Annotated in this window: 55 protein-coding genes and 1 pseudogene; 26 read left to right on the forward strand and 30 right to left on the reverse strand. The window is 68.3% G+C overall.

Going from position 1 to position 55,800, the window contains the following annotated elements:
- The first annotated feature begins 278 nt into the window (after positions 1-278).
- Together VEC57_09490 and VEC57_09495 are read left to right on the forward strand one after the other, a co-directional pair.
- Positions 279-503 (forward strand): DUF433 domain-containing protein, encoded by a 225-nt coding sequence (locus VEC57_09490; protein ID HYB99346.1) that lies wholly within the window; start codon positions 279-281, stop codon positions 501-503.
- Positions 504-520: 17 nt separating this feature from the next.
- Positions 521-838 (forward strand): DUF5615 family PIN-like protein, encoded by a 318-nt coding sequence (locus VEC57_09495; protein HYB99347.1) that lies wholly within the window; start codon positions 521-523, stop codon positions 836-838.
- Positions 839-1,675: 837 nt separating this feature from the next.
- Here the strand turns inward: VEC57_09495 and xth are convergent.
- The 4 genes from xth to VEC57_09515 all read right to left on the reverse strand — a co-directional run bounded on the left by xth (position 1,676) and on the right by VEC57_09515 (position 6,782).
- Positions 1,676-2,470 carry an exodeoxyribonuclease III gene (gene xth, locus VEC57_09500; protein HYB99348.1) on the reverse strand — a complete coding sequence of 265 codons (795 nt, stop codon included), beginning with the start codon at positions 2,468-2,470 and terminating at the stop codon, positions 1,676-1,678.
- Positions 2,471-2,549: 79 nt separating this feature from the next.
- Positions 2,550-3,797 (reverse strand): PQQ-dependent sugar dehydrogenase, encoded by a 1,248-nt coding sequence (locus VEC57_09505; protein HYB99349.1) that lies wholly within the window; start codon positions 3,795-3,797, stop codon positions 2,550-2,552.
- A gap of 178 nt (positions 3,798-3,975) precedes the next feature.
- A complete protein-coding gene (locus VEC57_09510) occupies positions 3,976-6,216 on the reverse strand; it encodes a molybdopterin-dependent oxidoreductase (GenBank protein HYB99350.1) in 2,241 nt (746 codons plus the stop codon).
- 62 nt (positions 6,217-6,278) lie between these two features.
- Positions 6,279-6,782 carry a nuclear transport factor 2 family protein gene (locus VEC57_09515; protein HYB99351.1) on the reverse strand — a complete coding sequence of 168 codons (504 nt, stop codon included), beginning with the start codon at positions 6,780-6,782 and terminating at the stop codon, positions 6,279-6,281.
- Between the two features lie 194 nt (positions 6,783-6,976).
- On the opposite strand from VEC57_09515, the gene VEC57_09520 reads away from it, so the two are divergent.
- Both VEC57_09520 and VEC57_09525 read left to right on the forward strand, forming a co-directional pair.
- Complete coding sequence (locus VEC57_09520; protein HYB99352.1) at positions 6,977-8,431, forward strand: PLP-dependent aminotransferase family protein; 1,455 nt, start codon at positions 6,977-6,979, stop codon at positions 8,429-8,431.
- Between the two features lie 217 nt (positions 8,432-8,648).
- Positions 8,649-9,248, forward strand: a complete 600-nt coding sequence (locus tag VEC57_09525) for a hypothetical protein (protein ID HYB99353.1) — start codon at positions 8,649-8,651, stop codon at positions 9,246-9,248.
- 126 nt (positions 9,249-9,374) lie between these two features.
- On the opposite strand, the gene VEC57_09530 is transcribed toward VEC57_09525, so the two are convergent.
- The 10 genes from VEC57_09530 to VEC57_09575 form a co-directional block, all read right to left on the reverse strand.
- The gene (locus tag VEC57_09530) at positions 9,375-9,707 is read right to left on the reverse strand and encodes a hypothetical protein (protein ID HYB99354.1); all 333 of its coding nucleotides are present in this window, start codon (positions 9,705-9,707) and stop codon (positions 9,375-9,377) included.
- An 89-nt stretch (positions 9,708-9,796) separates the two neighbouring features.
- The gene (locus tag VEC57_09535; GenBank protein ID HYB99355.1) at positions 9,797-11,086 is read right to left on the reverse strand and encodes a HAMP domain-containing sensor histidine kinase; all 1,290 of its coding nucleotides are present in this window, start codon (positions 11,084-11,086) and stop codon (positions 9,797-9,799) included.
- 67 nt (positions 11,087-11,153) lie between these two features.
- The gene (locus tag VEC57_09540) at positions 11,154-11,855 is read right to left on the reverse strand and encodes a response regulator transcription factor (protein ID HYB99356.1); all 702 of its coding nucleotides are present in this window, start codon (positions 11,853-11,855) and stop codon (positions 11,154-11,156) included.
- 230 nt (positions 11,856-12,085) lie between these two features.
- On the reverse strand, positions 12,086-12,637 hold the full coding sequence (locus VEC57_09545) for a Spy/CpxP family protein refolding chaperone (GenBank protein ID HYB99357.1): 552 nt from the start codon (positions 12,635-12,637) through the stop codon (positions 12,086-12,088).
- A gap of 256 nt (positions 12,638-12,893) precedes the next feature.
- The gene (locus tag VEC57_09550; protein ID HYB99358.1) at positions 12,894-15,014 is read right to left on the reverse strand and encodes a DUF6600 domain-containing protein; all 2,121 of its coding nucleotides are present in this window, start codon (positions 15,012-15,014) and stop codon (positions 12,894-12,896) included.
- A 139-nt stretch (positions 15,015-15,153) separates the two neighbouring features.
- Positions 15,154-15,807, reverse strand: coding sequence for a DUF6064 family protein (locus VEC57_09555; protein HYB99359.1), 654 nt, complete (start codon positions 15,805-15,807; stop codon positions 15,154-15,156).
- A gap of 13 nt (positions 15,808-15,820) precedes the next feature.
- Positions 15,821-16,408 (reverse strand): thioredoxin family protein, encoded by a 588-nt coding sequence (locus VEC57_09560; protein HYB99360.1) that lies wholly within the window; start codon positions 16,406-16,408, stop codon positions 15,821-15,823.
- Between the two features lie 9 nt (positions 16,409-16,417).
- Positions 16,418-17,230, reverse strand: coding sequence for a histidinol-phosphatase (gene hisN, locus VEC57_09565; GenBank protein HYB99361.1), 813 nt, complete (start codon positions 17,228-17,230; stop codon positions 16,418-16,420).
- Positions 17,231-17,327: 97 nt separating this feature from the next.
- Complete coding sequence (locus tag VEC57_09570) at positions 17,328-17,969, reverse strand: YbhB/YbcL family Raf kinase inhibitor-like protein (GenBank protein ID HYB99362.1); 642 nt, start codon at positions 17,967-17,969, stop codon at positions 17,328-17,330.
- Positions 17,957-18,670, reverse strand: coding sequence for a hypothetical protein (locus VEC57_09575; GenBank protein ID HYB99363.1), 714 nt, complete (start codon positions 18,668-18,670; stop codon positions 17,957-17,959). Before VEC57_09575 ends, VEC57_09570 begins: the two co-directional genes overlap by 13 nt.
- A gap of 506 nt (positions 18,671-19,176) precedes the next feature.
- Here VEC57_09575 and VEC57_09580 point away from each other — a divergent pair.
- Both VEC57_09580 and VEC57_09585 read left to right on the forward strand, forming a co-directional pair.
- Positions 19,177-20,262 (forward strand): ferritin-like domain-containing protein, encoded by a 1,086-nt coding sequence (locus VEC57_09580; GenBank protein ID HYB99364.1) that lies wholly within the window; start codon positions 19,177-19,179, stop codon positions 20,260-20,262.
- A gap of 93 nt (positions 20,263-20,355) precedes the next feature.
- Entirely contained in the window at positions 20,356-21,120 is a 765-nt protein-coding gene (locus VEC57_09585) for a MerR family transcriptional regulator (GenBank protein HYB99365.1), read from the forward strand.
- A gap of 40 nt (positions 21,121-21,160) precedes the next feature.
- Here the strand turns inward: VEC57_09585 and VEC57_09590 are convergent, their stop codons facing one another.
- The 4 genes from VEC57_09590 to VEC57_09605 form a co-directional block, all read right to left on the reverse strand.
- Positions 21,161-21,901 (reverse strand): DUF4142 domain-containing protein, encoded by a 741-nt coding sequence (locus VEC57_09590; GenBank protein HYB99366.1) that lies wholly within the window; start codon positions 21,899-21,901, stop codon positions 21,161-21,163.
- A 126-nt stretch (positions 21,902-22,027) separates the two neighbouring features.
- Positions 22,028-22,597, reverse strand: coding sequence for a DUF4142 domain-containing protein (locus VEC57_09595; GenBank protein HYB99367.1), 570 nt, complete (start codon positions 22,595-22,597; stop codon positions 22,028-22,030).
- Positions 22,598-22,637: 40 nt separating this feature from the next.
- Entirely contained in the window at positions 22,638-23,807 is a 1,170-nt protein-coding gene (locus VEC57_09600) for a zinc-dependent alcohol dehydrogenase (protein ID HYB99368.1), read from the reverse strand.
- 302 nt (positions 23,808-24,109) lie between these two features.
- A complete protein-coding gene (locus VEC57_09605) occupies positions 24,110-25,660 on the reverse strand; it encodes an ATP-binding protein (GenBank protein ID HYB99369.1) in 1,551 nt (516 codons plus the stop codon).
- Between the two features lie 140 nt (positions 25,661-25,800).
- On the opposite strand from VEC57_09605, the gene VEC57_09610 reads away from it, so the two are divergent.
- The 6 genes from VEC57_09610 (at position 25,801) to VEC57_09635 (ending at position 32,103) form a co-directional block, all read left to right on the forward strand.
- Entirely contained in the window at positions 25,801-26,202 is a 402-nt protein-coding gene (locus VEC57_09610) for a Rid family detoxifying hydrolase (GenBank protein HYB99370.1), read from the forward strand.
- A 104-nt stretch (positions 26,203-26,306) separates the two neighbouring features.
- Positions 26,307-27,950, forward strand: coding sequence for a thiamine pyrophosphate-binding protein (locus VEC57_09615; GenBank protein HYB99371.1), 1,644 nt, complete (start codon positions 26,307-26,309; stop codon positions 27,948-27,950).
- Positions 27,951-28,099: 149 nt separating this feature from the next.
- Entirely contained in the window at positions 28,100-29,074 is a 975-nt protein-coding gene (locus tag VEC57_09620; protein HYB99372.1) for an SDR family NAD(P)-dependent oxidoreductase, read from the forward strand.
- A 135-nt stretch (positions 29,075-29,209) separates the two neighbouring features.
- Entirely contained in the window at positions 29,210-29,662 is a 453-nt protein-coding gene (locus VEC57_09625; GenBank protein HYB99373.1) for a VOC family protein, read from the forward strand.
- On the forward strand, positions 29,652-30,140 hold the full coding sequence (locus VEC57_09630; protein HYB99374.1) for a hypothetical protein: 489 nt from the start codon (positions 29,652-29,654) through the stop codon (positions 30,138-30,140). The genes VEC57_09625 and VEC57_09630 overlap by 11 nt, the downstream gene beginning before the upstream one ends.
- 217 nt (positions 30,141-30,357) lie before the next feature.
- Complete coding sequence (locus tag VEC57_09635; GenBank protein ID HYB99375.1) at positions 30,358-32,103, forward strand: ABC transporter ATP-binding protein; 1,746 nt, start codon at positions 30,358-30,360, stop codon at positions 32,101-32,103.
- An 81-nt stretch (positions 32,104-32,184) separates the two neighbouring features.
- On the opposite strand, the gene VEC57_09640 is transcribed toward VEC57_09635, so the two are convergent.
- From VEC57_09640 to VEC57_09650, 3 genes are read right to left on the reverse strand one after another with little or no spacing between them, the layout of a single operon-like run.
- Positions 32,185-32,598 carry a hypothetical protein gene (locus VEC57_09640; GenBank protein ID HYB99376.1) on the reverse strand — a complete coding sequence of 138 codons (414 nt, stop codon included), beginning with the start codon at positions 32,596-32,598 and terminating at the stop codon, positions 32,185-32,187.
- A 3-nt stretch (positions 32,599-32,601) separates the two neighbouring features.
- A complete protein-coding gene (locus tag VEC57_09645; GenBank protein ID HYB99377.1) occupies positions 32,602-33,165 on the reverse strand; it encodes a carboxymuconolactone decarboxylase family protein in 564 nt (187 codons plus the stop codon).
- A gap of 38 nt (positions 33,166-33,203) precedes the next feature.
- Positions 33,204-34,064: an SDR family NAD(P)-dependent oxidoreductase gene (locus VEC57_09650; GenBank protein HYB99378.1), complete on the reverse strand. Its 861-nt coding sequence runs from the start codon at positions 34,062-34,064 to the stop codon at positions 33,204-33,206.
- A 167-nt stretch (positions 34,065-34,231) separates the two neighbouring features.
- On the opposite strand from VEC57_09650, the pseudogene VEC57_09655 reads away from it, so the two are divergent.
- Positions 34,232-34,939 (forward strand): annotated as a pseudogene (locus VEC57_09655) (right-handed parallel beta-helix repeat-containing protein).
- 257 nt (positions 34,940-35,196) lie between these two features.
- Here the strand turns inward: VEC57_09655 and VEC57_09660 are convergent.
- Positions 35,197-36,717 carry an MFS transporter gene (locus tag VEC57_09660; protein HYB99379.1) on the reverse strand — a complete coding sequence of 507 codons (1,521 nt, stop codon included), beginning with the start codon at positions 36,715-36,717 and terminating at the stop codon, positions 35,197-35,199.
- Positions 36,718-36,736: 19 nt separating this feature from the next.
- Between VEC57_09660 and VEC57_09665 the strand changes: the two genes are divergently transcribed.
- The 4 genes from VEC57_09665 to VEC57_09680 all read left to right on the forward strand — a co-directional run bounded on the left by VEC57_09665 (position 36,737) and on the right by VEC57_09680 (position 39,472).
- On the forward strand, positions 36,737-37,708 hold the full coding sequence (locus VEC57_09665; GenBank protein ID HYB99380.1) for a methyltransferase domain-containing protein: 972 nt from the start codon (positions 36,737-36,739) through the stop codon (positions 37,706-37,708).
- A gap of 175 nt (positions 37,709-37,883) precedes the next feature.
- The gene (locus VEC57_09670; GenBank protein ID HYB99381.1) at positions 37,884-38,216 is read left to right on the forward strand and encodes a hypothetical protein; all 333 of its coding nucleotides are present in this window, start codon (positions 37,884-37,886) and stop codon (positions 38,214-38,216) included.
- A gap of 130 nt (positions 38,217-38,346) precedes the next feature.
- Positions 38,347-38,769, forward strand: coding sequence for a hypothetical protein (locus VEC57_09675; GenBank protein HYB99382.1), 423 nt, complete (start codon positions 38,347-38,349; stop codon positions 38,767-38,769).
- Between the two features lie 106 nt (positions 38,770-38,875).
- On the forward strand, positions 38,876-39,472 hold the full coding sequence (locus VEC57_09680) for a ferritin-like domain-containing protein (GenBank protein HYB99383.1): 597 nt from the start codon (positions 38,876-38,878) through the stop codon (positions 39,470-39,472).
- Between the two features lie 53 nt (positions 39,473-39,525).
- On the opposite strand, the gene VEC57_09685 is transcribed toward VEC57_09680, so the two are convergent.
- From VEC57_09685 to VEC57_09700, 4 genes are all read right to left on the reverse strand, one after another.
- The gene (locus VEC57_09685) at positions 39,526-41,397 is read right to left on the reverse strand and encodes a trypsin-like serine protease (protein HYB99384.1); all 1,872 of its coding nucleotides are present in this window, start codon (positions 41,395-41,397) and stop codon (positions 39,526-39,528) included.
- Positions 41,398-41,407: 10 nt separating this feature from the next.
- Positions 41,408-42,121: a sterol desaturase family protein gene (locus VEC57_09690; protein HYB99385.1), complete on the reverse strand. Its 714-nt coding sequence runs from the start codon at positions 42,119-42,121 to the stop codon at positions 41,408-41,410.
- A 116-nt stretch (positions 42,122-42,237) separates the two neighbouring features.
- Positions 42,238-43,512 (reverse strand): tetratricopeptide repeat protein, encoded by a 1,275-nt coding sequence (locus tag VEC57_09695; protein HYB99386.1) that lies wholly within the window; start codon positions 43,510-43,512, stop codon positions 42,238-42,240.
- 95 nt (positions 43,513-43,607) lie between these two features.
- The gene (locus VEC57_09700) at positions 43,608-44,810 is read right to left on the reverse strand and encodes a serine hydrolase domain-containing protein (GenBank protein ID HYB99387.1); all 1,203 of its coding nucleotides are present in this window, start codon (positions 44,808-44,810) and stop codon (positions 43,608-43,610) included.
- 160 nt (positions 44,811-44,970) lie between these two features.
- Here VEC57_09700 and VEC57_09705 point away from each other — a divergent pair, with 160 nt between their 5' ends.
- From VEC57_09705 to folP, 8 genes are all read left to right on the forward strand, one after another.
- On the forward strand, positions 44,971-45,345 hold the full coding sequence (locus VEC57_09705) for a DUF4345 family protein (protein HYB99388.1): 375 nt from the start codon (positions 44,971-44,973) through the stop codon (positions 45,343-45,345).
- Complete coding sequence (locus VEC57_09710; protein ID HYB99389.1) at positions 45,345-46,094, forward strand: TSUP family transporter; 750 nt, start codon at positions 45,345-45,347, stop codon at positions 46,092-46,094. The genes VEC57_09705 and VEC57_09710 overlap by 1 nt, the downstream gene beginning before the upstream one ends.
- A 101-nt stretch (positions 46,095-46,195) precedes the next feature.
- Positions 46,196-47,056, forward strand: coding sequence for a PhzF family phenazine biosynthesis protein (locus tag VEC57_09715; GenBank protein HYB99390.1), 861 nt, complete (start codon positions 46,196-46,198; stop codon positions 47,054-47,056).
- The gene (locus VEC57_09720; GenBank protein ID HYB99391.1) at positions 47,053-47,262 is read left to right on the forward strand and encodes a DUF2905 domain-containing protein; all 210 of its coding nucleotides are present in this window, start codon (positions 47,053-47,055) and stop codon (positions 47,260-47,262) included. Before VEC57_09715 ends, VEC57_09720 begins: the two co-directional genes overlap by 4 nt.
- 4 nt (positions 47,263-47,266) lie before the next feature.
- Positions 47,267-48,202, forward strand: a complete 936-nt coding sequence (locus tag VEC57_09725) for a DMT family transporter (protein ID HYB99392.1) — start codon at positions 47,267-47,269, stop codon at positions 48,200-48,202.
- A gap of 202 nt (positions 48,203-48,404) precedes the next feature.
- The gene (locus VEC57_09730; GenBank protein ID HYB99393.1) at positions 48,405-48,800 is read left to right on the forward strand and encodes a hypothetical protein; all 396 of its coding nucleotides are present in this window, start codon (positions 48,405-48,407) and stop codon (positions 48,798-48,800) included.
- A 395-nt stretch (positions 48,801-49,195) separates the two neighbouring features.
- Positions 49,196-49,624: a DUF3995 domain-containing protein gene (locus tag VEC57_09735; protein HYB99394.1), complete on the forward strand. Its 429-nt coding sequence runs from the start codon at positions 49,196-49,198 to the stop codon at positions 49,622-49,624.
- A 92-nt stretch (positions 49,625-49,716) separates the two neighbouring features.
- A complete protein-coding gene (gene folP, locus VEC57_09740) occupies positions 49,717-50,523 on the forward strand; it encodes a dihydropteroate synthase (protein HYB99395.1) in 807 nt (268 codons plus the stop codon).
- A gap of 90 nt (positions 50,524-50,613) precedes the next feature.
- On the opposite strand, the gene VEC57_09745 is transcribed toward folP, so the two are convergent.
- The 4 genes from VEC57_09745 to VEC57_09760 all read right to left on the reverse strand — a co-directional run bounded on the left by VEC57_09745 (position 50,614) and on the right by VEC57_09760 (position 54,290).
- Complete coding sequence (locus VEC57_09745) at positions 50,614-51,702, reverse strand: saccharopine dehydrogenase NADP-binding domain-containing protein (GenBank protein HYB99396.1); 1,089 nt, start codon at positions 51,700-51,702, stop codon at positions 50,614-50,616.
- Between the two features lie 22 nt (positions 51,703-51,724).
- Complete coding sequence (locus VEC57_09750; GenBank protein HYB99397.1) at positions 51,725-52,285, reverse strand: YqgE/AlgH family protein; 561 nt, start codon at positions 52,283-52,285, stop codon at positions 51,725-51,727.
- A 151-nt stretch (positions 52,286-52,436) separates the two neighbouring features.
- Positions 52,437-53,300 (reverse strand): right-handed parallel beta-helix repeat-containing protein, encoded by an 864-nt coding sequence (locus VEC57_09755; GenBank protein ID HYB99398.1) that lies wholly within the window; start codon positions 53,298-53,300, stop codon positions 52,437-52,439.
- Between the two features lie 42 nt (positions 53,301-53,342).
- Positions 53,343-54,290, reverse strand: a complete 948-nt coding sequence (locus VEC57_09760) for a hypothetical protein (GenBank protein ID HYB99399.1) — start codon at positions 54,288-54,290, stop codon at positions 53,343-53,345.
- A gap of 349 nt (positions 54,291-54,639) precedes the next feature.
- Between VEC57_09760 and VEC57_09765 the strand changes: the two genes are divergently transcribed.
- Positions 54,640-55,611: a TIGR03560 family F420-dependent LLM class oxidoreductase gene (locus tag VEC57_09765; GenBank protein HYB99400.1), complete on the forward strand. Its 972-nt coding sequence runs from the start codon at positions 54,640-54,642 to the stop codon at positions 55,609-55,611.
- Positions 55,612-55,800: the final 189 nt, after the last annotated feature.

Genomic DNA, 55,800 nt, shown 5'->3' on the forward strand with positions numbered 1-55,800 from the left:
AACTTCGCGACGTAGATCAGCCGGTGCTCGCGACCAGTGCGTACTCGAATCTCGCACACCCCGTCGCCAATACTCGCCATCGGTTTCCAGTCAGTCGGGTCCAACCCGAGCTCAAGACGGTACACTTCGTAACCCGCGCGACCTCGAGCTTCCGCGGGGAACTCACGGATGCACCGCCGCGTCGAGCCTAGCCATACCGCTGGCGACGAGGACGGTCTCGTGCCCGCCGCTCATGCTTTCGTTAGCGAGCATTCTGTTCGTGTGCTACGAACTTTGACATGAGTCGGAGCGACGCACTCATCACGACTTCTCCCGACCGGCTGGGTGGTACGCCGGTCTTCGCTGGAACACGCGTTCCCGTCCAAACCCTCATCGATTATCTGGAGGGTGGAGATACCCTCGAGGCCTTCCTGGATGACTTTCCTGCCGTTACCCGCGACCACGCCATCGCGATCCTGGAACTGGCGAAGTCCGCACTCCTTTCCAAGGCCGTCGCGGCCTGACGTTACGGGCAAGCCGCATGCGCGTACTGCTCGATGCATGCGTTCCGCGACGTCTCAGGGGAGCGCTGATTGGCCACGCAGTCAGTACAGCCCAAGAGCAAGGCTGGGGCGATCTCGATAACGGCGACTTGCTCGACGCGATGGCGGAGGCGTTCGACGCGCTTGTCACCGTCGACCGTGGCATACCTCACCAACAGCATCTGGCGGCACGACCATTCGGCGTAGTAGTCCTTCGCGCCAAATCGAATCGCTTCATCGATCTGCTGCCGTTGATACCAGAGGTTCTGGAAGCGCTCGCTTCCCTCAAGCCGGGCAACGTCGTGGTCGTTGGCTAACAACGCATGCAGCGGGCGGGCAAGACGCTTGGACGCGTGTTCGTGACGCCCTGCGCCGGCCGCTCATGCATTCGTTAGACGACAAGGGGGCGGAATGGACTTTCTCGGCCTATTCTCACTCGGAGCTTTCATCGGCGCGTTGGTGACCTTTGGACTTCAGTTTGTCGAGGGAAACGAAGGCTTTGCGTTGTGGCAAAAGCTCCTTGCCACCGTCATTGCATCGGTCTTCACGGGCGCCGTAGTCGCGTTCCTCGAGAGGTTTCGTGACTCTGAGGCCCTTGGAGCCTACGGCGTAGGACTCTTGGTCGCCTTTCGCGCGCCTTTATCGCGCACATCGTGTTGAGGACGACGACGCGTCATGGCTTATGTCCGTACAAGACTTGCCACGCATCGCATCGCTGAGCCGCAGCACCAATGGCTTCACCGTCAATGTTACAGATCGTGCGTGCCATGCCGTCTTTGTCGCTGGCATTGACGGAACGGGGACCGCGGCAGTACTCCGTATGAGGGAACCCCCGCGACGTCTGGGATGCCATGACGCGTCCTGCGACGCTTGCAAGCCAAGCCGCTGGCCTAACAATGCATGGAGCGGGCGGGCAACTACGTCGCAGTCACAGCCGGCGGCACTGCGCCCGTCGCTGATGCTGAGCGTTGGGCGCTTTAGATGGCAGCCATCCCCACGATAGCCGCGGATTCGAACGCATTGACATATTTCGTCGAATCGATGTGGAACGGATACGATCCGCGGTTCGATCCATCCGATACGCGAGCATCATCGCCGCGCGCTCGCATGCAACCGCATGGGGCCGTCGGGATTATCCCTCCGCCGCTGCACCCCTACCGCCCCTCCACCGCCACCCAAGCCGGCGCATGATCGCTCGGCTTCTCCAGATCCCGCACCCAATCATGCACCCCGCCGCCTTTCAGCCGCGGCGCCAGCTTCGCGCTAAGCAGCAGATGATCGATGCGCAGCCCCGCATTGCGCTGCCGGTGCTGCCGAAAGTAATCCCAGAACGTGAAGATCTTCTCCTGCGGATACAGCGTGCGGATCGAATCCGTCCACCCCTGCGACAACAGCCGTGCATAGGCGGCGCGGCTCTCCGGCTGCAGCAGCGCATCCTTCTTCCATGATCGCGGATTGTAGATGTCGAGCTCGTCGGTCGGCACCACGTTGTAGTCGCCCGCCAGCACCACGGGCTCGCCGCTCTTCCACAGCCCCGCGGCGTGCGCGATCAGCCGCTCGAACCACGCCAGCTTGTAGTCGAACTTGGGCCCCGGCTGCGGATTGCCGTTGGGCAGATAGATGCACCCCACCACGATCCCGTGCGCACTCGCTTCCAGATACCGGCTTTGCGTATCGGACTCGTCGCCGGGCAGGCCGCGCTGGCGCTCGAGCGGATCGGCGCCTCTGGCCAGGATCGCCACGCCGTTCCACGAGCGCTGTCCGTGCCAGAGCGCGCCGTAGCCGGCATCGCGGATAGCGCCGGCGGGAAAGCCTTCGTCGATGGCCTTGAGCTCCTGCAGGCAGACGATGTCGGGCTCTTCCTTCTCGAGCCACTGCAGCAGGTGACCGAGTCGGCTCTTGACGCCGTTGACGTTGAACGTGGCGATCTTCAAAAGCCTGCTCGCCATCACCTCGGCTCCCGGTCGGCCATGATCGTCGGCATCGCGGCGCCGAGCCGGCGCGCAAGGTGCCGCACGGCTGCGACGACTAGGAACGCGGCGCCAGCTTCCACAACTGGCCCTCCGGCTCGTCGGTGACTACGTACAGCAGGCCGTCGCCGCCCTGGCGCACGTCGCGGATGCGCTGGCGGCGCTCGCCGAGCAGGTACTCTTCGCCAGTGACGCGATCGTTCTGCAGCGTCAGGCGCACGAGGCGGCTGGTCTTGAGCCCGCCGATGAAGAGGCTTCCGCGCCACTGCGGGAACGCATCGCCGCTGTAGAACTCGGCTCCCGACGGCGCGATGACCGGGTCCCAGTAGTAGACGGGACGCTCGTAGCCGGGGCGGTCGGTCTCGGCGCCATCGATGGCGAAACCGACGTACTCCTCGCCGTACGCCACGAGCGGCCATCCGTAGTTCTTGCCCTTCTCGACGAGGTTGAGCTCGTCGCCGCCGCGCGTGCCGTGCTCGATCTCCCAGAGCCTTCCGCGCGAGTCGATCGCAGCCGACTGGATGTTGCGGTGCCCGAGCGACCAGATTTCCGGCAATGCTCCGGCCTGGCCGACGAACGGATTATCGGGCGGCGCCGCGCCATCGGCCGTGATGCGCAGGATCTTGCCGTAGTGACTGCCAAGCTCCTGCGCCTGCGGCCGCATCCTCTTCTCCGACCGCTCTCCCAGGGTGACGAACAGCGTTCCGTCGGCCGCGAAGACGAGTCTGGACCCGAAATGCAGATTGTTGCTGTACGAGGGACGGGTGCGCAGGATGACGCGCACGTCCTCGAGCCGGCTGCGGTCCTGCGCGAGCACCGCGCGGGCGACGCTGGTGCCGTTGCCGTCCTCGCGCGGCTCCGAGTAGCTCCAGAAGATCGTGCGATCGCTGGCGAACCCGGGGCTCAGCGCGACATCGAGCAGCCCGCCCTGACCCTTGGCGACCACGGCGGGAACGCCCTGGATGGGCGCGCCGGTCTTGCCGTCGGCGGTGACGATGCGCATGCGTCCGGGCCGCTCCGTGACCAGCAGATCGCCGTCTGGCAGCGGCTCGACCGCCCACGGGTGCTCGAGCTCGCGCGACAGCACGACGACGTCGAAGGCGACGTTCAGCTTCTCCTCGCAGGCGCGCGTCTGGCCCGGGAAGGCAGGTTTCTGCTCCGGCGCGTTGGCCCAGCTCGTGTCCGCCGGCTTGCATCCGCGCGCCGGAGCATTGTCGGCGGCCGAGCCGCGCACGAAGTAACTGCCAATGGCCAGCGCAGCGGCCGCGGCAAGCAGCACGAGCGTGCGCGAGTAGGTGCTCGACATCCTGGGAACCTCCGGCGACGTGTGCCCAGCCTACACGACCGGCCACGGCGTGCGACCAAGCGCATAGGCTGCGCCACGACCGGCCGCAAGGTTGCAACCTGACGCGGCCGGTCCGAAGGCGGGTGATGGATGTAGGTCGATGGCGCGTCGGCTCCGACGTGCACGCGAGCGCTTGGTGCTACGCCGCCGCGCTCTGCTCCTTCGCGCGCAGCCGCACCGGCACGCCGTTGAGAATGGACTGCCCGACGATCGACTCGACCGGGGCGTCATCGGTCCAGTCGTTCGCCGAAACGCCCGGATGCGAGCCCGCAACGCGCTGCCACGGCGCCGCCGCCGCGTGGCCCCAGCCGTGCGGCAGGCTGACGACGCCCGGGCGCATCTCGTCCGTGAGCTGCACGCGCAGCTCGCCGCTGTAGACGCGGCTTTCGAGGATCGCGACGTCACCGTCGCCGACGCCGGCGCGCACGGCGTCGTCGGGATGCACGTACAGCACGCAGCGATCCTTGCCCGACACCAGTTCGGGAACGTTGTGCATCCAGGAGTTGTTGGTGCGCAGCTCGCGCCGGCCCACCAGCAGCAGCTCATCGGCCGCCGGCGGTGTGGCCACGTCCGCAGCCAGCTCGTCGATGCCGTCGAGGAACGGCTTCTCGGCAAGATGCACGCGGTCGTCGCGGTGGTACATCCGGTGCTGCACGCCCGGCTTCAGAGGGCCGAGATCGATTCCGTGCTCGGCGGCCGCGAGCTTTTTCAAATTGAGGCCCGTGCTCCAGGGCAGGAACTTGTCGCCCCATGGGCCCAGACGCAGCAGCAACGCGGCGGTGGAGGTCGGCGTCCACTTCCACCCGAAGTTGCGTCCGATGCGATAGGCGCGATCCAGCGCCGGCATTCCGAAGGGGCCGCCGCCCATGCGTAGCGCCAGCTCGTGCAGGATCTCCCAGTCGTGCGGCGCATCGTCCTTGCGCTCGACCACCGGCGGCGACCAGCGCACGACGTTGCGGATCGCGACTGCCGGAACGACGAGGTCGATGTGGTCGTCGCTGAGGCATCCGGCCGGCGGCAGGATAACGTCGGCGAAGCGCGTCGTCTCGTTGATGTAGATGTCGACCGAGACCATGAACTCGAGGCTTTCGATCGCCCTGGCCAGACGCCGTCCGTTGGGCACCGACAGGACCGGATTGCCGGCGTAGGTGATGAGCGCGCGAATCTGGCCCTCGCCCGGAGTCTCGATCTCGTCGGCCATGGTGGCGGCGGGCAGATCGCCGAGCGTCTCGGGCAGGCCGCGCACGCGGCTCTTCCACCGCGCGTGGCCGTCCATGCCGCCGGCGTGGGCCATCGCCGCTGCGTCGAACGCCGGCGTCGGGAACATCGAACCGCCGACGACGCCGAGGCGGCCGCTGACGATGTTGAGAAGCTCGCCGGCGTAGGTCGCCAACGTGCCGAAGCGGTTGTTGCAGACGCCGATGCGCGTGTAGCAGACGCCAGTGGGCGCGGCGGCGAATTCGCGTGCAATGCGCTCGATCACTGCGCGCTCGATGCCGCACGAGCGCGCAAGGTCGTCGAGCGACAGGCGCTCGAGCCGGCGCGCCACCTCCGGCCAGCCCGTCGCGATCTTCTCGGCGTCCGGATGCAGGCCCTTCTCGGCCACGACGACCTTGACGAGCGCGAGCAGGAACGCTGCGTCGCCGCCGGGGCGGATCGCCAGGTGCTCGTCGGCGTCGCGGGCGGTCTCGCTGCGGCGCGGGTCGACGACCACGACCTTGCCGCCGCGCGCACGGATCGCGCGAACGCGTGCCTTGACGTTGGGGCCGGCCATCGCGCTGCCCTGCGAGATGTAGGGATTGGCGCCGATGCACAGGAAGTACTGCGTCCGATCGATGTCGGGCACCGGCACCACCAGCGAGCTGCCGAAGAGGTAGTGCGAGGCGGCAAAGCGCGGGCTCGTGTCCTGCGAGCCTGCGCTGTAGGAGTTGCGCGTGCCGATGGCTTTGGTCAGGCCGTGACGCATCAGCAGCGCGCCGTGGTTGTGCGTGATCGGATTGCCGATGTAGAGCGCGATGGCGTCGGCGCCGTGCTGCTCGCGGATCGCGAGCAGTTTCTCCGTGACCAGGTCGTAGGCGGCGTTCCACGAGATCGGCTCGAAGCTGCCGTCGCTGCGGCGGCGCATCGGCGTGCGCAGGCGGTCGGGATCGTGATGGATCGAGGCCAGCGCGATGCCCTTGGGACAGACGTAGCCTTTGGAGACCGGGTCGTCGTGATCGGGCCGCACCGAGACGATGCGGTCGCCCTCAACCTCGAAGTCGAGCCCGCAGCACGCCTCGCACAGCGAGCACGAGCGGTGCACGACGCGCGTCTCCTGCGCGCGCACCGCGGTTGCGGATGAGTTGGGCAGGTTCAGATCGTCCGGATCACGTCGAAGCATCGTTTCCTCCTGAACGGGTCAGGTCTTGCCTGCGAGCAAAATTCTGCGGCGCGTCGAAATGCTCAAATGTAAGACCTGGCCCCATCCTCGTGACGTCGTGGTGCGCTGTGGCAGTCGGCGCCACGGGCCGGCAGCAGCTCCGAGTCGTACTCGCGCATGTACGTGGCGGCGCGCTCGCCGACCGCGCGGCTGATGCCTTCGTCGATGCGGCAGATCCTGTCGCCGCGAAATCGCGTGGCGTGATTGCCTTCGATCACGAGCGGGGGAAGGCCCTCGCGCTCGAACGTGGCGCGGAACGTGATCCAGACCGCGCCGTCGCGCTCTTCTGGTCCCGCGATCACTTCCGGCAAGCGACGGTCGAAACGGCGATCGATCGTGTCGACGCTGCGGCGCAGGTTCGCGATCACTTCGTCGCGTCCCATCGACAGCACCGCAAAGGGACCGCCTCCTTTGACGTGATGCACGGCATCGTCGGTGAAGAACTCATCCAGGCCCGACCAGTCGTCGGTGGCGAAGGCCCTCTCGAATGCGATGGCGTACTGAATGAAGCGCTCCGTGTCGGTCATGGCTGCTCCTTCGCAGGCGCTGCGGCCGCTGCTGCGCGAAAACCCGCTGTCGCCGGCCGCCGGCGCTCGTTGCGGCAAGCGCCTGCCCGCCGGCCGCCGAGTCGACGAGTTCGCCGGCTCGCCGAGCATCCCTAGTAGGCGGGCAAGTGGCTACTGGCAATGTCCACTTTTCTGCGATTGGATGAGTCCAATTCATGATCCATCTCAGCGGACACGGCCCGCTTCACCGCCAGGTCTATCTGGCGCTGCGCCAGTCCATCCTGTCGGGGGAGCTGCGGCGCGGGGCGAGGCTCCCGTCGTCGCGCGCGCTGGCCGAGGAGCTGGCCGTCTCGCGAACCATCACGCAGCTCGCCTACGAGCAGCTCATCGCCGAGGGCTACCTGACCGGCCGCGTCGGCTCGGGAACCTACGTTGCCGAGGAAGTCGACCCGCAAGGCGATGCCGCGGAGGACGACGCGGGCGAGGAGGCCGGTCCGCCGCAGCTATCGCGCGCCGGCCGGCGGGTTCTGGAGCGCAGCGCCTCGCTCTACGGCGCGGCCATCGCTCTTCGCGGGCGGCAGCGCTACGACTTCCGCCCCGGCCTGCCGCCGCTCTCCGACTTTCCGCACGAACGGTGGCGGCGAATGCTCGGCCGTCAGGCCCGCCGCCTGGACGGCGCCGCCTACGAGTACCCTCCAGCCAAGGGTTTGCTCGTCCTTCGCGACGCGCTGGCCCAGTACCTTCGCCGCTCGCGGGCGCTTTCGTGCGACGCCGAGCAGATCGTCATCGTCGGAGGGTCGCAGCAGGGGCTCGACCTGGCCGCGCGCCTGCTTCTCGATCCCGACGACCGCTTCCTCATCGAGGAGCCGGGCTACGAAGGCGCGCGCAACGTCTTTTCGCTCACCGGCGCCGCCGCCGTCCCGGCAACCGTCGATGAGGAGGGGATTGCCGAGCCGCCCGACGATGCCGGCATACGGCTCGCGTACGTGACGCCGTCGCACCAGTATCCCACCGGCGCGATCCTGTCGCTGCCGCGCCGACTGGCCCTGCTGTCGTGGGCCGACCGCAGCGGCGCCTACATCCTCGAGGACGATTACGACGGCGAGTTCCGCTACACCGGCCGGCCGCTGGCGCCGCTCAAGGCGCTCGATCGAAGCGGCCGCGTGATCTACCTCGGCACCTTCTCCAAGGTCATGTTTCCCGCGCTGCGCCTGGGCTACCTGGTGCTGCCGCGCTCGCTCGTGCGCGTCTTCGCGCGCGCCAAGCCCCTGGCCGACGGCGGAACCTCGCCGCTGCTGCAGGCGACGATGGCCGACTTCGTCTCCAGCGGCAGCTTCGAGCTGTACGTGCGGCGCCTGCGCTCGCGCATGCGCGAGCGGCGCCAGGCGCTGCTCGACGCGATCGATGGCGCGCTCGGATCGCAAGTGGCCGTGGCCGGCGCCGATGCGGGCCTTCACGTGCTGCTGCGGTGGAAGAACCGGTCGCCGCAAGACATCGACGCCATCGTCGCGGCCGCTGCCGAACGCGGCGTCGGCGTCTATTCGGCATCGCCGTACTACGTGCGAGCGCCGGAAGTCGGGGAGATGGTGGTCGGTTACGCGGCGATGACGCCTGCCGCCATCAGGAGCGGCGTTCGCCGTCTGGCCGAGGCAGCGGGAGCGGCTCACTAGAAATGCAGGGCATGGCTGAGGCGGAAATCCACAACGTGGGGGCATACCTGTCGCTGCACTCCCCGCGCCGGTGACGTCGCGCATTTTGTGACAGCGGAATCGTTGCGGATTCGGCCAAGGTTGCGCCTTCCATTCGTGGCATGCGACGTGCTTAACAATTGCCATGACCCAAAGTTGTCTTTCGTCCCCTCGGGCCATTGCCGCGCTGGCTGCGGCCTTGGCGATCATTGGAGCTTTTGCCGCGGCGTCGCCGGCGCACGCCCGCTGCGGCGACGTGACCGGCGATGACCAGGTCACCACTTCCGATGCGCTGGCGGTACTGAAGGAATCCGTCGGCCAGAATCCCGACCTTACCTGCCAGGACGATCTGGTCGTGGACAACGACGTTGGCTTCGCCAACCAGCTCGAATGCTTCGGCCATGACTTCGTCGCCAAGATGCGCTGGTCCGAGCATCCGGACCTGGTCTGGAAGGCCGAGACCGAATACTACCTGCCGCTCGAGCCCGAGTACTTCGAGGTCGACGACCTCTTCATCGGGGGCGAGATCGAGGTGCGCCTGGATGATTGCGGCACCGTCGAGTTCGATCTCGACGACTGGGAAATCGTCTATCCAATGCCCGCCGTCGGCGCCGCGTTCTTCTATCTCGACTACGAGTACGACACCGACACGCTCTTCCTGTTCCTGCACCTCGCTCCGCTCGACGTCGAAGACGGTCTGTCGGGCGGCGGCTCGGCCGGGCAGCGGCCGACGCCATCGCGGGTGATGCTCGGGTCGCGGCCTGCGCCGAAGGGCATCAGCCGGGCGCCTTTGAAGTAGGACCAGGGGAGGCTCGGGCCGCCGTTCCGCCCTCGGCGTGCGGCGGCCGGAGCCGCGATGCCCCGAAAAAGAACGGCCGTCACGCTCTCGCGACGGCCGCTCTGCTTTGCGCCGTTCGGCCTCTGCTCAAGGGCGCTCGACGCCCGGCGCCTTGCGTGGCTGCCCCGGTATGGGATTGCGCCCGGGCTCGGTGACTCCGTCGGACGCATCGTCGTCACCCGGCGTCTTGCTGAAATCCGTCTCGTTGCCCATGCCCTCGGGCGTCCCGCGCGGTGTGGGCACGGCTCCCGGCGGTGTGTTCTCGGGCATTGCCTGTGGCGGCAGCGGGTCGTTGAGCTCTTTGGCGGACTTCTTGTCGATGTCGCTATCGTCGACCAGATCGGGCTGCGCCGATGCAGTCCCGGTCCATCCCAACAGCGCCACCGTGGCGGCGGTCAACACGAGGCTTCGGATGCGCATGGATCACCTCACGCGTGAGTCTCCTGTTACCGACGATGCGATGCGCGTCTTGATTCGACCGTCAGCAGCGACGGCGCGCGTGAGGAAGCTCAGCGCAGCAGCACTTCGATGGTGGTGCCGCCGCCGCTGCGAGCGAGCGCAACTGCGCGGCCGCCGTGCAGCTCGGCGATCTGGCGCACCAGCGACAGGCCCAGGCCTACGCCGCCGCCTTCGCCTTCGTGCGTTCCGGCGCGCCGATAAAACGGCTCGAAGATGCGCTCGCGCTCCGCTTCGGGAATGCCGGGGCCACGGTCACTGACCGAAAGGACGGCTCCGCCGCCGTCGGCGCGAGCTACGCGCGCCTGGACCGGCGAGCCCGCGCCATAGCGCCGCGCGTTCTCCAGCAGATTGCGCACCAGACGTCGCAGCAGGCGCACATCGCCGTGGACGGTCACGGCGTCGCCGGCCACTTCGGCATCGACGAGGGCCGCTTCCTCGGCAACCAGCGCCAGCAGGTCGACCGGCTCTCGCGCCGCCGCCACCGCGCCAGCGTCCAGGCGGCTCGTCAGCAGGATCTCGCCGACCAGATCGTCGAGCTCGCGGATGTCGCGGTCGATGCGATCACGCACGTCCTGGCGCGTGTCGGCCGGAAGCAGCGCCAACGCCATTCGCATGCGCGCAAGCGGCGAGCGCAGCTCGTGCGATGCGCTGGCGAGCGCTTCCTTGAGCGAGCGGACCAGACGCTCGATGCGCTCGGCCGCGGCATTGAAGCTGTGCGCGAGGGCGGCGACCTCGTCGCGGCCTTCGACCGTCACGCGTGCGGACAGGTCGCCGCCGCCTAGCGCAGTGACGCTGGCATTGAGGCGTTCGAGCCGCCGCGTCAGGCGCCGGACCACCGGATAGGCGGCAACGGCGATGGCGGCGGCAAGGCCGGCCAGCATGGCCAGCGCGCCGAGCGGGCGCGGGCCGCGATGATGATGGTGCCGCGCCAGGATCCAGCGTCCATCGCTCATCGCCAGCGCCGCCACCAGGCCGTGATCGGCGTGGAAGAGCCGGCACTTGCTCGCGCCCGTCCGTCCTTCCATGCGCAGCAGCGACGCTTTTTGTGGCGGCGGAGGAGGAAGGGCCGGGCCGACGTTGGCGATCAGCTCGCTGTCGGCGCTGCGCATGGTGAGAAAGGCGGGGAACTTCTCGGCCAGGCGCACCAGCGCGGCGTGCTGCTCGATCTGCGGCGCCGAGGCTGGCGGCAGCGTCTTCTCCACCAGCCAGGCGACCCCATCGAGCATCTGCATCGCTTCGAAGTCGCGCGGCACCAGCGCCCATACCAGCGCCGACCCCAGCGCGAAGAGTGCCACCGCGCCCACGAATGCCAGATAGATCTGAAGGTAGAGGCGTTTCACCGGCGGCTTCTCGTCTCCGCTCCTGCCAATGCAGGCGCGGGCCGCCGCCAGAACGGGTGCGAGATCGTCATTCCGCCTCGTCCTGCAGCCGCGCGAACACGTAGCCGCTTCCGCGGATGGTGAGGATGCGGCGCGGGCGCGCCGGATCGTCCTCGATGGCGCTGCGGATGCGCGAGACGTGGACGTCGATGCTGCGGTCGAACGTTTCGTGCGAGTCGCCGCGCACGCGGTTCATCAGCATGTCGCGCGTCATGACGCGTCCGGCGTTCTCGGCCAGCGCGCAGAGCAGATCGAACTGGTACGCGGTCATCGGCCGCTCCTGCCCGTCGACGCGGGCCAGGCGTGCATTGCGGTCGATCTCGAGGCGGCCAAAGCGCAGCACGGGCTCGCCTGGCGCCGTCGATGAGCCGGCGCGCCGCAGGATCGCACGCAGGCGCGCCAGCAGCTCGCGCGGATGGAACGGCTTGGGCAGGTAGTCGTCGGCCCCCAGCTCCAGGCCCACGATGCGGTCCATCTCGTCGCCGCGCGCGGTCAGCATCAGGATGGGAATCGTCGAGCGCCCGCGGACGGTGCGGCAGATGGCGAAGCCATCGCGGTCCGGCAGCATCACGTCGAGGATCAAGGCGTCGAAGCCTCCACGCTCCAGCGTCGCAAGGCCGGTGCCGGCGTCATGGCAGGCCGTGACGTTCATTCCGCTCGCGCCCAGGTATTCCGCGACCATCGCCGCCAGCCCGCGATCATCCTCGATCATCAGGATGCGCTCGCTCATCGGCCCAGCCTCTATCACGCCTCGTGCGCGGACACGCGCGGAAGGGCGGAGCGATGCGAATCGGCAAGCTACCGTCGCTCATGCACTCCGCCACCACGCCTGGCCGGACCGCGCGCAAGGGTCAGCCGCAAGGCGCCGGCCGGTGAAGCGAGCCCAGGCGTACTTCCCGTACGCCCGAGCGAGCGCCCCGGCCGGCAACGCGGCGGATGGACCGTTTCGCGCGGTCTGCCTCAGTGATGGTGGTCGTGGCGCAGGCGCTCGAGCTGCGCGACCAGCTCCACCCGCTGATCCGGCGTCAGGATGTCGGCAGTATCGGCGATGGCATCGGCGATGGTCTGCGTGAGCTCCTCCGCCAGCGCCAGCTCCTGCTGGCGCAGCTTCTCGATCGCGTCGCGATCCACCGTCGGCTGCGACAGCAATGCGGCCAGCTCGTCGCGGTGCGCGCGGTGCTGGTCGCGCAGCGGCTCGAGCTCATCGATCGCTTCGGCAACGACGCTCTGGACCCGCTCTTCCTGCTCGTCGGTCGCATCGAGACGGTGCATGGCGAAGGAGACGAACGTGCCGATACGCTCGCGCGCCTTTTCGCCGTGGCAGCCGGGGCCGCGCGAGAATGCATGCAGTGCTGCGTCGGCCACCGGCATCGTCGATCCGGCGAGGAAGCCGACGGCGCCCGCCGCCAGGCCGCCGAGCAGCAGCCCGCCCAGGATCCGGCGGCCGCGGCGCGGAGAACGCTCCTTTTCAGGGTACGGGTGGTTCGGTTCGGTGTGGCCCAGATCTTCCATGTCTCGACTCCTCGTCGTCGACCCTGCGGTCGTTGCTGCGGCCGCGGACTGCGACCGTCGCGGAGGAATCTAGGGGCGGGAAGTTTCGGGAAGTTGTCGCGAAGGTAAAGTTTCGTGAACGCTCCGGCCGCGCCGAGCTTTCGCGCCTCGCTCAGCAGCCCGTGATCGCCTCGTAGAGCGCGGCGTGCGCGCAACCGTCGGCCGCAGACGACGATGTCGTCTGCGGCCGACGCTGCGGTTCGGTCAGGAGGAATGGTTACGGCTGCGGCGGAGCATCGGGCTCGCCGGGCGCGCGTTTGCGTCCCGGAGGTCCGCCTTGCGGGCCTGCGTTGCCTGGCTGCGGTCCGCGCGGCGCGTTCTCCCGGCGCATCTCCTTGGAGCGATCCGGAAGCGGCTCGGACGACGGCCGGCGCTCTTCCTTGCCCGGCTGCACGCGCACCGGCTCGGCGCCCCCGCCGCGATCGGGCCTGCCGCCGCTGCCCCCGGGGCCCACTGCGGGCCCGCGCTCTTCGCGCATTTCACGACCCGGCGACGGGCCGCCGCGCGGCGCCTGCTCGCGAACGGCCGGTCCACGATCGGGCGGAGCCGACGTCGGCTGACTGCCAGGTGCGCGGCTTCGATCGGGACGATCCATCGTGGGGCGCTCGGTCGGCCGCGCGCCAGGACCGCGGTCGGCGTCGCGCACGGACTCGCGTCCGGGACCGCCGGGGCGCTCCGTGGCATCACTGTCACGGCCGCCGGGTCCGCTGCGCTGGTCGCGCATCGGGTCTGGCGCTCCAGTGCGGCCTCCACGTTCCTCGCGCATCGCATCGGGCGTTGCGCCGCGTTCGCGGCCGCCCTGCACCTCGCGCTCGCGGCGCTGGCGCTCGTTCGCATCGGCGGGATCGGTGCCTCGCAGGTCGCGCTGGCGCGGATCGGTTGCTCCACTCTCGCGTTCCCGTCGCTGGCGCTGCATCTCGTCCTCGGCCCCGCCGGCTTCGCCGCCGCGATCCTTGCGGCCGCCCGGCGTCAGCGCATCGTCGGCGCCCGCGGCGCCGCCGCGCTCGCGACGTTCGCGCTCGGCATCGGCGCCCGCGGCATCGCCGCGCTGCTTGCGCTCACGCTCCGCATCCGCGGCCTCGCCGCCGCGCTCGCGACGTTCGCGCTCGGCATCGGCGCCCGCGGCATCGCCGCGCTGCTTGCGCTCGCGCTCCGCATCCGCCGCCTCGCCGCCGCGCTCGCGGCGCTGGCGTTCCGTCTCGTCGGCACCGGCCGCGCCGCCGCGCTCGCGGCCCTCGCGCTCGGTTGCCGCATCGCGAGGCCCGCGACCTTCACGCTCCTTGCGCAGTCGCTGCTCGCCGACCTGCGCCTCGGTCTCGAGATCCTTGGGGTTCTCCGCCGTCAGCGGGCGCAGGCCGCGCTGCTTGCGCTCTTCGGCCGCGGTCTTGAGCTCGCCGCGCTGGCGCTTCTGCTTGAGCTGCTCGGGAGGAGGCTGCTCGTCAGGAGCTTCCGCAAGACCGAGGCGGTCGGGCGTGACGCGCTGGGCACGCTCCTTCGGCGCGCGCTCGATGCGCGGGCGGTAGATCGAAAGCTGACCGTCACCGCCGGCCGCTCCACCGCGCGTGGGCCGATCGGCTTCGGCGATCCGCACGGGCCGGATCTGCCGGCCGATGCGCCGCTCCACTTCCTGGCGGCCGAAGTCGCCGCGGAACCGCGCGTGACCGCCCTGGACTTCGTAGCGGGTGACGTCGCGGGCCTCGCGGAACAGCCGCTCGCGCCGTGAGCTGTCACGGATGACGACCTTGTTGATGTTGACCGTGGTGAAGTTGTTGTAGTCGACGAACACGAAGTGATCGTGCGAGGGCGCGCCGATCTGGAAGTTCGCGTACGCATCGAAGAAGGAGGGCCGGCTGTAGAAGCCGCCACCGAAGTCGAGCGTCAGCGAGATCTCGTGCCCGTACGTCTGCGGCGGCAGCGGTGCCCATCCGACGAAGCCGTCAGTGACTCGCCAGCTCACCCAGGCCGGTCCCCATACGTCGCCGGGCACCCATACCCAGCCCGCGTGCGGATCGTCGAACCAGCGGCCATAGTGGTAGGTCGCCCAGCCGAAGGACTCCTCGGAGGCCCAGACCCAGCCGTACTCGTCGGCCCATTCCCATCGACCGACCGTGTAGGGCTGCCAGCCGACTTCGACGCGTACCGGGTACCAGACCCAACCAAGCCGCGGGTGGTAGTACCAGCGGCCGTCCGGGGCCAGGGCGGCGTAGAAATATGTCGTATCGAACACGGCTGCGCGGACCTCGGTGGCGACGACGGCATCCGTCGCGATGCCACCGAGGGCCGCGCAGCCAAGGAACAGACTCAATGTCAGTGCATGGAAGCGCGTAGTGATGTGCATGATGAGGGACCTCCTGTCATGCATGCGAGCCTAGCCTGCATTTCGCGGGCGGTCATGATGCTTGACAGCGCTTAGGCGGCGCAGGCGGAGGCACATCGAGCGCAGCGGGCGAATAAAGGCGCGGCGCGCAGGAAAAAGCTCAGCGCGCGACCCCGGCCGCGTCGGGATCGTCTTCCACGGGCGTCATCGTAAGGACGAGCGCGGCCGCGACGATGAGCGCGAGGTCCTCGCGCATGCGCGTCTCGATCGCGAAATAGGTGCCGACCACCGTCCACAGTAGAGGGATGGCGAACAGGATTCGCGGCCACGGCGCGCGCGTCAGCAGCAGCATCCCGAGCGTGAAGATCGTCACCGGCGTCGGCGTGCCAAAGGTGGGTGTGGCCGGAAATGCGTGCCCCAGAAGTGCACTCAGCGACGGATAGGCCACCAGCGCGTAGAAGATCAGAAGGATGCCCGCCAGGTGGCGTGAGCCGTTGTTCATCCAGAAGCGGATGTCGTTGCCGAGGATGCCGAGACGCGCCACCAGGCCCGCCTGCACCACGAACAGGAACGCGAACGCGTAGCCGAGAGGAGTCATTCGCGACAGGAACGCGTAGCAATAGAGCAGGCCGGTCCACAGCCAGAACGTGGCGATCAACCCGCTGGCCAGGCGATCATGCGCGGGAAAGCGGAACATCGCCAGGCACACGGCGGCGAAGGCGCCGAGGGACAGCGCGGCTGGCGCCGGCCACAGCGCATCGTTGTAGGCCGTCAGGACGTCCAGGGCCGCGGTGTTGTCGAATGCGAACGCCAAGCGTGCAGCGCGCTCAGCGCGTCCTGGCGAAGTAGTCGGGCTCGTTGCCTGGCTTCCACTTGATGTTGCAGCCGAGGCTCGGCTTCTGCTCGGCCAGAGGCGGGCGGCCCTCGAGCGCCGCCTCGATCGCCTCGCGAAGATCGGCGCCGGTGACGGGCACGTCGTTGCTCGGACGGCTGCCGTCGAGCTGGCCGCGATAGATCAGCAGCCGGTCCTCGTCGAAGAGGAAGAAGTCGGGCGTGCACGCGGCGTGGTAGGCCTTGGCCGTCTCCTGGGTCTCGTCGAACAGGTACGGGAAGGTCCAGTGCAGATCTTCCGCCAGCCTCTTCATGTGCTCGGGACCGTCCTGAGGATGCGTGCTCAGGTCGGAGGCCGCGATGGCCACGACCGCGACGTCGTCGGCGTAGTCGAGCGCGAGACGTCCGAGCTCGCCGCGCACGTGGACGACGTAGGGGCAGTGGTTGCTGAGGAACATCACCAGCAGCAGCGGCTGCTCGTCGAAGTCGGCAAGCGAGTACTCTCTGCCCGAGACCGCATCGGGCAGACGGAAGTCCGGTGCGGGTGTCCCGAGCGGCAGCATGTCGGAGGCAGTCGCGACCATGGGGATGACCTATGCGGCCGGCTGCAGGATGCGCAGGGCCTGTTCGTGCACGGCCGGATCTCCGGCGGCGATGATCTTGCCGCCGGCCACGGCGCGTTCGCCCTTCCACGTCGTCACGACGCCGCCTGCCGCCTCGATGATGGGAATGATGGCCTGGATGTCCCACGGCTTGAGGCCGGCTTCGACGACGAGGTCGACCAGGCCGAACGCGACCATGCAGTAGGAGTAGCAGTCACCGCTGAAGCGGCTCATGCGCACGCGCGATTCCAGCTCGGCGAATGCGCTGCGAGCCGGATCGCGCGGGAACATTCCCGGATGCGTGCAGTACAAGGTCGCCTCTGCCAGCGATGCGCACGGCCGCGTGCGCAGCGTTCCTTCGCGGTCGGGCAGCTCGTAGCGCGCGCCGAGTCGGCTGCCGAGGAAGCGCTCGCGCAGGAACGGCTGGTCGACCACTCCGAGAAGCGGGCCCTCTTCGTCGGAGAGCGCGATCAGCGTGCCCCACAGCGGCACGCCGGTGATGAACGCGCGCGTTCCGTCGATGGGATCGAGGAGCCAGCGAAGGCCGCTGCTGCCGGGCGAATCGCCATGCTCCTCTCCGACGATGCCGTGGCTGGGATAGTGCTCGGTGATGAGCGCCCGCATCTGGTGCTCGGCGTCCCGGTCCGCCACGGTCACCGGATCGTAGGACGCGCCGGCGGCCGCCTTGTCGGTGACGGTCAAAGGCTGTCGAAAGTGCGGAAGGATGGCCGAGCGTGCGGCGTCGGCCAGGCGGCCGGCAAAGGCGAGAAACGTTTCGAGCTCGGCGTCCGAAATGCTGCTCACGGTCTTGCCATCGCTGAAAACCCGACAGAGGTCCAACGTCCGCAGGCACCGAGGCAGGCGCTCTCGGCCGTGGTGGCGAGGGCGTGCGCAGCGGTCCTCAACGCTTCGTCTTCTGATACGTGCCCACCAGCTCGACGCTGCCGATGACGTGCTCCCTCATCGCCTCTTCGACCTGGGCCTTGGTGGGGGCGCCGATGTCGCCGAGCGTCGTGTCGAGCGCGTACAGCTTGTGGAAGTAGCGGTGGCGGCCGATCGGCGGGCACGGGCCACCGTATCCGGTGCGCTTCCAGTCGTTGGTGCCCTGCCGCGCGCCGCGCGGCATGCCCGATCTGGATGCGCCCTCGGCCAGACTGCCTGCGGACGGCTCGATGTCGTAGGCGACCCAGTGCACCCATGTCGTCTTGGGAGCCGCCGGATCGGGCGCGTCGGGATCATCGACGATCAGCACGAGCGAACGCGTTCCCATCGGAAGCTTCGACCACTCCAGGGGCGGCGAGACATCCTCGCCTTCGCACGTGTAGCGCGAGGGGATCTCACCGCCCGCCTCGAATGCCGGCGAGCGAAGGACCATGACTCTCTCCTGCCTGGACGGCGCCGGCTCGGCTGCCTGTGCGGCGGCGTCTCCGGCGCCGCGCGCATCCACACCGGCGGCTGCCGATGTGGACTCCGCGCCGGTACAGGCCGCGGTCCAGGCTGCCAGGATCAGCGCGGCCAGCCGCAGATGCTTCAGAAGCTCCACACCAGGCCCAGCCCACGCGGTCCGCCCGCCAGACGAAGCTGCGGCTCGAGCTCGGCGGCGGGTGCGCCACCGAAGCGCTGCTTGTACTCGTCCCAATCACGAATCTGGCGAGTCGGATGCGTCCAGATGTGCAGCTCGGCCGACGCCTCGCTGACCGCGAACGACGTCCACGCCGTGGATGGCTCGTCCCATACTTCGGAGACGAGCACGGCGGCCGTGAGGTTGATGGCCAGGCTGGCCAGGTGCTGCCTCCACGAGTAGCGCATGCCGGCCTGATCGGCGGCCTCGGCCATGACCTCCTCGGCCACGGCCAGGCGCCGCGCGCAATCGTCGGCAGGGACGGCGCGGATCGGCTCGCCGCCATGACGCGCGGCCGTCGGGTCGAGCGTCAGCTCGAGAATGCCGAGGCCCGACTTGGCAACGCTGAGAAGGAGATCGGCCCGCTTGCCGTTGTCTTCTTCGAAGGCGGCTCGGCCGCTTTGTGCCACCACGCCCAGAACGAAGACCGCCATCCAGCCTTTGTACCACCAGCTGGCGTGGCGGCGGCCCTCGTCCAGACGCGTCTCGAGGAACTGGATGCGCGCTTCGGTGTCGGGATCGCAGGCGGCCATGGCGCGGCCCGCCGGGAGCACGACGCTCGAGAGCAGTAGCGCGGTCGCGAGAAGAGCGCGTAGCGCCAGGGAAGGACAGGTTCTTCTCATGATCTTCTCCTTCAGAAGGTGATTGGTCGAGCCGAAAGCGCCTGTCTCGCACGCGCGAGCGCGCCCCGAGGGCGGTCGATGACGACGGCGCTCGCCGCGGGCAGCACCTTGTCGTGAGTCGTCGACTGTCCGTATCGCAGCAACGGCTCCCATCCGGTGCCAGGCGTTGCGAAGTCGCGGGGCCGGCGCGGCCAGCTCCGCAAAGACATTACGATGTTTCCGGCCGGGCAAACATCCCCCCAACACTCACGGTAGCGGGCGCGGGCGAGGTTGAGCGGCAGCTCGGGCGGTCGCAGCAAAGGCGCTAGTGGAGCGGGTGCTCCAGCTCCGCTGCCTGATGCGTCGAGGGCGGGCGCACCGCTGTCGCCGTTCGGTTTCAGGAAGAGCTCGGCGGCCACGGCCCTTGGCCACAAACTTCCCCGAGACGTCTTGACGCGCCTCGCGGCTTTGCGTAGTAGCAGTACGTACTACGCACGGCCGGCTGTCCGGTCCCAGGAGGCCTCTTCATGTCCACGCAGGAGCGATACGCCCGTCCCACCGATGGCCCGGCATGGGACGTGGGCCAGGACTACACGACCACATTCAACTGGGAGTACGAGGACGGCCGCGCGCCGCTGCTCAAGCTCTACGAGAAGGGAAAGAAGAGACAGTGGGACGCGGCCGATCGCATCGACTGGTCGCTGAACATCGATCCCGAAAACCCTGCCGAGCTTCCCGACCAGTCCATTCCCATTTTCGACAGCGAGGCCTGGCGCGGGATGACGCCGGCCGAGAAGGGACGGGCCCGACACCATTTCCAGGCATGGCAGCTTTGCCAGTTCATGCACGGCGAGCAGGGCGCGCTCATCTGCACGGCCAAGATCGTGCAGCAGGTGCCCGACATGGATTCGAAGTTCTACGCCGCAACGCAGGTCGTCGACGAAGCGCGTCACGTCGAAGCGTACTCGCGCCTGCTGCACGAGAAGTATCACCTGCTGTATCCGATCAACCGCCACCTGCAGGCGCTGATCGGCGACGTGCTCCGGGACTCTCGCTGGGACATCACGTATCTGGGCATGCAGGTGCTGATCGAAGGCGTGGCACTCGCGGCGTTCTCGACGCTTCGCGACCACGCCAAGAACCCGCTGGTGGCCGCCGTCAATGCCTACGTGATGCAGGACGAGGCGCGCCACGTGGCCTTCGGCCGCTTCGCGCTGCGCGACTACTACCCGCATCTGACCGACAAGGAGCGCGACGAGCGCGAGGAGTTCGCGGTGGAGGCATGCTACCTGCTGCGCGATCGGTTCCTCGGCGAAGAAGTGTGGGAGACACTCGGTCTTCCGGTCAAGGAGTGCGCCGATGCCACCGAGCGCTCCGAGTGGATGCGCTTCTACCGCAGCCAGCTCTTCACGCGCATCGTGCCGACGGTCAAGGAGATCGGCCTCTGGGGTCCGCGCATCCGCAAGGCCTACGCGGACATGGGGATCATCGGCTTTGCCGACACCGATCTGGACGCGCTGGCCGAGAATGATCAGAACGTGGCCGAGCGCTTCGATGAGCGGCGTGGCATGATCGAAGGGATCGCGGCGGAGGCCAAGGCGACGGCCGCGTAGCAGGGCCGCCGCGGAACGATGGGCACGCCTCGCAGCGCGCGAGCGTGCCCGAGCCGCGGCGATTGCGCAGGCTGCCAGGGCAGGAGATCGGGGATGACGAACCGGCTGAAGATGAAGGATCTCGAGCGCGCCACCGGCGTCGGTCGCGAGGCGATCCGGTTCTACATCCGCGAGGGGCTGCTGCCCGAGCCCGAGCGCACCGGCCGCAACGTGGCCTGGTACGACGAGTCGTTCATCGAGCGCATTGCGCTCATCAAACGCCTGCAGACCGAGCGCTTCCTGCCGCTGGCGATCATCAAGGCGATCCTGCGCGGCGACGAGCCGCCGCCGCAGGAGCATGCGCAGACGCTGGCGCAGATCGAGAAAGGCCTCTCCACGCGCAGCCGGTCGCAGCAGACCCGATTGCCCGAGCGCCTGGATCGCATCAGCGCCCGCACCGGCCTGGCGATCGAGGACATTCGAGAGCTCGCCGAGATCGGCACGATCGAAGTCGTGCGCCGCGACGGCGGCGAGTGGATCGAAGGGCTGTCGATCCCCGTCGTCGAGGCATGGGGTGAGATGCGGCGCGCCGGCCTGACCGCCGAGCGCGGGTTCAGCATGGATGTCACCGGCACCTACGTGCAGATGGTGCAGTGGCTGGCGCGCGAGGAGATTCGCATGTTCACCGAGCGCGCCACCGGCAAGGTGAGCGGTGAGGAGCTGACGCGCATGGCCGAGGTCGGCATCGAGGCCGCCGGACGCATGCTCGTGGCGATGCGCGAGCGCGTCATCCGCCGATTCATCGCCGAGGGAAACGTGCCGCGCGCGGCCGAGCCTCCTGCGCCGCTTCGAGCCGAAGGCAAACGTCGCGGACGCTGAGCTACTCGCCGCGCCGGACGGCGAGGCTACTCGCGCGCGCTCACTTCTTCTTTCCCAGCGCCACGTCGTCGGCGATCTTGAGCGCCTCTTCCAGATGGTGCTCGAGCTTGGGCAGCGTCCTTCCCGCGAACGCCGCCAGCTTCGCATCGCCGCCGCCGTCCTTCTGCTGGCGGAACAGCGCCACCGCCGAGCGATGCTCCTGCACTTCCGCCTGCATGTAGGCGGCGTCGAACTCCGCGCCCGACTGTGTGCGCAGCTTCTCGACCATCTGCTTGTGCGTCTGGTTCGGCTCGTCCGGTGTGGGCAGCTGCTTCTCTCTCGCGATCGTCATCAGTTCGTGGTTGGCGGCGGTATGATCGTCGATCATCCGCTGCGCATGCTGCTTGACGGCGGCGTTGGATGCCTTCTGCAGCGCCAGCTGTCCTGCCGCGACTTCGGCCAGCCCGCTGCTGGCGGCGGTCATCACGAAGTTGGCATCACGGTCCGGTATCGAGCCGGTTGCCGTTCCTCCCGTGGCCGTGCCGGCGCCCGTTGCCGTTCCAGTGCCGGTTGGCGTTCCGCCGCCCGTCGCCGTGCCTCCGGTCGCCGTGCCTGTGCCGGTCGCAGTTCCGCTGCCGCTGCCGGTTCCCGTCCCGGCGGCTGGCCCGGCGCCTGGCGCCGTCGCCTGCGCGACCAGCACGCCCGCCTCGCTCGCGCGCTCCTGCGCGCCGCCGTCGCTCACGAGCAGCAGCATCGATCCCGCTGCCATCATCAACGTGGTCGAAAGCCAAGAGTTTCGCATCGTCTCTTTCCTCACGTCGCTGCGCCAGGGCGCGCGCAGCGTCTCCAACGAAAGCGGCCCGCCGTTTTACCGGCAGGCCGCGTACGCATCGTCCTCTGGAAAAATGCCAGTCGCTTTCCCGCGACGTCAGAGCCCGCCGTCGGTGACCTTGCGCGCGTGGTCGAGGTGCTTCTCGAGCGCGGGCAGGGTCTTGGTGGCGTAGGACTTCAGCTCGGGATGCTTGCCCGACTCGGCCTGCTGCTTGAACAGCGTGATCATCTCCTGATGATCGCGGACCTGCGCCTGCATGTAGGCCCTGTCGAACTCGGCGCCGGACTTGGCCTTGAGCTGATCCATCATCGCCTTGTGCTTCGGATCGGTGTCCTTCGGCAGCGTCTCGTTCATGTTCTTGGCGACTTCCTCCAGCTCCTTGTTGTTCTGGCTGTGGTCGTTGATCATGTGCTGCGCGAACTCTTTGACCTCTTTGTCCGACGCCTTCTCGAGCGCGATCTTGGCCGTCTCCACCTCGGCGATGCCGCCGGCCGCGGCCTTCTTGAGGAACGTCTGATCGGTCAGCACGGCATCGCCGGCCGCGCCGCCCGAGGAGTCGTTGGTGGTCGCCTGCGCGCCGCGCGCGCTGCCCGGATTGGCGCTTTCGGCGTGGGCGCCGCTGGCGGCCAGAGCAAGGACCAGGGTGGCAAGGATCGTGATCTTCATCGGTTCTACTCCTTCGGCGACGGCTGCTCGTCGCCGGCTCCTACGGCTTCAAGACGATCTTGATGCAGTCTCCTTTCTGCTTGAACATTTCGTACCCGTCCGGGGCCTCCTCCAGCCGCATGTGATGCGTGATGATGAACGACGGATCGATCTCGGCGTCCTGGATCTTCTGCAGCAGGTCGTCGGTGTAGCGCTGGACGTGGGTCTGTCCGGTCTTGATCGTCAAGCCCTTGTTCATCACGGCGCCGAACGGGATCTTGTCGAGGAAGCCGAGGTAGACTCCGGGAATGGACACGGTGCCGCCCTTGCGGCAGCACCAGATCGCCTCGCGCAGAACGTGTGGCCGGTCGGTGGCCATGTAGGCGGCCATCTTGGCCTTGTCGATGACGGCATCGATGGAGCCGGTGGCGTGGGCCTCGCATCCCACCGCATCGATGCAGCTGTCGGGGCCCCGCCCGTTGGTCAGGTCCATGAGGCAGTCGTAGACGTTGGCGTCCTTGAAATTGATGGTTTCGGCCTCGCCCTGTTCCTCCGCCATGCGCAGGCGCTCGGGAACGCAATCGATGGCGATTACGCGACCGGCGCCGAACATCCACGCACTCTGGATGGCGAACTGGCCCACGGGCCCGCAGCCCCATACGGCCACGGTGTCGCCGGACTCGATGTTGCACGCTTCGGCCGCCATGTAGCCGGTGGGGAAGACGTCCGACAGAAAGAGAACCTGATCGTCGCTGAGACTGTCGGGAATCTTCACCGGTCCCACGTCGGCGTGCGGCACGCGCAGGTACTCGGCCTGGCCGCCGGGATAGCCGCCCATCATGTGCGAGTAGCCGAACAGCCCCGCCGTGGCGTGGCCCATCGCCTCGCGCGCGTACCGGTTCTCGGCATTGGTGGTGTCACACAGCGAGTAGAGCTCCTTCTGGCAGAAGAAACACTTGCCGCACGAGATGGTGAAGGGGACCACGACACGGTCGCCCACCGACAGCCTGGTGACGGCGCTGCCGACCTCCACGACCTCGCCCATCGGCTCATGGCCGAGGATGTCACCTTCCTCCATGGTGGGAATGAGGCCGTCGTACAGATGCAGATCCGAGCCGCAGATCGCCGTCGAGGTGATCTTCACGATGGCGTCGGTGGGCTGCAGGATCTTCGGCTCGGGAACGTCGTCGATGCGGACGTCGTTCTTGCCGTACCAGCACAGTGCTTTCATGGTTGCTCCTGATCGGGCTCTCGAACGGCCGCCAGCTGCCGCGCGGCTCGATGGCGCCATTGGCATCGCGCGGAAGAGCGCGACGCCCGAGGACCGTTCGTCGCGACGAGGATGGCACCGCGCATCGCCGCCATGAAGAACGGCGTCGGGGTTTTGTTCGACAAACGGCCGTGCGTCGCTCGTCGGAGGGAATGCATCCAGCGAGCACACGCCGGATCGAGGGTCATGATGTGCAGCGGAAGCTCCGGGCAGACGAGGGATGCGGCGCGGACGCGCGTCGCCGGCGGCAAGATGGCGAGCCGTCAGTGCGGCAGCGCGACTGAGAAAGTGGCACCCGCGTCAGGATTGCGCTCGGCCCACACGCGTCCGCCGTGACGGCTGACGATTCGTTGGACGATGGCAAGGCCGATGCCGGTGCCTTCCAGGTCGGGCTGGTCGTGCAGCCTCTCGAAACGCGCGAACAGCTTTCCCGCGAACTCGGCCGGGAACCCGATGCCGTTGTCGCGGACGAGGAAGCCGTGCTCGCCGGCGGCCAGGCCTGCGACGTCGATGCGCGCCTGCTGCCTGTCGCGCGTGAATTTCCAGCAGTTCGAGACCAACTGCTCGAGCACGATGCGCAGAAGAAACGGATCGCCGTGCGCCGACAGGCCTTCCTCGATCGAGACCTCCACCTGCCGCTGCGGCTCCTGCCTGCGCTGCGCTTCCACCACCGAACGCGCCAGCGCCGTGATGTCGACGGCCTCGCTGAGCATCGTCGCACGCGTCACCCGCGCGAGCGTCAGAAGGTCGTCGCCGATCATGCCCAGGCGCACCGCCGATTCCCCGATGCGCGCGAGATAGCCGCGCCCCTGCTCGTCGAGCTTCTCGCCATACTGCTCCAGCGCCAGGTGGCTGAGCCCGTGGATGACGCGCAGAGGGACGCGCAGGTCGTGCGACACCGTCTGCGTGAAGCCTTGCAGCTCCCGGTATGCCTGCTCGAGGCTTCGGTTGGTGGTGGCCAGCTCGCGGTTGGACAGCTCGAGCTCGGCGTTGGCGCGCGCAAGATCGGCCGTGCGCTCGCGCACGCTTCGCTCCAGCGTCTCGTTCAGATCCCGCAGTGCCTCGTCGGCACGTTGCGCCTCGCCGAGCGCTTCCGCCGCCGCGCGTCGACGGAAGCCGTCGAGCGCGGCGATGTAGATCGAGGACCCCATCGTCATCAGATAGGCGAACACTCCGTTGGTCGAGACGATGCCGCCGCCATGATCCGGGAGCAGCGCCAGGTTCACGACCAGCCCCGCCGTCAGGATCATGGTGGCCGCAATCTGCGGCCAGACTCCCCACGGGATGCCTGCCGCGCAGCCGAGACCGGTGGCGACGGCGACCACCAGGTGCGGTCCGAAGTCGCCGCGCAGCGGCCCCATCACGGCCGAGGTCGAAGACAGGACCGCGATCCCCGCCAGTCCTGCAAGACGCGCGACGATCGGCCCGCGCGGCCGGCGCAGGAACGCGAACAGAGCGCCGAACGCGAGCACGCGGCACAGGTCGATGAGCGCCATTCGCATCGCATTCGGGCTCTCGCTCTGGAAATCGACGGCGACCAGAACGGCCGAGGCCACCGCCAGGAACGCCAGGCCAGCTCGTGCGCGCTCTTCGATGTCGGGCAGAAGCCGCTTCTCGAGTGTCGGGTCGGAGGTCAGCGACCGCGGCATGATGTCGCCAGCGTCGCCGTGGGCCATTGAGCGGCAGCCGCCGCTGCCGTGCATCGGGTCGTGCGCGCAATCATGATCCGACAGCGCATCTCCACGTCCTGCCCCAAGCCGCTCCACGCGCAGTAGATATTCCGCTGCAACAGGTGCGGCAATCTTTCCGGCCATGTTGCGCTGCGAACATCGGAGCGGTAACGAGGGCGGGCGTGCGCAGCGGCGGTCGGCATCGCTTGGCGGGAGCATCGGCGCGTCGAGCGGTCGTGGTCGCGGTGTCGGCCATCGTTCTGGCAGCTTGTGGAGGCGTCTCGATGGGCAAGGGTGACCGCGAAGGCATGGAGTTCCTCGATCCGCCCGAGCGCAAGCGCCTGGGGCTGCCCTTCTCGGAGGCGGTGCGTGCGGGCAATCTGCTGTTCGTTTCCGGACAGATCGGCGTACGCCCCGGCACCGCCGAGCTCGTCGAAGGCGGCATTGCCGCCGAAACCGCGCAGACGATGGAAAACATCCGTGCGACGTTGGAGCGTTACGGTTCCAGCCTGGAACGCGTGGTCAAGTGCACCATCTTCCTGGCCGACATGAAGGAATGGCGGGCGATGAACGAAGTCTACGTCCGCTACTTTCGTGAGAACCTTCCCGCCCGCAGCGCGCTCGGCAGCAGCGGGCTGGCCCTCGGCGCGCGCGTGGAGATCGAATGCATCGCCGCGCTGGAGTGACGGCCGCAGCGAAGGCGGAGCGATGCACGCCGCAGTGACGGCGCCACCCGGGTGCAGATGGAGTGACCGCCGCGCGCGGTGATGACCACCGGCGCAGGAGGAACATGGCCAAGCAGAGCACGATCGGACGCTATCTGGTCTCGCGCCTGGAGCAGGCCGGGCTCGGGCATGTCTTCGGCATTCCGGGCGACTACGTGCTCGGCTTCTACGACCTGCTGGTGGCAAGCAGGATGCAGGTCATCGGCACGTGCACGGAGGCCGGAGCGGGTTTTGCCGCCGACGGGTACGCGCGCGTCAGCGGCCTCGGCGCCGTGTGCGTGACCTACTGCGTCGGCGGCCTCAACTCCCTCAACGCCGTGGCGGGGGCCTATGCCGAGAAGTCGCCGCTGATCGTCATCAGCGGCGCTCCCGGGCTCGGCGAGCGGGCGCACTCGCCGCTGCTGCATCACAAGGTGCGGGATTTCCAGACCCAGCGGCAGATCTACGAGAAGGTGACGGTGGCGGCGTGCTCGCTCGAGGACCCGCAGTCGGCGCCGCAGCAGATCGACGATGCACTGCACGCGTGCATCCTGCAGAAGCGGCCCGTCTACCTCGAGCTGCCGCGCGACATGGTCGAGGCGCGCTGCGCCGCTCCCGGCGACTTTCGCGTGCCCTTGCCGCAGACCGATCCGGCCGTTCTCGACGAGTGCCTGGCGGAGACGGTTGCGATGCTGCGCAGCGCCACCCGCCCCATCATCCTGGCGGGCGTCGAGATCCACCGCTTCGGTCTGCAGGAGGAGCTGGTGGCGCTGGTCGAGCATACCGGATTTCCGGTGGCGGCAACGATCCTGGGCAAGTCCGTGATCTCGGAGCTGCATCCGCAGTACATCGGAGTCTACGAGGGCGCCATGGGCCGCGAGGAAGTGCGCGTGGCGGTGGAGTCGGCCGACTGCGTGCTGATCCTCGGCGCCTTCATGACCGACATCAATCTCGGCATCTACACCGCCAACCTCGACGTCAACCGCACCATCAACGTCAACTCCGAGCGCGCCTCGATCAAACGCCATCACTTCGACGAAGTGGTGCTGGCCGACTTCATCCGCGCGCTGACCACAGCCGATCTCGGACCGCGCCGCGAGCACGCGATCGTTTCGGCGGCTGAGGCCGCCGAGGCCAGGCCGTGGGTGCCGGAGCCGTCGCAGCCGATGCGCGTGCGGCGTTTCTTCGAGCGGCTCAATCACTTCCTCGAGGACTCCGACGTCGTGATCGCCGACGTCGGCGACTCTCTCTTCGGCGCGGCCGATCTGGTCATCCGCCACCGCACCGACTTCCTCAGCCCCGCGTACTACACGTCGATGGGCTTCGCGGTGCCGGCCGCCGTGGGCGTACAGACGTTCGACCGCAGCGCGCGCGCGATCGTCGTCGTCGGCGACGGCGCCTTCCAGATGACGGGGCAGGAGCTGTCGACGGCGGCGCGGCTCGGGCTCAACCCGATCGTGTTCGTGCTCAACAACAAGGGCTACACCACCGAGCGCTTCATCCGCGAAGGGCCCTACAACGACATCCACGACTGGGCTTACCACCTGGTCCCACAGCTTCTGCGGCAGGGCTGGGGAACCGAGGTGCACACCGAGGGCGAGCTGGAGACGGCGCTGCAGCAGGCCCGGGCCAACACGCAGTCGCTGTCGATCCTCAACATCCACCTCGACAAGATGGATACGTCCAAGGCGCTGGAGCGGCTGGCGCGGAGGCTGGGCGAACGGGCATGACCGTGCACGAAGCGCGCGAGCGGCAGTGGGAAAAGGCGCACGACTGGTACGAGCGGGCGTGAGCAGGGCGGGCCGATCGTGCCGGCACACGCACGGTTCCGGCCGCATCGGCATCGGCGGCGCGAGAGCGAGCGCATGCGGGGACATCGATGGCCAAAGACGTAGTGCTGATCACCGGAGGAAACGCGGGCATCGGCTTTGCCTGTGCTCGCGCGTTGGCGCGGCGCGGCTGGCACGTGCTGATGGCCAGCCGCGACCGGAGCGCTTCGGCGGCGGCTGTGGCGCGCCTGCGAGCGGAAAGCGGCGCCGAAGCCGCCTCCGAGATGGGTCTGGATCTGGCCTCGCAGGCATCGGTGCGGGCGCTGGCGGCCGAGGTCACCGGCCGCGGCCTGCCGCTGCGTGCGCTGGTGTGCAACGCCGGGCTTCAGTTCTTCGGCAGGCCGCGCTTTACCGCCGAGGGGCACGAGATGACGTTCGCCGTCAACCATCTCGGCCACTTCCTGCTGGCGAATCTCCTGCTCGATCATCTGCGCGCGCACGCGCCGTCGCGCATCGTCGTCGTGTCCTCGGGAGTGCACGATCCGAAGCGCTGGACCGGAATGCCCAAGGCCGACATTTCCGATCTCGCCACGCTGGCCGCCACCGGAGGACCCGAGGCTGGCCGGTTCCGCGGCGGCTTGGCCTACGTCAACAGCAAGCTTTGCAACCTCTGGTTCACCTACGAGCTGGTGCGACGATTGCAGATGCGCGACGGCAGCGCCGATGGCGTTCCCGCGGTCACGGTGAATGCCTTCGATCCGGGCCTGACGCCCGGCTCGAGCCTGACCCGCGACTATCCCTCAGCGGTGCAGTTCGGATGGAACCGGCTCCTGCCCGGCCTCGCGCGCGTGCTGTCGCCGGTCGTCGCAGGGATCAACACCGTCGAGCAGGCCGGAACGGCGCTGGCGCGTCTGGTGGACGACCCGCAGCTTGCGCGGCTGACCGGCAGGTACTTCCCGTCGCACACGCGGTGGAAGGAGGCACCCTCATCTCCGGCGTCCTACGATGCGGCGCGCGCACGCGAGCTGTGGGAGATGAGCGAGCGGCTGTGTGGCACGTCTGCGACGGCCTCCTCTCCATCCTGAGTGGGCTCACATGCACTGGCGGGGGGAGAATCACGCGCGTCAGGCGGCCTGGCGGATGCCACGTCGCGACCGCATCAGCGCTACGCCGGCGATTCGCTTGCGCGAACGCAGCGCTCACGTCACAGAAGCCGGCGCATGGCACGCTCGGTCAAACCGATTCCGGACGGGTTTCGAAGCATCACTCCCTATCTGGCCGTCGACGATGCCGACAGCCTGATCCAGTTCCTCAAGAAAGCCTTCGGCGCCAAGGAGGTGCAGCGTGCGACGCGGCCGGACGGGACCGTGTCGTACGCGGTCGTGCGGGTGGGCGACTCGATGGTCGAGGTCGCCGACGCGCGGCCGCCGTGGGAGCCGATGCGTGCGGCCGTGCACCTGTACGTCAGCGACACCGACCACGTCTACGACAAGGCGCTGCGTGCGGGCGCAGTTTCCTTGTCGGCGCCGTCGGACCTGTTCTACGGCGAGCGTGGTGCCACGGTGCGCGACCCTTGCGGCAACCACTGGCACATCTCCACCCGCATCGAGCTGCTCACGCCCGAGGAGCTGGAACGGCGCCAGGCCGCCTATTACCGCCAGCATGCGCACTGACATGGATCTTCCCGACGTAGCACAGGTTCTGCTGCCGGTCCTCGCCCGCGTCGAGGAACGCGACCGGCCGCTGCTGATCGCCATCGCCGAGCGCATGGCCGCCGAGCGCTACCGGCGCTGGGCGCAGGAGGCCGCCACCGGCTACGAACGCGACCGCCTGCTGGCGTGCGCCGAGCGCGAGGAAGAGATCGCGACCCGAGTCGAGTCGCTGCGACCCGACCACGAGGAAGTTCAGGAGCGCGTGCGCGTCGCCAACCCCGATCTTGCGGCCATCAACCGCGGTCTGTTCGAGGGACGCCCGCGCTCCGAGCAGCTCGCGATCCAGGCCCGCGGCGAGCGGCTTGGAGCGGCGACGTGGCGCGCGCTGGCGCAAGCGCAGGCTTCGGAGGAGGCGCGGCAGACGTTGCTCGAATGCGCGCGCCTCGAGGAAGCCAGCGCCGAAGTGCTCGAACAGCTCCTCGGCAAGCATCCTTCGTGAAGCTCTGCCGCGCGCGCCGCGCGTCGCGCCTGCGCCATGCTGCAGTGGCGGCATGCTGCCACAAGGGGGGACGAGGACGATCGTCACCGCTTCGATCGCCGCCAAGGAACCTTCATCGCCTCCTGCGACCAATCTAGACTGGCTGCGGCAGGTCTTCACGAAACTCAGCCGCGCCGCACCGCCTGCTCATGGTGACGCGCGCGTTGGTGGCTTCCGTATGGCAAGCTCCTCCCTCGGTCTCGTTCTGCGTTTCATGATGCGCTACCCGTGGCGCGTCGCGGCCGGACTAGGCATGGCCGCCGCCGGCACCGGCCTCGGCTTCGTCTTCCCGGGCGTGACGCGTTGGTTCCTGGACGACATCATCCCGAGCGGCGACGTCTCGCGGATCTTTCCCGCGGTGGGGGTGGCGCTGGGGGCGATGGCGCTTCGGCAGCTGTTCTACGCGCTGCGCACGCTGGGCAACAACGCCTTCGAGCTGCGCATGACCTACGACCTGCGCAGCTGCCTGCATGACAAGATCCAGCACCTGCCGCTGAAGTGGTTCGACAAGCAGACCACCGGCGACATCCTGATGCGCATGTCCACCGATGTTCCGGCCACGCAGCGCGTGATCATCGAGGGCATCGACCAGACGGTGCCGGCACTTCTGCAGATCGTCATCACGAGCGGCGTCATGATCTACCTGCATCCGACGCTGGCGCTGGTGACGATGATTCCGGTGCCCTTCATCGCCGCCGGCGGCTGGATCTACAGCCGCTGGGTGCAGCCGCGCGCCGACGAGGCGCGCGAGTCGGCCGGCAGCCTGAGCGCGCTGCTGCACGACAACATCGCCGGCATCCACCAGATCAAGACCTACACGCTCGAGCCCGAGAAGCAGCACGCGTTCGACAAATCGAGCATGGCCTACCGCCGCCAGCAGACACGGCTGCAGCGGGCGTGGGCGATTTACGGCCCCAGCATGGGCTTCCTCGGCGACATGGGCCTGCTGCTGCTGATCGGCTTCGGCTCCTACTGGTGCATCAGCAGGGAGATCACCGTGGGCCAGCTCGTACAGTTCCTGATGCTGCTGGCGATGCTGTACGAGCCTATCGGCCGCCTGCATACCCTCAGCACCAGCTTCCTCAACGGTCTGGTCGCGGCGCCGCGCGTCTTCGAGATCATCCACATGGAGGAGAGCGAGGACCTGCAGAGCGGCCGCCATCTGGAGCACGTCACCGGCGAGATCCGGTTCGAGAAGGTCAACTTCCGGTACGACCAGCGCCGTCCGATTTTGACCGACCTCGACATGCTCGTGAAGCCGCAGCACACGGTGGCCATCGTCGGTGCCACGGGCGCGGGCAAGAGCACGATCTTCCAGCTCCTGACGCGGTTGTACGAGCCCGACAGCGGCGAGATCTACCTCGACGGCGTGCCGACGCGCGAGTACAGCAAGGCGAGCCTGCGCGACAACATCGGATACGTCTCGCAGGACAGCTACATGTTCAACACCACCGTGCGCGAGAACCTGCTGCTCGGGAAGTTCGAAGCCACCGACGAGGAGCTGTGGGAGGCGCTGCGCATGGCGTCCGCCGCCGATTTCGTCGAGCGTCTCGAAGGCAAGCTCGATGCCGAGGTCGGTGAGCGGGGCAGCCACTTGAGCGGCGGCGAGAGGCAGCGCCTGTCGATCGCGCGCGCATTCCTCAAGAACGCGCCGATCCTGCTGCTGGACGAAGCCACCAGCGCCGTCGACGCCAAGAGCGAGAAGCTCATCCAGTCGGCGCTGAGGAAGCTGCGCCAGAACCGTACGTGCCTGATCATCGCGCACCGCCTGAGCACGATCCGCGACGCCGATCAGATCTACGTGCTGCGCCATGGGCAGGTGCTCGCGCATGGCACGCACGAGGAGCTGATCCGCAGCAACGACTATTACGCCGAGCTCGCGCGCATCAGCTTCGGGTTCTCGCACCAGGATCAGGCGGCGTAACACCCGCGGCGGCACAGTGCCGATGGCCGGGTATCAGGCGCGACAGCAGCGCATCGGCCTTCGCGGCGGCCTCGGCCGTGCTCATGACGCCCAGTATCCCTGCAGCATGCCGGCGCTGAGCATGGCGATGCCGACGATGCCGGCCAGCACCCCCGCGCCGCCCACGGTGCGGCTGAAGACCGGCTTCTGGGCGAACTCGTCGGTCACCCCGGCCAGCCAGTTGTAGGTGTCCTTGACGGCGATGCATACGGCGAAGGCCACCAGCAGGCGCGCCGCCAGCTCCTCGTTCTCGGGCGACAATGCCGAGATCGGGATCGTCAGCGACAGCGCCATCAGCATCGTTCCGAACGCCAGAGGGCCGGTGTGGGCCATGACGAGATAGCGCGGCGCGAACTCGCTCTTCTGCCGCGCGGTGGAAAATGCGAAGCCGGTGAGAAAGCCGTAGACGATGTTGATGAGCCCGCCGCCGATGAGAACCTTCTGCGCCGGATCCACGAATCAGCTCCGGCGGTTGGCGGTGGCCGACTTGACGACCTTCATGCCGATGGGCTCGTCCAGCTCCACGTCCATGCACTCTGTCAGGCGCGCCAGCATCTGGTAGTAGCCGACCGTCAGCAGCGTCTCGACCAGCTCGCGCGACGAGAACTTCGAGGAAGCGGCTTCGAACGTGGCGTCGGACGGCCGCGTATCGTCGATGCTCTCCTGCACGAACGCCAGAAAGCGGCGCTCGACGTCGCCGAATACCGCCGCGTCGAGCTCGCCGCGCTCGAGCGCATCGACCTGCTCCTGCGTGGCGCCGCAGGCAATGGCGATGGGCACGTGCTGCACCCACTCGTAGCGACCGCCGAGCGAGCGGGCGGCGAGCAGGATCGCGTACTCGCGCAGCTTCGGATCGAGCTGCTGCTCGCCCAGGATGGAGCTGCCCAGGCGCAGCAAAGGCCGAAAGCTGTTGGTCGCATGCGCCATGGTGCGAAAGATGTTGAGGTGCGCCGGCAGCGCGTCGAACGCTGCGCGCACTTCGTCGGGAGCGGTTGAGGGATCGACGTACGGAATTCGCGCCATGTCGTCAGCTACTCCTTGCCGGCCGCGCCCGCCGCGGCTCAGGCCATGAACAATCCGCCGTTGGTGTCGAGGGAGACACCGTTGATGTAGGACGCTTCGTCGGAGGCGAGGAAAGCGATCGCCGCCGCCTGCTCTTCGGGAGAGGACAGACGCTTGATCGGCATGAAGTAGGTGTATGCCTCGATGCGCTGCCTGCGCGCTTCGGCCTCCTGCGGCGAGCTGGCCGCACCGACGCCGCCGGCGCGGATCATCGGCGTGTCCACGCCTCCGGGACAGATCGCGTTGATCCGCACGCCGCGCGGCCCGTAGTCGAATGCCAGGTGCCGCGTGAGTCCGAGCAGCCCCGCCTTGCTGGAGGTGTAGGCGATGCCGCCGTTGGCGCTCTTCGATCGGCCGGCTAGCGAGGAGACGTTGACGACCGCGCCGCGTCCGCGCTCGGCCATGCCGGGCACGATGGCGCGGCAGAGGAAGAAGGGGCCGCTCAGATTGACTGCGAGCACACGGTTCCAGCGCTCGTCTCGCAGACCGGCGATGCCTTCGAGGCCGGCGGTGTCGCCCGTGCCTGCGACGTTGGCGAGGACGTCGACGGCACCAAGCGCGCGCTCCACATCCGCGACGCAGGCGTTGACGGCGGCGCTGTCGGCGACGTCGCACGACGCCGCGATCGCCCTGCCCCCGGTCTCTCCGATCGCGGCAGCCGTTGCTTCGGCACCCGCCGCGTTGCAGTCGACGCAGGCCACGGCCGCGCCTTCGGATGCCAGCCGTATGGCAGTCGCGCGCCCGATGCCGCTGCCGGCTCCGGTCACCAAGGCGACTCGCCCTTCAAACCGCATGCCGCTGATGTAGCACTTCGGCCCCAGGTCACGAAATGTCGGTCCCCGGGCAGTCGGATCATCCATGACGGTTCTCCGCCCGCCGCAGCGAGCCATGTGCCGCAGGCTGTCGCTCGTCACGCCGGTTCATTGCGAGGTGATGGGTCAGTGTAACCCCGGCTCCGCCGCGGCGTCCGATAGCAGTGCCACCGTTTGCGGCGCGCAAAAGGAGACGTCTCGTGAAGATCACCCTCATGCTCGCGGCGCTGCTCGCCCTGCCTTCGCCCGTGCCCGCTGCCGACTTCTGGGTTCCCCAGAACTTCGCAACCATCCAGGAGGCCATCGACGCCGTGCCGGAAGGCGCGCGCATCTTCGTTGCCGAGGGCCGCTACGTCGAGAACATCGACTTCGGCGGCAAGGCCGTCGAGGTTGTAGGCGCCGGTCCGGCGACGATCCTCGACGGACAGGGCTTCGGTCCGGTGGTGCGGTTCGACAGCGGCGAAGGGCCGTTCAGCGTGCTCGACTCGGTCACCGTGACGGGCGGATCGGCGGTGCAGGGCGGCGGCATTCTCATCCAGGACGCGAGCCCGCGCGTGCTGCGCAGCGTGATCGCCGGCAATCAGGCCAGCCAGCGCGGCAGCGGCGTCTTCATCGGCGGCGCTGGCGCCGAGCCCGACATCTTCAACAACCTGATCATCTTCAATACGAACACCGGAAGCGGCGATCCGCATGCCATCCAGGTCGATGCCGCCTCGCCGCGCATCGTCAACAACACCATCGTCCGCAACGACAGCAACGGCATCCTGACGGCGGGCAACGGCGCACCCGAGATCCGCAACAACATTCTGGCGCGCAACGGCACCCGCTTCGGCGAGTTTGCCGGGCGCGGGCGCGGCATCTGCGACTTCGCCGCCGGCACGGTCATTCAGTACAACCTGTTCTTCCGCAACGTCCGCTCCGCGCTGCTGACGGCGGGGCAGGACTTCCGCCGCATCCGCAATGCCGAGGCGCTGCTGCAGCGCGGGCGCCTCGCGTTCAACATCGACGCCGCGCCGCGTTTCAGCGCCGGCCGCTTGCCGCGCGTGCTCGAGGCGGCGAGCGCCGGCGACTTCGTGCCGTCACCCGAGCGCCTGAGCCGTGCCATCGGCGGCGGCGACCCCGCACCGCAGTACGACGACGCCGACGGCATGCGCAACACGATCGGTTTCACCGGTGGGCCTTACGCGCCCTCGATCCTTGCATGGTCGGCTTCCAGGCTACGCACGGCCAGCAGCAGGAACAGCACGCCGAGCACGCCGGCGATGGCGCCGCCGGTGAGCATCGCGGGGGCGAGCCCGCCAAGAAGGATCGAGAACTTGCCCATTCCGTACGGTCCGAGCGCCAGGCCCACGAACGTCAGCACCAGCAGATAGGCCGCGCCGGCGGTGCCGCGCAGCCGCGCCGGTACGAGGTCGTGCACCGTGGAGATGCCGGCGCCGATCCACATCGATGCGGTCATCGTCAGCGGCACGTTGATCGAGTACGCCAGCACCTTGCTGTCGGTGCCGATCAGCACCAGCAGCAGCGGAAACGGCAGCACCGCGCTGACCAGGCCGGTGTAGAGCCGGCCGTACCTGCTGCGCTGGTGCCACCAGTCGGCGATGGCGCCGCCCATCGTCACGCCCAGCCAGCCCGCGGCTGCGGCCGCGCCGCCGACGTACAGGCCCACTTCCGCCGTCGACACGCCATGCTTGCGAAGGAAGAAGGGCGCCACCCAGTAGCCGATGCCGTAGGTGCCGAAGGAGAGGAAGCCGAAGCCGAGGGCGATCCAGCGAAGGGTGGGCATCCCCAGCACGATGTCGGCGTCGCGCGGGTTTCGCAGCCGCAGGCTCTGCGTCCACGACAGAGCCGCGTAGACGCCGACGCCGAGCGCGGTCCACTGCGCGCCGTCGCCCGTCAGACGCACCATGCCCCATGCTGCGGCCGCGACGACCGCCGCAAGGACGAGGTTGGTGCGCACCGCCGCCGCGCCGCCGACTCCGTGCAGGTGCATCAGCGTCAGCGGCGGAATGACCGAACTCAACTCGCGGCCGAACTCGCGCCAGATCTGGCTCGCGGGCAGCGCCGGGCGCTGCGGCTCGCGCAGCGTCCGCACCAGTACCGCCAGCAGCAGCCCTGGCAGGCCGACGGCGAAGAACGCGACCTGCCATCCGCGCAGGCCGCCTGGCGGCGTGGTTCCCGCCCACGCCGCGTCCCATCGGTCGACGATCTGGCCGCCCAGCATCAGGCCGAGGCCGGCGCCGATGTAGATGCCGCTCGAGTACACCGCCATCGCCGTCGCACGCCGCGCAGGCGAGAAGTAATCGGACAGCAGCGAGTACGCCGCCGGTGACGCGCTCGCCTCGCCCACGCCGACGCCGATGCGCGCGGCGGCGATCTCGGTGAAGTTGCGCGCAAGGCCCGAGAGCGCCGTCATCGTGCTCCAGAAGGCCAGGCCGATCGCGATGAGCGTGCGGCGCGTCCACATATCGGCCAGGCGGCCGAGCGGAATGCCGAACAAGGCATAGAAGACGGCGAACGCGGTGCCGAACAGGAAGCCCATCTGCGCATCGTTGAGGCCCAGGTCGGCCTTGATGTGATCGTTGAGGATGGAGAGGATCTGGCGATCCAGGAAATTGAAGACGTACACCAGCACGAGCACGAACAGTGCATAGCCCGGGTAGGCGCCGGCGATGGCAGGGTCGGATGATCGCTTGTCCATGGTAGAAGCCGAACCCTGCATGAGAGACGCCGCTCAAGCCAGCGAGCTTGGCCGCTCCTCCGCCGGGAGCGCCTTCATCATGGAGCACTGTCCGTTGTGCGGCGGCGATCGCGCCGAAGTCCTCGTCGACGAGGAAGCGGTGTGGGCACGGTGCGGCTGCGGCATCGTCTACAAACGCAGCGGGAGCTCCCCTTCCGCCGATCGCCTCGGAGACTCCTGCCACGAGCGCTACTACGAGCGCTACCGGCGCCGCCACGCGCACCGCGTGCGCAAGGCGCGCATGCAGATCCTCGATGCGCTCGAGGTCGCGGAGCGCGGCCCGCTCCTCGATGTCGGGTGCTCGCTCGGCTACACGCTCGAGGCGGCGCACTCGCTCGGTCTGCCGGCCTGCGGCGTCGAGATCAGTGAGCATGCCATCGAGCATTGCCGCCGACTCGGCCTGGACGCGCGGCGCGGGAGCCTGGAGGCGCTGCCATTCGAGGACGGTGCGTTCGCCGTGGTCATGCTCAAGCACGTCTTCGAGCACACACCTCGACCGCGTCAGGCGCTCGCCGAGCTTCGTCGCGTGCTCTCGGCCGGCGGCACCGCCTTCTTCGCCGTCCCTCATCTCGGGTATTACAAGGCGGCGCGGCCCCGCACGTCGCGCTTCTTTCGCGGCGAGGCCGGCCGTGCGCATTTCGTCTACTATTCGCCCGAGACGCTCTCGCTCCTGCTGGAGCAGGAAGGATTTCGCGTGGAGCACGTGCACGCGCGCCTTTTCCATCGCCGCGCATCGCTGGCGCGCCGCGGCGCCGAAGCGGCGATGCTGCCTGCACGCCTGGCGGTAGAGTGGCTGCGCACCGCCGCGCGGCTGCGCAAGGAATTCTGGCTCGTGGCGTCACGCTCCAGCCAAAGTGTTCGCCAAACGCTGAGCGCAACCGGCGTAAGCGTTACACCGTCGAGTGAAAACCCCCGGCGGCGTGACGGCGTGAATGCACGAGCAGACGCGTAAAATTCTCGCGTTTGGCTCGCAGCGCCGCGTCAGAATAGGAGCGTGTCGCCGCTCGTCTTACTGACTCCACAAGCACCTTGTACGATTGATCATGTCTCAGGTGGGCGCCGAACGAATGTCGCGCGGCGCCGATTCGAGAAATGCCAGCGTACGAATGAAGAGCAAGGAGACACCTATGAAGACCAAGCAGCTTGCGATTCCGATGGCGATGGCAATCGCCATGTTTGCGACCGTGTCCGTGGCCAATGCGGACACGACCGTCACCACCAAGACCACGACCTACTCGGGCACGGTGTCCGAGATCAATCCGAGCAGCTCCACGATGATCCTGAAGTCGGAGACGTCGCCGACCCCGGTCACGTATTCGTTCACGCCGCAGACGGTGTTCGTGGATGCGGCCGGCAACACGGTGTCGGTGGACGCCATCCGCTCCAAGCCGGTCAACGTCGAGTACATTACGGAAGGCGATCGGACGGTCGTCCGCAAGGTCACCGTCATCAACAAGTAGCGGCGTCTGCTCGGCAGACGTCCCGGCCTGACGTAGCCAAGGGACCGGCACGTCGCGCGCATCGGCATCATCCGGACGCGTGCGTGCCGGTTCGGTGACTCGGGCCCAGCGAAGGAGGCAGGAAAACAACATGAAAATCGACAAGTCCTCGTGGCTTTCCCTTACCGTGGGCCTGGCGCTCACGGCCGGTGTGGCCAACGCCCAGACCATCGTCACGACGTCGCCGGGCGCGACCTACACGGGCGTGGTCTCGGAGATCAACCCGACGGCCAACACCATCATCCTGAAATCGGAGTCGGCGCCGGCGCCGGTGACGTACACGTACACGCCGCAGACCGTCTTCGTGGACGCAACCGGCAACACCGTGTCGTATGAGGCCATCCGCAACGTCCCGGTGACGGTCGAGTACGCCGAGCAGGGCGGACGCACCGTCGTCACCCGGGTCGTAGCCACTCGTCCGGCAGGCGCCGCCGTCGTCGCTCCGCCTCCGCCGCCGGGCCCCGCCGTCATCGAACGCAAGACGGTGACTCGGACCGAGGAAATCGACGACTGAACGCGCGAGCGGTCGGGGCGGAAGACGCGCCCGTCCCGGCCGCATCTCCAACCGTAGCCTGCGCGTCCTTCGGAAAGTGCGCGCGACTCGGGCAGCGGGGTAACACATGAGCATTGCATCGGACGATCCGAAGAGCGCCGGAGCGGGAAGCCAGCAGGCTCCGATACCGGACAAGCCATTCCTCACCGACATCCAGACCATCCGCGAGCGTGCCCGCCGGCACATCGAGCAGGGCGCGGTCACCGCCGCCTACAAGGCCGACCGCGAAACCGTGCTGCGCCTGCTCAACGAAGCGCTGGCGACCGAGATCGTTTGCGTGCTGCGCTACAAGCGGCACTACTTCATGGCCAGCGGCCTGAACGCCACCAGCGTCGCCGACGAGTTCCTCGAGCACGCGACGCAGGAGCAGGGCCACGCCGACCAGATCGCGCAGCGCATCGTGCAGCTGAACGGCGACCCGAATTTCAATCCCGAGGGCATCCTGACGCGCAGCCACGCCGAGTACATCGAAGGCGGCACGCTCAAGGAGATGATCACCGAGGATCTGGTTGCCGAGCGCGTCGCGATCGACAGCTACACCGAGATGATCCAGTACATCGGGCACGACGACCCGACGACGACGCGCATGCTCGAAGGAATCCTCGCCACCGAGGAGGAGCACGCCGACGACCTGCAAAGTCTGCTCGACGAGATGGGCGAGTAGTCGGACGACGAGCGCCGCGATTCGGTGGCGCCGGCTCCTGCCGCGCGCGGCCGCTACGGCTCGAACGTCGTTGCCGTCAGCTGATAGGGTATCGTCAGGTTGCCGGAGAAGCGGTCCACCAGCACGTGCCAGGTGCCGGCGGTCGGGCTGGCAACCTCGATCTCCTCGAACATACCGCCGTTGAACGATGCGAAGTCGAAGCTCGACGTGGTCGGCGCCGAGCCGAGCTTCAGGTAGATATCCAAGTCGTTCAGGCTTACTTGACGGCCGTTCAGCGTCACGCGCAGCAGCGCCGTTCCTGGCGGCACGTCGACCGTCATCGTCGCCGGCATCACCGGATCTTCGAGCAGGGCGACGAGCTCGTTGATGATCGCCTGGTGCTCGTTGAGCTGACAGCCGACGAGCGTACTGGCGTCGGTGACGCCGGCGCAGGTGCCGCCGAAACCTCCCTGCAGATCGAGCTCCGCCACGGTGGCGTCGTCGCATGCCGAAGCGATCTCGCCGGCCGCCTTGTCCTCGGCCTTGACGAGCAGCTCGAGCGCCTTGGCATCAGGGCAGCTCGGCGTCTTCTGCTGGCCCCGCTGCGCCTGGCACTTGGTCAGGACCTTGAGCGACGACTTCGTGTAAGTGGCCATGGCCGAGGCGATTCCTTCCTGGCAGGCCTGCTGCGCCTGATCGCCAATCGGGCCCGACGGCTGCGCATCCGCGTATTCGACGTCGAGCATCTCGGCGACCGCGCTCGCGCCGGCGCCGAGGATGCACGCCGCGATGTCGGCGGCGTCGGCGGCGCCGGCGCAGGCACCCTGCGCGCCTATGTGGCCGATGACGTGCTCGGGGCAGCGGGTCGCGATCCTGCCCGCGTCGATCTTGGCCTCCAGCAACGCCACCCGCTCGGTCGTTTCGGCATCGGGGCACGGGCCCGGGCGCTCGCCGGCGCCGACGCCGTCGAGGCACCTCTGCTCCAGCACCAGGCGCTGCGCGACGTAGCGGCTGTACTGCTTGGCGATTTCCTTGCGACAGGTCACCTCGCTGCGAATGAAGAATCCGAAATCGATGCTCGTCTCGGTCGTGCCCGGCGCGCCGACCTGCGAGATGCTGCCGCACGTCGTGCTCGAGAGGTCGCTGCCGCCGATGCCCTGGATGAACGCGCGGTGCACGAACACGTCGGTGTCGAACGAGACGTCGGCCGGCAGGCAGTTGGTGGAGACGCCGCCCGAGGTGACGCCGGCGACGAACTCGGTCCCGCTGAAGTCGACGAACAGCGGCCCGCCCGAGTCGCCATTGCAGGTGTTCGAGTCCACGCCGGGCGCGTCCAGCGGCGACTCGAACGCCCAGCACACGTGCGTGCTTTCGGGTACTTCTCCGCCGCAGCCCTCGATCTCGACCACGCCTTCGCGCAGCACGCCGTTGTCGGCGGAGGCCCCGCTGGTGATGCCGTAGCCCGCGACGTCGGCGCTGGTGCCGGTGCCGGGAGTGCCCACCGTGTTGATTGGTGTCGGAGAGACGCCGGTAACGGGTGTGGCCAGCGTGAGGACAGCCACGTCGCCGCCGACGGCGAACTCGTAGGTCGGATCGACGTCGATGCTGGCCACGGCAAGGATGCCGGCGTTCTGCAGGTACACCGCATGAGCGGACGCCGATGGTGTGCCGCAAGTGGCGAAGGTGCTGCCCTGGCAGACGCAGTGCGCGGCCGTCAGGAAGGTCTGGCACCCGATCAGCGTGCCGCTGCAGATCTGCGCGAAGTTGCTGCCGTTGGCGACGAGCAGCGCGCCGGTGGTGGGGCGGTCCAGGGTGCGAATGCCGTTCGTGATGCGCGGCGCCGCACGCTCCGGCGTTGCCTGCTCGGCCGCTGCCGTCGCCACTCCGACCGCGATGGCCAATGCAGATGACGCGATGGAGGCGGAGACGCGCAGCCGGAACCTCATCGTTCCGGTCTTACTCCAGCGGCGTATCGCTTTCGATACCAAGAGTTCGGACGGTGGCAGAAAGGGGGACGCTGGCGGGGTCGGGCGAGGTTCGCAGCAGCAGGTCGCCGCCGGTCATCGTCACTCCGAACCAGTAGTGCTCGTTCTTGCAGTGATGCAGGCGGTGGTTGCGCCACAGCTTCTTGAAATACTCCGATTTGGGGCGGTAGCGCGTGTGCACGAGGAAGTGGACCCACTCGTAGCGCAGCGCCATCAGCATGAAGAAGGACAGGCCGGTCAGCGCCAGGCCCACCGTCGGCAGCAGGCCGACGAAGATCAGCAGCAGCAGCGGCAGCGCGATGAAGAAGCCCTGCACGGGGATGAAGAGGATCTCCAGGTTCCAGGGATCGCGATGATGCGCGCGGTGCTTGATCGGCACGCGAAAGTCGAGCGTCCAGCGGCCGATCCGGATCGGCTCGAAGTGCAGGATGAAGACGTGAATCATCCACTCCTGCACCGGCCACAACGCGAAAATCGCGGCGACGATCGCGACGTCGCCGAGCGACCAGCCGCCGGCGGCGATGCGGGCGATGAGCGCGACCGCGTTGGCGACGAGCAGGAAGCGCGGACTGCCGTGGCGTACGAACACTCGCGCCGCCTCGGCCAGGGTGCGCGGGCTTTCGGGAGCCGACAGCGCAGGCGCATCGACGGCAAAATCGGCATCAGCGGTTACGGCTCGGCTCATCGTCGTTCCTGCGGCGGTATGTTCTGCGCAACCTGGCCCATCGGCCAACCTGTGTCACGGCGAGTCGGGCAGGGTAAGCGAGAAAAACGCCCACCCGCCACGGCTGACCGGCGTGTTCACGGCGCGGCGGTTTCGGTGGGCGTGGCCTGCGCAGCCTCCTCGGCCGCCGCAGCGGCGGCCGCGCCGCTGCGCATGGCCTCGACCGCGTCGCGCTGCGACTTGGCCTCTCCGGCGCGGCCGCTCTTTTCGAGCGCCGTGGCCAGCGCTTCGCGGTTCTCGACCACGGCTGGTGCCAGCTCCACCGATTTCATCAGGGCGCTGACCGCGCCGGCCGCGTCGCCCTGGTCCAGCCGCGTAAGCCCGATGCTGTAGTAGGCCTGCGGCGCCAGCGACGCGTCGATCTCGTAGGAGCGTGTGAACGCGGGCAGCGCCAGCTCGGGACGGCGAAGCGCGCGGTAGAGGACGCCGCGATTGTAGTAGAGGCCGGCGGCCAGACGACGCGTCTCGGGCGGCTTGTCGGCCAGCGGCTCGGCAATCTTCGCCAGCGCCGAATCGTAGGCTGCCAGCGCGCGGTCGACCAGGCCGTACTTCTGATAGACCGAGCCGAGCCGTGCATGGTTCTCGGCCTTCTCCGGCTTCTCGGCCACCGCGCGCTCGTAGGGCGCCACCTTGTCGGCCAGCATCGCGCGCGCCGAATCCAGAAGGCGCTTGCTCTTGGGGTCGCTCGGATTCATCTGCGCGGCCTGCTCCAGGCGCGCGATGCCGCGACCGAAATCCTCGGCTGCGCAGTAGGTGATGCCGAGCGCCTGCACGAACTCGTGGCGCGTGGGCGCGAGCGCCACCGCCTTCTCCAGCGCGGCGGCCGCCGCCGCATGCTCCTCACGTCCGCGCAGCGCCCAGCCAAGATAGTAGTAGGCGACGGCATTGTCGGGCTGCATCGCGATCACGCGCTCGGCCGATGCGGCGGCGTCGCGGAACGACTGGATCGTCACGTAGATCCGCATCAGCTCGGCGTGCGGCTCGGGCGAGGTCGGCGCCAGCTCGGCAGCGCGCTTGCAGCCGCCGACGGCGTCGAACCATTCGCCGCGCGAGACGTGGTCACGGCAGCGCGCGAGTTGGTGGGCCGGGTTGTTCTCGTCGAATGCCGCGCCGGCCGGCGGCGGAACGATCGCGATGCTCGTGCCGCCGACGCCGGTGTAGTGCCCGGGCGCGGCCGGCGTCGACGCCGCGGCGCCCGCCTGCTTCAGCTGCTCGGGCGAGACGCCTTCGATTCCTGCAGCAGGAACGCCCTGCAGCCCCTGCGCGGCGGCGGCTTTGTCGTCGTCTTCCGCCTTGCCGCGGCCGGTCGTGGCACAGCCGGCGATCGTCGCGGCAACGAGCAGCAGCGCCATGCCATCTCGAAGGAAGGCGAAACTCTTGACGGTGTGAGCGCGTGCGACGTGGCCAGCAGTCATGCGCCTGTCCGTTCCCCGTTTCGGCGGTCCGCTCAGCGTCGATCGGCGCAGCGCGCGGCGGCAGTGCTGATGCGGACGATACGAAGATCTCCGAAGGGAGTTCCCACTCCGCTGTTGAGCACCAGCGCCACCGCAAGGTTCCTGTCCAGGTCGGCCCAGGCGCCCGAGCCGCCAAAGCCGAAGTGTCCGATGCCGTGCCGTACCGGTACGCCGAGCGTGAAAGGACGGTGATACCCCAGGCGCCAGTGCATGGGGAAGGGCACCACCCGGTCCACCGTCGTGTTCTGCACCGTGGACGCCCTGTGCACCGTCTTTTCCGAGCAGATCCGAACGCCTTCGAGCTCGCCGCCCGATGCCAGCGCCGCATAGACGCGGGCAAGCGAGCGCGCCGTGAAGACGCCGTTGGCCGAGGGATTGGTCGCAGCCGCGAACTCGGTGGAGTTGAAGTCGAGGTCGTCGATTCCATGCGGAATCAGCGCCCGCTCGGCCTCGCGCAGATCGACCGGGATTCCGAGCATGCGCAGCCAGCGGTTGATCGCCGCCAGATAACGGCGCGCGCGCTCGGTGCCGCCGGTGCCGGAGTTCATGCCCATCGCCACCAGCGTGGCCTTGCGATGCGCGAGGGCGTCGGGAAGGCCGACGTAGCATCCGTCGAGCTGCAGCGGCGTTGCCAGCTCGTCCTCGAGCACCTGCGAGAAGCTCTTGCCGCTGACGCGCTGGATGATCTCGCCGACGAGATAGCCGTAGGTCAGGCCGTGATAGCCGTGCGCCGCGCCGGGCGGGTGGATCGGCGTTGCCGCCTCCAGCGCCCGGATCATGTAGTCCCAGTCCAGCATGCGACGGGCGTGGTCGATCATGCTGCGGATGTCGTAGAGGCCGGCCTCGTGGCACATCACCTGCCGGATGGTGATCTTTTCCTTGCCGCCGTAGGCGAACTCGGGCCAGTGCCTGGCCACCGGCTCGTCGTAGTCGACCAGGCCGCGATCGGCCAGGATGTGAAGAAGCGTCGAGGCGATGCCCTTGGTCGTCGAATAGGACACCGAGGCGGTGTCCTGCAGCCACGGCGAGCCATTGGAGTCGAGGCTTCCGCCCCAGAGGTCCACGACCTTGACGCCGCGGTGGTAGATGCACAGCGCGGCGCCGCCGGGACCGCCCGCCGGAACCATGGTCTTGAACAACCGCGCCACCGACCAGAAGTCGGGATGGATGTAGCCTTCGACCTGAGCCGTCTTCATTCCACGCTGGAAAGTAAGCACGGCGCTGGGTCCGGTCAGGCCGAATGTGGGAAAGCCCAAGCGCGACATAGGCCTTCAGAGTATCCGCGCCGTGGCGTGGTGGAAATTGTGCCTGTCTCCTTTTTTGCCTAGGGAGGGACTCGCGAAGAAGGGGACACACATGGATCTTCCCGTCAGCGTCAACACTCTCGGAGCGATCATCACGGCCTGCCTCGGGCTGCTGGGCCTGTTCTTTCCGCTGACCGCGGCGCGTCTGGTGCGCCTGGAGCCCCAGGGAGAGCAGGGGATCTCCGAGCTGCGCGCCACCTATGGCGGCATCTTCCTGTCCATCGGCCTGTTCGCCGTCATTGCGCAGGAGCGCAACATCTTTCGGGTCCTCGGCATCGGCTATCTCGGCGCGGCCGGAGCGCGCGCGTTCTCCATCTGGCACGACCGGAGCTACTCGGGTGCCAACATCGGCGCGCTGGTCTTCGAGGTGGTGGTGGGGCTGATCCTGCTGATTCCCTGGGAATCGTTTCTCGGCAACCGTCCGTAGTGGCAGCCGAGCCATCGCAGGCCGCGATGCTGGCGCTGGCCTGCCTCATCATCGCCGCCAGCAGCTTCTTGCAGGGAGCGGTCGGTTTCGGCCACGCGCTGGTGGCGGCGCCGCTGCTGACGCTAATCGAGCCGCGCCTGGTGCCAGGGCCGGTCACCGCCTCCAGCATCGTCCTGAGCGTGCTGGTGTTGTGGCGCGAGCGGCACGCGGATGTCGCCGCTGCCGGCATCGCTTGGACCCTCGCCGGGCGCGTCCCCGGCAGCGCACTGGGCGCGCTGGCCATCGCTCTCGTCCCCAACGAGCGGTTGGCGATCTTCGTGGCCGTGCTCGTCCTGGTGGCGGTGGCCATCAGTACATCCGGTCTGCATCCACGCATCTCGCGGCGCTCCCTTCTCGGGGCGGGGGTTGCCTCGGGATTCATGGGCACCGCTGCTGCCACCGGCGGTCCGCCGCTGGCGCTGCTGTATCAGCACTTTCCCGGTCCGACGCTGCGTGCGGCGCTGGCCGCGAATTTCGCGCTCGGCGGAGCCATCTCGCTGGCGGCGCTGGCGCTGGCGGGCAAGTACGCCGCCGCCGACGTTGCGCCGTCGGTGATGCTCTCGGTCGCGGCTGCGGCCGGCTTTGCCCGTTCGCGCGTCGCCGCCGACTACTTCGACGCCGGCCGCACCCGTCAGGCCGTGCTCATCGTCTCCGCCGCCTCGAGCATGGCGGTGCTGGCGCGCGAGCTGCTGCGCGCAAGCGCTCCGTGAGGGACCTCGAGCCCTGACTGCTCGACCGCGTGGCGCACGGTGAGGCGCCGGCGCGACGCCGGCGAGTTGAAGCGGCAGGCGAACCGCACGATGGATCGCGCATGAGCCCGCCGCTGTTGTATCTCGTCGACGTTTTCGCGGAGCGTCCTTACGCGGGCAACCAGCTTGCCGTGGTGCTCGGCGCCGAGGGCTGGACGACCGAGCGCATGCAGGCTTTCGCGCAGGAGACGAACTTCTCCGAGACGACGTTCGTGCCCGCGCCTCGCCTTCGCGACGGCGGCTACGACGTGCGCATCTTCACTCCGGCCGAAGAGCTGCCCTTCGCCGGGCATCCCACCATCGGCACGGCCTGGCTCCTGCGCCGGTTCGTACAGAACGGAGCCGGCGAGACGGTGACGCTGCACCTCGGCGTCGGCGACGTAGCCGTGACGTTCGATGATGCGAACGGGCTCGCCTGGCTTGCGCCGCGGCCGCCGGTGCTCGGCGATGTCCGCGATCGTGACACCATTGCCGCCACGCTCGGCATCACCTGCGGCGATCTCGACGAAGATCTGCCGTGCCAGGACGTCAGCGTCGGCATCCGCTTCGTGCTGGTTCCGGTGCGATCGCTGGACGTCCTGCGTGCGCTGCAGCCGGCGCGGCTGCCGCAGGGAAGCTCCGGCGCCGCCACCGGCGTCCTGTGCTTCGCGCGCGAGGCCTATGATCCGGGCGGCGACCTCGCCGCGCGCATGTTCTTCGAGGCGCGCGGTCTGCGCGAGGATCCGGCCACGGGGTCGGCCAACGCCTGTCTGGCCGCGTACCTTTCGGCCCACCGCGTGCTCGGGGCCGAGCAGGTGTCGGCGCGCGTGCAGCAGGGCTACGAGATCGGCCGTCCGTCGACGCTGTACCTGCGCGCGCAGTCGCCGCAGCACGTGCAGGTGGGCGGCCGGGTCGTGCTCGTCGCCCGAGGTGAGCTGGCATGAGCGGCGTGCCGCGCATGCTGATCCTGGCGGGCGTGGCGCTCGTGGTGGTCGGCCTGGCGTGGCCGCTGGTGGCCAAGCTGGGGCTCGGACGTCTGCCGGGCGACATCGTCGTCGAGCGCGAGAGCTTCCGCTTCTACTTCCCCATCACCACGATGATCGTGATCAACGTGGTGCTGTGGCTGCTGCTGCGATTCTTCGGACGATGACGCGGTGAAGGACCGCTTCGGAAGAGGCGCTCTCCTGATCGCGGCGGCGGCGCTCGCGTTCAGCCTGATGACCGTGTTCGTCAAGCTGGCCGGGCAGCGGCTGCCCAGCCAGGAGGTCGTGCTCGCGCGCGCGCTGGTCTCGCTGGTGCTGAGCTGGCTGCTCCTGCGGCGGCGCGGCCTCTCGCCGTGGGGGACGCATCGCGGTCTTCTGTTTCTGCGCGGGCTGCTCGGCGGACTCGCGCTGGCCTGCGTGTTCTACTCGGTGACGGTGCTGCCGCTGGCCGACGCCACGGTGCTGCAGTACCTGTACCCCACGTTCACCGCGCTGCTGGCGGCCCTGATTCTCGGCGAGCGCGCCGGGCGCGGCGTCCTGGTGGCCAGCATTGTCAGCCTTGCGGGCGTCGTGATGGTCTCCAAGCCGAGCGTGCTGCTGGGCACGACCGCACCTGCGCTCGATCCCGTGCATGTGGCCGTGGCCATCGCCGGCGCGGTGCTGACGGCGCTGGCGTACATCGACGTCAAGCGCCTGGCGTCGCTCGAACATCCTCTCGTCATCGTGTTCTGGTTCCCTCTCGTCACCGTTCCGCTGACGGTGCCCACCCTCATCGGGAGCTTCGTCTGGCCGCAGGGCATCGAGTGGCTGTGGCTGCTCGGCGTGGGCGTGTGCACCCAGGCCGGGCAGGTGCTGTTCACCAGCGGCCTGCTCTACGAGAGCGCCACGCGCGCGACGGCGCTGACGTACCTGCAGGTGGTCTTCGCGGCGATGTGGGGCGCCCTGTTCTTCGGTGAAGTGCCCGACGCGACGACTGCACTCGGCGCCATGCTCGTAGTCAGCGGAGCGCTTTCGCTCGCGTGGCAGGGAGGCGCCGCGCCGGCGCCGCCGCCGCCCGATGCCGAGGCACTGCCGGTGGAGGCGGAACCCGCGGCCTCCTCCAGGTGAAGCTGCCGCCGGCCGCCGAAGCGGAACGAAGCGGGGCGGAGGGCGAACCGGCGCTGCGCCTGCTCCGATCGTCACCGACATGAGGCTCGGTGCGCGACGTCTCGTGAAGAGATTTCGGGGTTCTCGTGTCTACGGCACGTAGGAGAATCCGCAATCCAGCAGTGCATCGACGGTGAATGTTCACCCCGATTGGAGGAGTCCCATGGCGTGGAGATATCTGCTGTCCGCTGTTGCCATCACTGGCCTGATGAGCGTCGCCGCGCCGGCCAACGCCGGCAACGACGATTACGACCGCTACTCGTACGACGACGATCGCTACGAAGAACGCTACGACGAGGATCGCTACGATCGCTACGACGACGACGACCGCCGCACCTACTACCGCCGCGAAGAGCGCCACTACGTGCCGCGCTATCACCATACGACCATCGTCGAGCGGCGCGTGGTGCCGTACGTGCAGAGACGCGAGGTGATCTACGACGGTCCGTGCCGCGTCGAACGCGTGTTCCTGAGCAGCGGTCGCATCGAAGAGTCGCGCCACTGCCGCGCGCCGCGCTTCGTCATCCAACCGGCACCGGTGGTCGAGTACTACTACTGACGCCGCAGCTTGCGGCAGCCAGACAAGGGGACGGTCCTTCCTGGCCGTCCCCTTGTCGTGCGCCGGCTGCGCCCGCCAGGATTCTGAGCGCCGCCATGCTCTCATTTCGAGACACCGGCGGCGCAGCGGCCGCGCGCCGGGCGCGAAGCGGAGCAGGTCGTGCCGACGGCGCGGCCCGGCCGCTCGTGCGATGGCACACGGCTGGACGCACCACGTCGAACGGAACGTAGCCCCCGCATGCATGGACGGCGCGCCGGTTTCGGCACCTTGGCCGAGTCCCGCTATCGGCCGCCGCGGCGCGGAGGCCGCTCTCGACAGCCGCCACGGTCGCCGCGAGCGGCTTTCTCCAAAAATCCACTGGCGTCAGGTCGTCACCGGCCTTAGGTTCGCGCGCCATGGAGAGTCTGCTGGCTGCTTCGTTGATCTTCGTGTTTGCCGTGCTCGCGTCCCTGCACCTTTACTGGGCGGTCGGCGGGCGCCGCGCCTTTTTCGCCGCGATTCCGGAAGTCGACGGAGCGCTGGCCTTCGTACCGTCTCGTTTCGCGACACTGACCATTGCCACCGTCCTGGCGGCCTGCGCCGCCGTCGTCGCCGCCAGCGCGGGCTTCCTGGCCGTCCCCGTTCCCGGAACGGTCGTGCGCTCTCTGGCGGCCGGGCTGTCGGTCGTGCTGGTGATGCGCGCGATCGGAGACTTCAGCCTGTTCGGCATGTTCAAGAAGGTCGACGGCACCTACTTCGCCGAGATGGACTCTCGCGTGTACTCGCCGCTGTGCCTGGTCCTTGCCGTCGGCGCCGTCGTCGCGACGCTGCCGCCGCAGGCGTAGCCCTTGCCGATGCGCGGCGCGCCGTTGGCGCCAGCGCTTCTCCTCCGCCACCAGGCTTTCGCTGCGCAGGCCTCTCGGGTAGGCCTGCCAGCATGTCCGTCACCATCTTCGGCATCGTCAATCTGACCGAGGACTCCTTCTCGGACGGGGGACGCTTCCTGCAGCCGGAGGCGGCGATCGACCATGCGCTGAGGCTGCGCGCGGACGGCGCCGACGTCATCGATCTCGGACCTGCGTCCAGCGCCCCCGAGGCGCGCGAGGTATCGGCGCAGGAAGAGATCGAACGGCTCGCGCCGGTGATGGCCGAATTGTCACGCCACGGGGTGGCCGTCAGCGTCGATTCGTGGCGCACGCAGACGCAGCGGTACGCGCTCGGCGCCGGCGCAGCCTACCTCAACGACATCCGCGGCTTCGACGATGCCGCTTTCCATTCCGAGCTGGCTGCTTCGACGGCGCGTCTGGTGGTGATGCATTCGGTCCAGCGCGGCCCGCGCGCAACTCGCGAGGTGACGGACGCGGCTGCGGTGCTGCGCGGCATCGAGGAGTTCTTCGCGGCGCGCGTGGCCGCGCTCGAGACGGCGGGCATCGACCGCGCGCGTCTCGTGCTCGATCCTGGAATGGGCCTGTTCCTGGGAGCGGATCCGGAGCCGTCGGTTCTCGTGCTGCGGCGCGTGGGCGAGCTGCGCGCGCGTCATGGCTGCGACGTCATGATCTCGGTGTCGCGCAAGTCCGTGGTCGGGCGCCTTGCCGGCGGGCGCGGCATCCACGAGCGCGCGGCGGCCTCGCTGGCGGCCGAGCTCTTCGCGGTCGAGCGGGGCGCCACCTTCATCCGCACGCACGAGCCCCGCATGCTGCGCGATGCGCTCACGGTGCTCTCGGCGCTGTCGGAGAAGGCATGACGTTGGTCGCCGGCGCAGGCGTTCCCGTGCGGCGGTGAAGCATGGACCTGGAGGCGACAGGATGGGGCGGCGGCGCACGGCTCGCTCTTTTCAGCGCAGCTCCCAGCGCACGCCGAACGTCCGTAGGGCATCGAGCATGTCCATCGCCGGCAGCGCCTTGCCGGTGGTCATGACGCCGGCATCGCGGCCGCGGCCGCGCACGAGCCACGTCGCCGTCAGCGCGGCGGTTGCACCCGAAGTCGCATAGACGTCCGCGCCGCTCATGCGGCACAGATGACTTCCGCTCGGCGACTGAGCGTGAACGAACACGATCCACGACGCATTTTCGCGCTCGCCCGGCGGCGGCGGAGCCATCCACCGGGCGATGCCCCTGGCGGCGAGCCTGCGCATGCGATCTCCCATCATTCGGCGCGCCGCCGGCTGCGCCTTGGTGGCCAGCGCCAGCCCCGCCGCCGCCGCACGCGGCAGCAGCACGTAGCAGCTGGCGGACTGGAGGCTGGCGATGTCGAGCGGCAGCATCACCGCATCGCCGCCCGGGAACGGCGCGGCCCAGAACGGATCGCGCTCGCCCGGAAACATCACGCGCCGCGCCGTCCACGACGTCGGCATCGGCGCCAGCCGTCCGTCGCGGAACGCGACGAATCGCTCGCCGATCATGCCGAGCGCCGACAGCGCCGTGCCGGTGCTCGGCCGGAAGCCATCGGTGAAGTGATAGGAGCTGACGGTCAGCAGCGGCCCGCACCGCTCGTGAAGCAGTGCCGCGCCGAGATAGCTGAACGTGTACTCGAAGGCCGCGCCAGTGATGACGGTCGCGCCCGTGCTGACGGCGCGCCGGTGCAGGCTCTCGTACACCTGCATCTGGAATGTCTGTTCGCCCGTGGTGTCGACGTAATGGACGCCCATGTCCACGGCCGCCCGCACCACCGGCATGCCGAGCATCGTGAAGGGCCCGACGGTGTTGATGACGGCGCGCATGCCGCCGAGCGCCTGCGCTACCGATGCACCGTCGCCGGCGTCGGCCACGCGCACGTCCGGACGCGAAGGCAGCGCCGCGGCCATCTCCTCGAGCGCGACGCGATTGCGTCCGCCCAGAACGTAGGGTTGCTCGAGTCGCTCGAGCGCGGAAACCACCAGACGCCCGGTGTAGCCGGTGGCGCCGAGTACGAGCAGCCGATCCATCGAGCGGCCGGATCGCTGGCGGCTAGTGAACGCCCGAGGCCGGCGCGAGCGTCGTCGGAGAAACGCCGAGACGCCGAAGCGCCGCCTCCCACATGTCCTCCGGCGGCGTGTCGAAGAGGAAATCGGCGTTGACGTCGCTGTTGATCCAGGCCGTCTCGGTCAGCTCGCGTTCGAGCTGCGAGGGGCCCCAACCCGAGTAGCCGAGCAGGAAGCGCAGGCGCCGCGGCGGCTGCGCGGCCAGCACCTTGAGCGCATCGGGCGCCGAGGACATGTACAGCCCCGGCATCACCTCCTGCGTGCCCTTGCCGCTGAGCCCTTCGACATACTCGTGCAGGATCCAGCCGGTTTCCGGCTGCACCGGCCCGCCGGACCAGGCCACGTCCTTCTTCGGCCCCTGCCACTCGACCTCGATGGCCTTGAGCAGCTCGCCGACCGGAACGCGGGTGGGCCGGTTGACGACGAGGCCGAACGAGCCTTCGTGCTGATGCTCGATCATGAGCACGACCGAGCGGTGGAAGTTGGGATCGCGAAGCTGAGGCATCGCGATCAGCAGACCAGGTGCGACCCGAAGCTCCCCTATCATGTGTTTTTTAGTACTCCCGGACATGGCTGCGGGCAAGGGGAGGAATTACCCGCGTGCGTTGGCGCCCCCGATCCGCCGGCGAGAGCCACGCACCGTAGTGCGCGCCGAGGCAGTCACGCCCGCCGGCATGGCTTCGGACGGGCCTGCGGCGTCAGTCGTCGTTGGCGCCCATGTCGGCAAGTGTCCCGCTGGTCTGCGCTCCGTTGGCGTTGTTGCCTTCCAGATGGTTGCCCCAGTAGCTGCCGCCGCCGCTGGCGTTGATGCCGAACCCCTTGTTGCGATAGATCATGTTGCCGTTGACCCGCATTGGGCTGCCGCCGGAGCTGATGATTCCCGCGATGCCGTTGTAGTCGATGCGGTTGTCTCGGATCAGCCCGCTGACCTTGATGCCGTTGCCCTTGTTGAAGACCACGACGTTGCGCTCGATGATCGTGCCGAGGTTGGCGGCACCGCAGGCGCAGTTGGTGATCCCGTCGCCACCGTTGCCTTCGATGTGGCTGTCGCGCACGACACCTTGATACAACGTTATGCCCGGCCCGCCGTTCCCCACCACGTGAACGTCCTCGATGGTAACGCTGTTGTAGTACTGCGTGTCCGTGTAGATGCCGCCCGAGGCGAAGCCGCGGATGCGGCCGTTGCGCAACGTCGAGCCACCCTGGATGGAGATGCCGTAGCCCGATCCGGAGGTGCAGATGATGCTGGTGGCGTCGTAGGGAACCTGCAGCGTGCAGGTGCCGGGACCGATGATCGCGAAGCCGTTCAGGTCCAGCGTCGCGTTCGAAAGGACGACGCCGGTCGTCCCCACCGGCACGACCAGGTTGCTCGTCAGCCGGTAGCTTCCGTCGATGAGCTGGATCGGGAAACCGTCACCGGCTTCGACCGAAGCCTGATTGACCTCGATGACGCCGTCGACGGCGGCTGCCGAAGGCGGCAGTGAAAGTGTCGCCACGGCCGCCGAGGCCGCCACGGCTGCCATTTTCGACCAGATGGATGCGCGCCGGTTCAGGCTCGTCATGACTTCCTTCTCCTCCTCGCCGGGCCGATCTCGCTCGCTTCTTCAACTGCACGCCGGACACGCCGGCAGCGCCGGCTGTCCCACCGCGATCCGCAACGCCAGCAGCGAGTCGGATGCCGTGACGTCGCCGTTGCCATTGACGTCGCACACGCAGTCGGCACAGGTCTGGGTGCCGACCGCCGCCTGCAGGATGAAAAGGGCGTCGCTGGCGGTGACGGTCAGGCTGTTGTTGGTGTCGGCACACAAGACGGTCGCAGCTTCGTTGGCCGAGATCGCGGCGACGTCGGCGGCGGCCAGGGCGGCGTGCGCGTCCGATCCGTCCACTTGTATCTGCCAGGCCTGGCCGTCGTGCTCGAGGACGTCCTCGTCGTCGAAGCCGACTCCGCCGACGGATCCACTGCCGTCGAAGGAAACGAGCACGTGGCCGTTCTCGAGCACATGCGCGGCATCCACGTCGAGCGCGTCGGGAACACCTGCCGCCGACCCGTCGAAGAGGATGGAAAAGGTGCCCGCCTGCAGCCGGACCAGATCCTCGTCGCCGACGACGAGTGCTGCGTCGAGCCTGGCGGCGATGTCGAAGGAGACGGCGATATCCCCGTCGATGATCGCCACCGCGTCGATCGCCGCGCCCTCGGGAATTCCTTCGGCCGAGCCGTCCAGAGCGATGCTGTAGCTGGCGTTCGCGAAGCGCACGACATCGCGCGGCGTGGCAGTGATGCCTCCGATCACGGTCGTGGAGTCGACGGAGAAGAGCATGTCGCCGTCGGCGGCCACCGAGTAGCCCGCTAGCGCCACCCCTTCGGGCAATGGTCCCAGACTGGCCGTGGCGGTGTTGCCGTTCAGATCATCGATGATGACGTCATGGTCGGTCGCGGTCTCCTCGCCGACCGTGACGGTGACGTCGGCGCTGAACTCGAGGGATTCCAGCGTGGCGGCGCGTGCGACGCCTGCCTGCGCCATCCAGTGAGCGGCGACGACAGCGAGCAGCAAGCGGTGACGAGGCGAACGCGAAGAGAGAGGACGGACGTCGGGTTCCCGCTCCACGTGTCCCCTTCCCAAGAGCCACCGGCGCAGTCAACGCATTCGCTCACCCTGTTGCGGCGACGATTCGAGTTTTTTCGATGCATCACGCTCCAGCCTGTCCGACCGCGTGAGTGCCGCGCGGCGGGCCTTTGCGCAACGCTCGCCCCACGGAGGAGTTGCCGATGCGGAGCTTTCCTTGGCTGCGACGCACGATACTGTCTCCCTTCGACGTCCGATGGTGGGCAAGACGGCTGTCGCCCTTGCCGCCGCCAGCCGCAAAGCGCGTGCAGCACTGCCCGCGCAGGAGAAGCAATACATGGAATACGGCGTACTCGTACCGCAAGGATGGCGTCTCGATCTCACCGGCGTGCAGGGCGACGCCGAGAAATGGCGGACGTGCGATCGAGTCATCCGCGGCCTCGACGAGGCGGGATGGCAGTCGCTGTGGGTGTTCGACCACTTCCATACGTTTCCGCGCAAGCAGGTGGAGGCGACCTTCGAAGCATGGACGATGATGGCCAACATGGCCGCGATCACGTCGCGCGCGCGCATCGGCCAGCTGGTCACGTGCAACGAGTACCGCCACCCTGCCTACCTGGCCAAGATCGCCGCCTGCGTGGACGTGATGAGCGGCGGGCGCCTGGATCTCGGCATCGGCGCCGGGTGGTTCGCCGAGGAGTTCGAGGCGTTCGGCTACGACTTTCGCACCATCGGCGCGCGCCTGAAGCGGCTCGGTGAGTCGCTCGAGATCCTGCGCCGCCTCTGGGGCCCCGAGGAGACGGTGACGTTCGAAGGCAAGCACTTCAAGCTCGTGGATGCGATCTGCCAGCCGCGTCCTCTGCAGAGCCCGCGCATCCCCATCGTCATCGGCGGGCGCGGCGAGAAGGTGCTGCTGCGTCTCGTGGCCAGGTACGCGGACGTGTGGAACTACAACGGCAGCCAGGACGAGTTCCCGCGCTACAAGAAGATCCTGCAGGAGCATTGCCTGGCGGTGGGCCGCGACTTCGATGAGATCAAGATCACGGCGATGTCGGGCGGCATCGCCTTCGACGACGACGCGGAGAAGGAACGCTTCTTCACGCGCATCCAGACCCAGGGCTTCAACCCCGACAGCCTGCTCGGCTTCGTGGCCTGCCACGGCACGCGCGAGCGCTGCGCCGAGGTACTGTCGGCGTGGAAGGGCATGGGCGTGCACGGCATCGTCTTCTTCTTCAACGACATCGCCTCCTTCGGCAGCGGCGACTCCCAGGCGGAGATCTTCCGTCGCGACATCCTTTCCCAAGTCTGACCAAAGGAAACGCCGTCGCGGGGGTTCGCACAGAGCAAAGGCATCTACGGACAGCGAGGCGATCCGGGCGGCGCGGCGGCCACGGAGAGGCACCGGCTTCACCGCCGCCGCCTCCTGTCGATCGTGCGCGGCCGCCGCGACGGGAGTAACTCGAAAAAACGCCGCCGGTGCGGCCGCTCTGGCCAGCTT

The sequence above is a fragment of the Candidatus Limnocylindrales bacterium genome (assembly GCA_035626395.1).
GTDB lineage: Bacteria > Desulfobacterota > Binatia > UBA1149 > CAITLU01 > DASPNH01.

What these genes read in the sequence shown, in the direction of transcription:
- VEC57_09490 (HYB99346.1), top strand. Translation starts at nt 279, where the DNA reads ATGAGTCGGAGCGACGCACTCATCACGACTTCTCCCGACCGGCTGGGT.
- VEC57_09495 (HYB99347.1), top strand. Translation starts at nt 521, where the DNA reads ATGCGCGTACTGCTCGATGCATGCGTTCCGCGACGTCTCAGGGGAGCG.
- xth (HYB99348.1), bottom strand. Translation starts at nt 2,470, where the DNA reads ATGGCGAGCAGGCTTTTGAAGATCGCCACGTTCAACGTCAACGGCGTC.
- VEC57_09505 (HYB99349.1), bottom strand. Translation starts at nt 3,797, where the DNA reads ATGTCGAGCACCTACTCGCGCACGCTCGTGCTGCTTGCCGCGGCCGCT.
- VEC57_09510 (HYB99350.1), bottom strand. Translation starts at nt 6,216, where the DNA reads ATGCTTCGACGTGATCCGGACGATCTGAACCTGCCCAACTCATCCGCA.
- VEC57_09515 (HYB99351.1), bottom strand. Translation starts at nt 6,782, where the DNA reads ATGACCGACACGGAGCGCTTCATTCAGTACGCCATCGCATTCGAGAGG.
- VEC57_09520 (HYB99352.1), top strand. Translation starts at nt 6,977, where the DNA reads ATGATCCATCTCAGCGGACACGGCCCGCTTCACCGCCAGGTCTATCTG.
- VEC57_09530 (HYB99354.1), bottom strand. Translation starts at nt 9,707, where the DNA reads ATGCGCATCCGAAGCCTCGTGTTGACCGCCGCCACGGTGGCGCTGTTG.
- VEC57_09540 (HYB99356.1), bottom strand. Translation starts at nt 11,855, where the DNA reads ATGAGCGAGCGCATCCTGATGATCGAGGATGATCGCGGGCTGGCGGCG.
- VEC57_09545 (HYB99357.1), bottom strand. Translation starts at nt 12,637, where the DNA reads ATGGAAGATCTGGGCCACACCGAACCGAACCACCCGTACCCTGAAAAG.
- VEC57_09550 (HYB99358.1), bottom strand. Translation starts at nt 15,014, where the DNA reads ATGCACATCACTACGCGCTTCCATGCACTGACATTGAGTCTGTTCCTT.
- VEC57_09560 (HYB99360.1), bottom strand. Translation starts at nt 16,408, where the DNA reads ATGGTCGCGACTGCCTCCGACATGCTGCCGCTCGGGACACCCGCACCG.
- VEC57_09575 (HYB99363.1), bottom strand. Translation starts at nt 18,670, where the DNA reads ATGAGAAGAACCTGTCCTTCCCTGGCGCTACGCGCTCTTCTCGCGACC.
- VEC57_09580 (HYB99364.1), top strand. Translation starts at nt 19,177, where the DNA reads ATGTCCACGCAGGAGCGATACGCCCGTCCCACCGATGGCCCGGCATGG.
- VEC57_09585 (HYB99365.1), top strand. Translation starts at nt 20,356, where the DNA reads ATGACGAACCGGCTGAAGATGAAGGATCTCGAGCGCGCCACCGGCGTC.
- VEC57_09590 (HYB99366.1), bottom strand. Translation starts at nt 21,901, where the DNA reads ATGCGAAACTCTTGGCTTTCGACCACGTTGATGATGGCAGCGGGATCG.
- VEC57_09595 (HYB99367.1), bottom strand. Translation starts at nt 22,597, where the DNA reads ATGAAGATCACGATCCTTGCCACCCTGGTCCTTGCTCTGGCCGCCAGC.
- VEC57_09600 (HYB99368.1), bottom strand. Translation starts at nt 23,807, where the DNA reads ATGAAAGCACTGTGCTGGTACGGCAAGAACGACGTCCGCATCGACGAC.
- VEC57_09605 (HYB99369.1), bottom strand. Translation starts at nt 25,660, where the DNA reads ATGGCCGGAAAGATTGCCGCACCTGTTGCAGCGGAATATCTACTGCGC.
- VEC57_09610 (HYB99370.1), top strand. Translation starts at nt 25,801, where the DNA reads ATGGGCAAGGGTGACCGCGAAGGCATGGAGTTCCTCGATCCGCCCGAG.
- VEC57_09615 (HYB99371.1), top strand. Translation starts at nt 26,307, where the DNA reads ATGGCCAAGCAGAGCACGATCGGACGCTATCTGGTCTCGCGCCTGGAG.
- VEC57_09620 (HYB99372.1), top strand. Translation starts at nt 28,100, where the DNA reads ATGGCCAAAGACGTAGTGCTGATCACCGGAGGAAACGCGGGCATCGGC.
- VEC57_09625 (HYB99373.1), top strand. Translation starts at nt 29,210, where the DNA reads ATGGCACGCTCGGTCAAACCGATTCCGGACGGGTTTCGAAGCATCACT.
- VEC57_09630 (HYB99374.1), top strand. Translation starts at nt 29,652, where the DNA reads ATGCGCACTGACATGGATCTTCCCGACGTAGCACAGGTTCTGCTGCCG.
- VEC57_09635 (HYB99375.1), top strand. Translation starts at nt 30,358, where the DNA reads ATGGCAAGCTCCTCCCTCGGTCTCGTTCTGCGTTTCATGATGCGCTAC.
- VEC57_09645 (HYB99377.1), bottom strand. Translation starts at nt 33,165, where the DNA reads ATGGCGCGAATTCCGTACGTCGATCCCTCAACCGCTCCCGACGAAGTG.
- VEC57_09650 (HYB99378.1), bottom strand. Translation starts at nt 34,064, where the DNA reads ATGGATGATCCGACTGCCCGGGGACCGACATTTCGTGACCTGGGGCCG.
- VEC57_09660 (HYB99379.1), bottom strand. Translation starts at nt 36,717, where the DNA reads ATGGACAAGCGATCATCCGACCCTGCCATCGCCGGCGCCTACCCGGGC.
- VEC57_09665 (HYB99380.1), top strand. Translation starts at nt 36,737, where the DNA reads ATGAGAGACGCCGCTCAAGCCAGCGAGCTTGGCCGCTCCTCCGCCGGG.
- VEC57_09670 (HYB99381.1), top strand. Translation starts at nt 37,884, where the DNA reads ATGAAGACCAAGCAGCTTGCGATTCCGATGGCGATGGCAATCGCCATG.
- VEC57_09675 (HYB99382.1), top strand. Translation starts at nt 38,347, where the DNA reads ATGAAAATCGACAAGTCCTCGTGGCTTTCCCTTACCGTGGGCCTGGCG.
- VEC57_09680 (HYB99383.1), top strand. Translation starts at nt 38,876, where the DNA reads ATGAGCATTGCATCGGACGATCCGAAGAGCGCCGGAGCGGGAAGCCAG.
- VEC57_09685 (HYB99384.1), bottom strand. Translation starts at nt 41,397, where the DNA reads ATGAGGTTCCGGCTGCGCGTCTCCGCCTCCATCGCGTCATCTGCATTG.
- VEC57_09690 (HYB99385.1), bottom strand. Translation starts at nt 42,121, where the DNA reads ATGAGCCGAGCCGTAACCGCTGATGCCGATTTTGCCGTCGATGCGCCT.
- VEC57_09695 (HYB99386.1), bottom strand. Translation starts at nt 43,512, where the DNA reads ATGGCGCTGCTGCTCGTTGCCGCGACGATCGCCGGCTGTGCCACGACC.
- VEC57_09700 (HYB99387.1), bottom strand. Translation starts at nt 44,810, where the DNA reads ATGAAGACGGCTCAGGTCGAAGGCTACATCCATCCCGACTTCTGGTCG.
- VEC57_09705 (HYB99388.1), top strand. Translation starts at nt 44,971, where the DNA reads ATGGATCTTCCCGTCAGCGTCAACACTCTCGGAGCGATCATCACGGCC.
- VEC57_09715 (HYB99390.1), top strand. Translation starts at nt 46,196, where the DNA reads ATGAGCCCGCCGCTGTTGTATCTCGTCGACGTTTTCGCGGAGCGTCCT.
- VEC57_09720 (HYB99391.1), top strand. Translation starts at nt 47,053, where the DNA reads ATGAGCGGCGTGCCGCGCATGCTGATCCTGGCGGGCGTGGCGCTCGTG.
- VEC57_09730 (HYB99393.1), top strand. Translation starts at nt 48,405, where the DNA reads ATGGCGTGGAGATATCTGCTGTCCGCTGTTGCCATCACTGGCCTGATG.
- VEC57_09735 (HYB99394.1), top strand. Translation starts at nt 49,196, where the DNA reads ATGGAGAGTCTGCTGGCTGCTTCGTTGATCTTCGTGTTTGCCGTGCTC.
- folP (HYB99395.1), top strand. Translation starts at nt 49,717, where the DNA reads ATGTCCGTCACCATCTTCGGCATCGTCAATCTGACCGAGGACTCCTTC.
- VEC57_09745 (HYB99396.1), bottom strand. Translation starts at nt 51,702, where the DNA reads ATGGATCGGCTGCTCGTACTCGGCGCCACCGGCTACACCGGGCGTCTG.
- VEC57_09750 (HYB99397.1), bottom strand. Translation starts at nt 52,285, where the DNA reads ATGATAGGGGAGCTTCGGGTCGCACCTGGTCTGCTGATCGCGATGCCT.
- VEC57_09755 (HYB99398.1), bottom strand. Translation starts at nt 53,300, where the DNA reads ATGACGAGCCTGAACCGGCGCGCATCCATCTGGTCGAAAATGGCAGCC.
- VEC57_09765 (HYB99400.1), top strand. Translation starts at nt 54,640, where the DNA reads ATGGAATACGGCGTACTCGTACCGCAAGGATGGCGTCTCGATCTCACC.